This window comes from Psychrobacter sp. 1044 (genome assembly GCF_904846525.1).
Classification (GTDB): Bacteria; Pseudomonadota; Gammaproteobacteria; order Pseudomonadales; family Moraxellaceae; genus Psychrobacter.
The window spans coordinates 173,015-221,531 of sequence record NZ_CAJHAZ010000004.1; the positions used below are offsets into that span (position 1 = coordinate 173,015).

Consider the following 48,517-nt stretch of genomic DNA (forward strand, 5'->3'; position numbering starts at 1 on the left):
TGTATTGGTTACTGCAGAATATCGCGACCAAGTGCCCGCCACAGCGATAGCGTTAGTCGTCGCAAGCCCATACTTAGCTTATGCTGGTGCTAGCCAGTTGTTTGCTCGTGAGTCACTGTCTGGTGGTATTCATCCTAGCGCTGTGATTGCTGATAGTGCTGTCATTGGTGAGCAGGTGAATATTGGGCCTTTTTGTGTGATAGCCGATTATGTGCAAATTGGTGCACGTAGCTCACTTGCGGCGCATGTGGTGATCGAAGAAAATACGACTATTGGTACTGATGGTGTTATCAAATCACAAGTGGTGATTGGGCATGATTGTGTCATTGGTGATCATGTGAGGTTACACGCGGGTGTCAGTGTGGGCGCAGAAGGTTTTGGTTTTGCACCAACCAAAGATCCTAGTACCACTGGCTGGGAGCGTATCGCTCAGTTAGGACGGGTCGTAATTGGCAACCATGTACGAATTGGTAGTCAAACTTGCATTGACCGAGGTGCCATTGATGATACGATCATTGGCAATCACGTTATTATTGATAATTTGGTACAAGTTGCTCATAACGTGCGTATCGGCGATGGCACGGCCATCGCGGCTCAAACAGGTATTGCGGGCAGCACTAGTATCGGCAAGCGCTGTATTATTGGCGGTGCGGTCGGTATCACAGGTCATATCGAGATTACAGATGATGTCACTTTATCTGGAATGACCATGGTAACCAAATCTATCAAAACCGCTGGTTCATACTCCTCTGGAACGGCTGCTATGCCGACCGCTAACTGGCGACGGGCAGCTGTACGCTTCCGTCAGCTTGGGCGTGATTAGCGCAAATATCAATGCATATATACAAACACAGTAAAATCATAGCGATTTGAAACATAGCAAGGAAGCACCATTATGAGCAGCACCGATATCGATATTTTGAATGATAAAGAAATGAAAAGCTTAGCTGAGCAAGGTCTTACGCTGCCATTAACTTATCATACGTTAAAGCATTATTTGCCACACCGTTATCCTTTTCTTTTAGTAGATAAGGTTATTGATTGTACGCCTGGTGAGTGCATTACGGGTATTAAGAATGTGACTATCAATGAAGAGTTTTTCAATGGTCATTTTCCTGATGAGCCGATTATGCCAGGGGTACTTATGGTTGAGTGCATGGCTCAGGTCTCAGGCGTGCTCGGATTTATCAGTGCTGGTCTAACCGCAGAAGATGGTTATTTATATCTATTTGCAGGTGTTGATAAAGTCCGTTTTAAGCGTCGAGTGATTCCTGGTGATCAGCTGACTATTCGTGCTAAAACAGTGATGCAGAAGCGCGGTATTTATAAATTTGACTGTACTGTACATGTTGACGATGAGTTAGCTGCCAGTGCGCAAATAATGATTGCTCGCCAAGAACAATAACGTTTACTAATAGCCATTGTGCCTCGTAGCTGACCTAATTCTTTAAACAAAGCGTCTAAAGAATTAGGTCAAAGCGGGTCATAAGCATTATAATTGACACTCGCATTTAACAGCAGAGCCATGCTTAGGTTTTCTCATAAAACTAAATTGGCTGTATTTGTTTTACCATTTACTCGCATCAGATCATACAAAGGCCCACATTATGAGTCAGATCCATCCAACAGCACTCATCTCACCGTCCGCCCAAATTGATGAGACTGCTATCATTGGTCCGTATTGTATCGTCGGTGATGAGGTCACTATTGGCGCTCACACGGTTCTGCATCGCCATGTAGTTGTTACCAAATTGACTCGTATTGGTCAACACAATGAGTTTTATCAATTTGCGAGCATTGGCGAAGATCCTCAGGATTTGAAGTATGCTGGTGAGCGTACTTGGCTTGAGATTGGCGATCATAATACCATTCGAGAAGCCTGTAGTTTACACCGCGGCACCGCACAAGATAGTGAGCTCACTAAAATAGGCAGCCATAATCTACTGATGGTGAACACTCATGTGGCTCATGATTGTGTGATTGGTGATCATAATGTATTGGCCAACAATGTTGGCGTTGCAGGGCATGTGACTATTGGTAATCACACGATCATTGGCGGTAATTCAGGTATTCATCAGTTTTGTACGGTTGATGACTATAGCTTGATTGGAGGCGCAAGTCTGATCCTAAAAGATGTAGCCGCCTTTACCATGGTATCTGGCAATCCAGCAACGACTCATGGTCTCAATGTGGAAGGCATGCGTCGTAAAGGATGGTCAAAAGAGACAATTGAGGTATTGCGTCAAGCTTACCGTATGATTTTTAGATCTGGTCTGACGACCGTGCAAGCGCTTGAGGTTTTGAATAATGAGCTGCTACCAAAAGAGCCGAAAATCCAGTTGCTCATTGATTCACTACAAAAAAGCCGTCGTGGTGTCGTGCGTTAGAACGGCGATTGGGTTTTGCTGAAAATCATATATAGTATGCATTCATTAATCAGCCAAACTCTTGTCAGTTATAGATAAAATTACCAGAAGCCATAACCAATTGTTATGGCTTTTTATGTTTATGAGCGCTTGACTTTTTTGGTGGCTTAGCAGAAACTGAGCCTTTACGATATTGTAAACAATTCTTTCTTAATGTTGCTGGACGCCTCACATTGAGGTGTTTATTGAATAGCCTGATATTTTTCATGGCTATTTATGATAATCAAGGAAGATTATCAGTGATGTTAATTGAAGCACGAGGACGGAAAAAATGGCTATTAATAAACAAGAACATGCACAGTGGAGCTCAAGTTTTGGCTTCGTATTGGCAGCGGTTGGTTCAGCAGTTGGTTTGGGAAACATATGGAAGTTTCCTTATATGGTCGGTGAAAGCGGTGGTTCAGCTTTCGTTATCGCTTATTTATTCTGCATCGCGCTGGTAGGTTTTCCGATTCTAGTCGCTGAATGGCTGATTGGTCGCCGTGGGCAAAAGAACCCAGTCAACACTTTTGCGGATGTTGCAGCAAGTGAAGGTAAGTCGCGCAGTTGGGGCATCATTGGCGCGTCAGGTATTTTAGGTGGTTTCTTAATTCTATCGTTTTATAGTGTGATTGGTGGCTGGGCACTCAACTATATTACTAAAGCAGGTACAGGCAGTTTTATTGGTCAAGACAGTGATTCTATTGCTGCGACCTTTGATGCTATGTTGGCTTCAGCAGGTACATTGACGATTTGGCATACCGTGTTTATGGCTATTACTGCTTTGATTGTCGGTATTGGTGTGACCAAAGGTATCGAAACCACGGCTAAAGTCTTAATGCCACTATTAGGCGTGATTTTGTTCGTCATCGTTGGTTATAACGTTATAAACGGTGGTTTTGGCGAAGCAGTGGCTTATTTATTCACACCAGATCTTAGCAAGTTGACTGGCGATGTGATGCTTGCAGCATTGGGTCATGCGTTCTTCACCCTATCTATTGGTATGGGTATTATGATTGCTTATGGCTCATATTTGGGTCGTGAAGTGAACTTACTAAAAACTGCCCGTACTGTTGTGATTTTAGATACGGTTATCGCTTTGGCTGCTGGTCTAGCAATCTTCCCAATCATCTTCAGCAATGGTCTAGACCCTGCTTCAGGCCCTGGTCTTATCTTTGTCAGCCTACCGATTGCTTTTGGTAGCATGGGCGCAGGGACGATCATTGGTACATTGTTCTTCTTGCTTATTACTTTTGCTGCTATTACCTCATCAATCTCATTGCTTGAGCCAACCGTTGAGTTTTTAGAAGAACGTACACCGATGAGTCGTACGGTATCAACCATCGTTGCCAGTACGGTGATTTGGCTATTAGGTGTTGCGGCACTACTATCATTTAACCTATGGTCTGACTTTACTATCATGGGTAACGGTATCTTTGATGCATTGGATAAAATTACCAGTAAATTTCTTCTCCCGCTAACTGGTCTTGCTGCAATTATTTTCGTTGGTTGGCAAATGGATCAACGCAGTATTCAGCAAGAGCTTGGTCTGTCTAATGGTGCATGGCAATTATGGCAAATCGTTGCTAAGTTTGTAGCACCAATTGCCGTGCTCGTGGTATTTGTAACCTCGTTAATGGGCTAGTACTGATTAACTAGAAATAATAAAAGCAACACACTAAAAAGGGCTTAAGATAATTCTTAAGCCCTTTTTATAGATATGACAATTGCAAAAATATGATTAGCGTAGATTTAACTCAGGTACTGTTTGTCCACGTTTGTTATAAAATTCGCTGACAAACTCATCAAATTTGTCTTGTTCAATGGCATCACGGATACCTTGCATCAAACGCTGATAATAGCGCAAGTTATGGATAGTCGCTAATTGAGCGCCCAGCATCTCTTTACACTTATTAAGATGGTAGAGATAAGCACGGCTAAAATTTTGGCAAGTATAGCAGTCGCATTCAGGATCTAATGGACCTTCGTCATTGCGATACTGACTGTTACGGATACGTACCACACCAGCATTGTCTGCATCGCCTGTGACGAAGTAGTGACCATTACGCGCGTTACGCGTCGGCATCACACAGTCGAACATATCGACACCGCGACGTACGCCTTCAACTAAATCCTCAGGCTTACCAACGCCCATCAGATAGCGTGGCTTATCTGCTGGCATATCATCAGGGAGGTAGTCTAGGACATCTATCATTTCATCTTTTGGTTCACCAACTGACAGACCACCGATGGCATAACCATCAAAGCCGATATCGAGCAGGCCTTCAAGTGATTGCTGACGCAAATCAGGATACATACTGCCTTGAATAATGCCAAATAATGCGTTGGTGCTGCCCAGTCTGTTGTGCTCATCAACACAGCGCTGTCCCCAACGTAATGACAGCTCTAATGACTTTTTAGCTTCGTCATGAGTCGCAGGATAGGGCGTACACTCATCAAATTGCATGACGATGTCTGAGTTCAAGCTGTACTGAATCTGCATCGATTTTTCTGGCGACAGAAAAACTTTCGCACCATCGATAGGAGATTTAAAGTCGACCCCTTCTTCGGTGATTTTACGCATGGCACCCAGACTGAATACTTGGAAACCACCTGAATCAGTCAGGATAGGCTTATCCCAATGCATGAACTTATGCAAGCCGCCAAACTTATCAATCACTTCGGTACCTGGACGTAACCATAGATGAAAGGTATTGCCCAAAATAATATCCGCACCAATGGCTTCAATATCACGTGGCAGCATGCCCTTGACCGTACCATAAGTGCCAACAGGCATAAACGCTGGTGTTTGCACGTCGCCATGATTGAGATGAACCGTACCACGGCGCGCACGCGTGTCACCGCTGGCCGTTTTATGTAAGACAAATTGCATATGATAACCGCTATGTAAGCTATGAAAATGGTGATAATTATAGCATTGTTAGCAGTTTTTTTGGACATAGATGTTTATGAGGTATTGATATATCTGACAAATGGGTCTTTTGGTTAATAGTATTTTGTCATAACCAAAAGACACAGACAGTACTTATGAGTAATTGGTAAAGTAGAAATCATAATGGCGAGACAGTAACCATTGCTAAGCGATGTTTCAACTGCTGGAGACATACTATGAAAAAGGCAACCTACTTATTATTAAGTGGTTCATTATTAACCTCAGGAGCAGCTATGGCGACCGAAGAGCCGAATTATACAGTGTGGTCGCAAATGGATGACTTTGAGCTGCGTCGTTACGATAAGCAGCTAGTAGCGCAAACGTTGGTAAGTGGAGACCAAGACTCAGCGAGTCGCGAAGGGTTTAAAGTGTTAGCCGACTATATATTTGGCAATAATACAGCGCCAACTGGCGGTAGTAGTAAAATTAGCATGACTGCGCCCGTTACGATGCAGCCTAATAACAAAAAGAGTGATAGCGAATCACAGAAAATTGCGATGACAGCACCAGTAAGTATGCAGCAAGACGATGGTAAGTGGCGTGTACAATTTACTATGCCCAGTCAATATACGATGCAAACACTGCCAAAGCCTAATAATCCAAACATCACGATTACCGAGGTGCCAGCACAGACGTACGGTGTGATTAAGTTCTCAGGGTTGGCAGGCAGTAAAAAAGTAGCGACTAAAACAGAAGAGCTACAATCTTGGATGCAAACCCAAAATTTGACTATAACGGGCGAGCCTGAACTGGCACGTTATAATCCGCCTTGGACGCTGCCTTTTTTGCGCCGTAATGAAGTGATGATTGCTTACAAGCCAAAGTAATTCTAGCCTCAAAGTATAAGATGAGCGTTGTCACATTTTCTGAGCTTGTTATAAGTAGGACTTGCATTTGTTTGCCGTGCTATTCAAATTTTTGGAAGTGGTATGCCCATAAAAAAGACAGCATTTGCTGTCTTTTTTGTACTGACTTTTTAAGAAAATAAACTTAGTCTTTTTGCTCACGGATGATATTAAGCATACGACGTAGCGGCTCGGCTGCGCCCCATAACAGTTGATCACCAACGGTAAATGCGCCTAGATACTCAGGGCCCATATTGAGCTTACGCAAGCGACCTAGTGCAACTGTCAATGTGCCAGTCACTGCCACTGGGGTTAAACGATTCATGGTCGCTTCTTTGTCGTCTTCGACCAAGTCCAACCATTCATTGCCGCTGTTTTTAAGTGCTGCTTCGATTTCTTCTAGCGGAATGTCTTTTTTGAGCTTGATGGTAAGGCCTTGCGCATGACAGCGCATCGCACCAACGCGGACACACATGCCATCGATAGCAATCTTATCGGCTTCTGCGTTACCAAGGATTTTATTGGTTTCGACGCCGCCTTTCCATTCTTCCTTGGATTGCTTGTTTTCTAACTGAACATCGATATAGGGGATCAAGCTACCTGCTAATGGCACACCAAAGTATCGCTTAGGAAAGTCATCTGAGCGCTGAGTCTGAGCGATTTTTTTATCAATATCAAGGATGGCGCTGGCAGGGTCAGCCAACTCGTCTTTGACTGCATCGTGTAGCACGCCCATGCCAGTGATTAATTCGCGCATGTTGTTAGCACCAGAACCACTAGCAGCCTGATAAGTCATGGCGCTGACCCATTCTACCCAGCCTTTATTAAACAGCTCGCCAATCGCCATAAGCATTAGTGACACGGTACAGTTACCACCGATAAAGTCTTTTTTGCCATTGGCTAGGGCGCTGTCAATAACGGCGCGATTGACTGGATCGAGAATGATGATGCTGTCATCTTCCATTCGCAAGGTGCTTGCCGCATCAATCCAGTAGCCATTCCAGCCACTATCACGTAGCGGTTGATGGACTTGCGAGGTATAGTCGCCGCCTTGGCAGGTAATGATGACATTACAAGCTGCTAGCGCGTCAATATCATGAGCATCTTTTAATTGGCCGGTATGAATACCATCAAGGCTTGGGGCATTACCACCTGCGTTGCTGGTTGAGAAAAACACGGGTGTAATACCGTCAAAATCTTTTTCCTCAGTCATACGTTGTATTAATACTGAACCGACCATGCCGCGCCAGCCTACCAAGCCTACTGTTAAATTACTCATGAAACTCAATCCTTTTTACCATAAATTGTTGCATTGCAAGCCGATAACAATGCCGTGAATAGCCATAAAAAGCAAGGCGTTTCGGCCGTTTTTAGTGGTTTTTCATACACTATTAATGATGTTCAGTATAACTTTAAGTTATTAACCTAATGGCGATAGTGGCAATGCCTTACTCGCCACAAGTAGATAGCCCTAAAAATAAAATTTGTCCGTAGTACTCGTTATGGTGGGCGAATTAAAAGTGTAATGTTTTATAGCGGTTAACGAATAATCCATGCTCATTAGTAGGCGACAACCTTCTGAAATGCTAAAGTAAACAGCTAACGTCAGTTCAGTTAAAATCATGGCGATATTCATCATTTAATAGACGGCTAATACATACTATGGATATCTCACTATTATATTACAGCATACAGTGGCTAGCAGGGTTCATCGCATTTGTGACGATTTGGGGCTGGATACCACTGGATAATTGGTGGGTGCGCGGTGTTGAATTTCCGCGTATTCAGATCATGGTGTTGGGTGTCATCGCTTGGATTGGTATGCTGATTTTTTGGTCAGAGTGGCAGCTGGGACAGTGGCTGTTATTTACCGTCTTAAGCATTACATTAGCCTTTCAGCTTAGGATGGTATTGCCTTATACCAAGCTATGGAAAAAAGAAGTTCAAAAGGCAAAAGACAAGCCAGAAGGGCAGGCGCATCAACTAAAAATAATGGTATCAAACGTACTAACGCCCAATAATGACACCCAAAAACTGGTGGATTTGGTGAAGCAAAGACAGCCTGATATTTTAATTACGCTAGAGAGTGATGAAAAATGGGAAAAAGCGCTGCATCAAATCGAAGCTGATTATCCTTACACCGTAAAAGTGCCACTAGACAATCTGTATGGGATGCATCTTTATTCTAAGCTTGAGTTGATTGATCCTGAAGTTAAGTACTTGATGATTGATGACATACCTTCTATTCATGCCCAACTGCGCCTGCAAAGTGGTCGCGTGATTTGGTTGTATTGCTTGCATCCTATGCCGCCAAGCCCGACGGAAGCGGATAAATCTACTACCCGCGATGCTGAGCTATTGATGGTTGGCAAACACATCAAAGAAAACAAGCAAACGGCGATATTGGCAGGCGATCTCAATGATGTAGCATGGTCAAAGACGACTCGACGCTTTCAACGTATCTCAGGATTGTTGGATCCGCGTATTGGTCGACATTTTATCAATACTTTTCATGTCAGTTATCCATTTTTACGTTGGGCGCTGGATCACATCTTCCATAGTGCTTGTTTTACGGTGGTAGATATTCGGCGTATGCCGTCGATAGGCTCGGATCACTTTCCTGTTATGACGACTTTACAATACGAACCAGAAGAGGAGAGCAATCAAGCGCAAAATGCCCCTACTGCAGAAGCGGAAGATATCAAAGAGACCGATCACAAAATCATAGAAGGTAAAAAAGAAGGTGAAAAAGTCTCAAAGGAACATGCAGAAGAGCAGAGAAGTTAGGGTTAATAGCCTGCCAACACTATAGCCATCGTATGATGCAATGTTAAAAGAGGCTGTAAGCATATGCTTACGTTAAATAAGGTCTTTAGCCTCTAGTCGCATTAAACTGATTACCCTACAATACCTGCATCAACACAAGGATACGCATGGATGCAGTGTTGAGACAGTATCAATAAAAGCACAGGTCAGCCCGCTGTCTTATAGGATACTGTTTATGACTTAGGATGAGTCAGCATGGAAGAAATAATAACAACAATATGAAGCGCCATAGCCCCGAACCAATCGCCCTAGGTTCGGGGCTTTTCTTTGTGTGTGTAATGCTTATAATAATTTTATTCGATATTCTTGTGTTTGGACATGCTGTAATATATTTGAGATTACCTTCTGATTATTTTTAGCGCATAAATAAACGTTAATAAAAAAAGGGTACATGCATTAGCATATACCCTTTTTGACAAAGCATTATTAGATTTGACTTATCGATGCCTATATCAGTTAGCCAAGTACTTGGATGTAAGCACCTGCGCGTAGCTCTTGTAGCCAGTCTTCTTTGGCTTGCGGTGCTAAGCGCTGATAAAGCGCTTGACGTGCCATATTGCGACGATATTGATCGCTAACATCTTGTTGGCGTTTGCCTTCTATTTTCAATATATGCCAGCCAAACTGGGTTTTGAAAGGAGCAGAGTAGTCACCAACCGCCGTGTTTTTCATCATGGCTTCGAATGGACCAATCATGTCTTCTTCGCTCACCCAATCAAGATCGCCACCGCGGCCAGCGGAACCGGGATCATCTGAATAGGTCGATGCTAAACCAGCAAAATCAGCGCCGCTGCGTAGCTGTTCATACAAATCATTAATCTTTTGCTCAGCAAGCGCGTCTGTCTGTAGCTCATCAACTTTCACCAATATATGGCGAGTACGCCACTGCGGTATCAGCATGGTATCGCTGGCTTTTTTGTCAGCAAGTTTGATTATATCGATACCTTCAGGCGTTATTAATGGTGCGCTGACCGCGCCAACCTCAAGTTTGGTAATCTCACTTGATAGCTCTGTAGGTAGAGACGCGGCTTTATGAAAGCCCATATCGCCACCTTGTAGCGGAATAGGATAGTTGCCTTGGCTAGCAGCGACCGCTTCAGCGACATCAACGTTTGGTGCAAGCAGGCGAGTACGCAGAGCTTCTGCTACCTTTAGCGCCTCATTGCGTTGGGCTTCTGATAGTCGGCTGTAGTCATCCATGTAAGGTACTCGTACATGAATCGTTTGATACTCACTCTGGTTTAAGCGCTTGGCTTCAGGCGAGGCCAAAAATGCATCAATATCCTGTTCGCTGATGCGCACGCGGTTACCGATTTGGCGCTGTTGCAAGGCTTGAATGGCTGCATCTTCGATTAATTGCGCACGTAGCGCCGCATAGCTACCAGGTTTTGCTGCGTCCAAACGCTGTTGCAAAGCTGAGATGCTCGTCAGCCCTTCTGCTTGAGCAATTTGACCGAGGCGTTGATTGATAGCCGCTTCATCAGGGTTTAAACCGACGCGCTTGACCATAGACAGTTGTAACTCACGCAATATGAGCGCATTTAACACCTCAGACTGTAGCTGTGCTGAGTTTGCTATTGGTTCACCAGCCGCTTGTGCACGTGCTTGTGCTTGGGTGATAGCATCGATCAAATCGCTCTTTAAGATAGCATTTTCATTGACTAAAGCAATAATACCGTCGGTGCTATTGGCTGGCGTCAAACGATTGACGTTATTCTGCGCGGTCACAGCATTTGCTTGAGGTGCTTGTGCTTTTGCAGGTTTAACGGTGGCAGCTTGGGCGCTCAATGTAAGCGCAAGGCTAGCACTCATAGATAGCAATACAGCACGGCTGGTTTGACGTAAAGAAAAAAATCTCATGATGCTCCTCATCAATGTCATCGCATCGGATGGTAGTTGGTCAACGCTATTTAATACTTTTAACAGTCAGATATTAGACAGGGTTGACCATAATAGGGTTACAAACTGGGTTATGAAATATATAGTAAAAATATTTATACAAGCACGGTCTTAATCTTTCCAAGCAGTCTGGACAGGTTCAAAGCCCAAGATTTTATCAGAGAGTAAGCGAGTCAGGCGGCTGCTACCACTACCCAAACCATTCAATCTAATCTCTGCCATAATGGCTTGCGTTGGTTTGTCTTTGACATTTAAGTCATTATAGTAACGACGACCATAAACTGCAAAACCAAAGCAGCAATCTTCGTAATCAACGCCGACCAACGAATCAAGAACTTTATCACGATTGTAATCGTATTGACCTTGAGCCAAGATTCGCCAGCTGTTATTGATTGGAAAGACAGCCGATGCGGTAAAAGCAGAGAGCGGCAGCTGATCGGTGTTTTCATCACGTTGGCGTTTGACATAGCCCACATTGAACAAGCTGTTGTCAGACGGCTGATAACGTAATTCAGTCGTAATATAATTTAAATCGTAGTCGTTGGTCAGTGCTCCGCTGACATCAACCCAAAAATTGTTATAAGGTTGAGTGCTGGTATCCCATACCATGCCTGATGATGATGAAGTAAATACCGGTTGCTGATCATCAAGCGTAACACGTCCATTATCGATATAAAACTGCTCTGCAATGCTACCATCAAAACGTGTCACACCCGTTGCGTCGATGTAACGATAATTGATACCAGGAGTAAGCGAATGCAAATCTTGCAAGCGATCATGCCCTAAGAACCAACTGTCAGAGAACAGCTGTTCATAGTTAATAGAGGCAATACGCGTATTAAAGTTCGGAATATCGTTTTGGTCTTCATATGGCGAGTAGGTGTATTTCAATCGCGGGCTTAGCAAGCGATAGCCACCCATGGTATCGTCGAATGCGCCAAAAGGTGAGCCTGCTTGATAGAAATTTAGACCTGCATCAATACTGGCTTGCGGTACAAATACCGACTGGCTACCGTCTTTATCACTCAACTGGTTGTCGGCTAAGCTATCCTCATCATAAGAGGTATAGAGATGTTGTAAGCTCAGTTTGGGCTTGATATAACCCCAAGATTTTTCCATTGGATAAACGGCGCTGAGTTTATTATAAATTCGCCCGCCACTTTTTTCATTCTCAGAGCCATCGTCGATGGATTTTTTGAAATAAGCAGAATCGTGTACACCAGTGATATCGAAGCTCTTCGCCCAAGGCAGTCGATAATCGAGTTTGAGCTGCGGCAATCTTGAGTAAGGCTTATCTTTGTCTTCTAAAGGTTTACCATTACTAGTAAAAGCGTCTAGAGTTTGAAAGGTTTCTACCTTCAATTCACCATCAACATAGTCATTATAATAATTGACACGCGCACGGCGTGGTAAGTTTATGGTGCTGTCTGATAGACCCAGCGTGTCAAAATCATTGAGGTAGTCGGAATCTGACACATAGCTGTATTTTGCATCACCGCTTAAGCGTGGAATGCTCTTAGATGACCAATAATGATCATAAAAAAAGCTAGAGCGGTCTTCGTCATTGTACTCTTTGTCATTAGGCAAATATGAACCATTAAAAATACCTTCGCCATAACTTTCGGTCAGATAGCGAAACTCGCCTGACACCATAGGATTGCGATCGGTATAAATATGGGTATTGAGCGTGGCATCATAATTGGGTGCCAAATTGAAATAGTAGGGTATATCAACCTCAAGACCGCTTTCACTACTGATACTGGCATTCGGCAATAAAAAACCACTGGTGCGACGATTATCAATCGGAAAGTTGAAGTAAGGCAAATAAAACACAGGCACGTCAGCGATACGGAAAGTAGTGTTATAGGCTTCGCCGCGACCTGTATCAGTATCTAAATCAATGCTTTTGGCATCAAACTGCCATTTACGATTGGTTGGTGGACAGGTACTAAACATGACATCATCTAGTTCATATTGACTGTCATTCGGTCTGTTCAAGCGCTTGGCATAACCATGAGCTTGCAGTTCTACACTAGCAAAAGCCACATCATTGGCTGTCGACTGCCCAGTTTCAGTATTATAATTTAAACTATCGGCGACCCCAATAAGCCCACCTTTTGATGCTTTTTCAGTGAAATTGGCTTGGGGGTTATTCGATGAGCGGTTTGGCGCATTGCTATCTAGTGCGTTGCTGCGTGATACTTGCTGACCTGTCGCTTGGTCAGTAAACATGACTTTACCTTGAGCTGCGGCAATGCCATTGCTCAAATCTAACAAGACTTTTTCTGCTTCTATTTGCTGGGTACCCTGATTGATGATGACATTGCCCGACAGCTCTGCATAGTCGACATTGTCGTAATAAACATAATCTGATTCTGAAAACAGCGGCGCTTGATTATTCGGGAGACCATCTAAGTTTGGCGCAGGCTGTCCATTGGTTGCTCCGGCCTCATTGACCGCGCGTTGATAATTAGGGTTGCTCTTTGGATAAACCCATTGACCTTCGCAGCGTTGGGCGCTATCTACAGCATTCGGTAATAACTGTAAGTTTTTACCCACTTTTGGAATGGTTTGCGGGGTAGGTGTTAGCTCGTTTTGAATGACATTTTGGTTCGCATTATCACTATTGTTTAACGTTGAGGCATCTGTATCGGGCGTCAGCTCATAAAATTCTGCTAAACGCAGCAGACTATCTTGAATACTTTCATCACTCACATCAACTTTACCAGTCTTCTGTGCGGCTTTAGGTGCAGTGGTTTCAGCAAGCTGGGCAGTGCTATTGTTCTGAGTGGTCGCAATCGTATCTGCTGCTGGTACAAAACCTTTATCATCACTCTCGTTGATGGCGGTAATTTCTAGAGGGCGGTTGTCTAAAGGACTTTCATTAGTAGCATTCTCATTAGAGATGCTGTCGTTAAAGGCGCTTTCATTAAAAGTATTGTCAAAACTACTATCTGAAATATTGTTATCAGTAGCAGCCTTTTGAGACGTATTACGCTGAAAGTCAGTTTTTTGATTATTGCTATTTTGATAGCGGATATCATTATAGTCGCTGTCTTTTTGGACGCTACTGCGATTGGCATCAGGTGTAACATCAGAGATATAGCGGGTGCTACTGTCAGTGATTAACGACTCAGTTTGCTGTGTGTCAGCATTGCTGGGCGCAGCACTAACGGTTAGGCTGGACAAGCCTAAGGCACCAAATAAGATCAAACGGATGCTTTGGTAAAGCGGAGAATATAACAAGGGCACACCTATGATTGCAGAGCCTATTGGATTGCGATACTGAATTTAGTAACCATATTATTAATCATGTATGGCGGTTAATAAACGACTAAAAAATCACTGATTGATAATGCTATCTTAAGAATTTGGCTGTTTTACATATAATGACGACTAATCATAGTCAAAAAAAACCAAATCAGCTACACTATTTACCAAAATTTATAATATAGCCGAGCTGTTTTTTGAATGGTTGCTGAGGTTATGCTCAGCGCTAGATGTCGAATGATATCCCAATACGCCTGCTATCGCAGTTTTTTTGGCTCAAGACGTTGCTATTTTAACAAGGTTTTGCCTGACTTATCACTACTTTAATTGTTTATGACTTATATTTAACCTGCGATGCCCATTATGACTGATAAAATACTTTTAGAGCCTAATATGATCGATACCAAACTCAATAGCCGTCTACAACAATTAGAGAGCTGGTTGCAGCAAGTATTTGCTGGTCAAACGTTCCAACTCGATAGTCTACCTGGTGACGCAAGTGCTCGCCAATACCATAGAATCCAGCTGTCAGACAGTAATGACACGACAGTCGCACATTATATTGTTATGGATTCAGCGGACGAACAAGACGCCATGCGCCAGTTTATCAATGTGACTAAGCTGATGGCACCGGCGATCAATGTGCCGACGCTCATTGCGCAAGACGTGACGAAAGGCTTTTTGGTGTTACAGGATTTTGGTGCGATAGAGTTCGCCCATCTGCTCGTTGATGCGACGCCTGCGCAGATAGATGAGCATTATCAGTTGGCAATGCAGACGTTGGTCGCGCTACAGACCGTGCCAGTTGAAACAGCAAAGTCGCAACATCAATTGCCAAATTATGATACCGAGTTATTAGATCGTGAGATGGATTTATTTAGCGATTGGTTTATACCTTATATCAGTGTCGAGTTTGATAAAGCATTATGGAATACTTTAAAAGAAGCCTTAATAAAAGAGATTTTGCAGCAACCACAAGTCATCGTCCATCGTGATTATCACAGTCGCAATTTGATGCAAGACCAAGCGGATCGCTCGCGCTTAGGCGTGATTGACTTTCAAGACGCCGTCATCGGCTCTTATACCTATGATTTGGTGTCATTGCTGCGAGATGCTTATGTAGAATGGTCAGAGAGCCAAGTCTCTGCATGGGTTAATGGTTTTTGGCAGTTGCAAAAGCAGGCGGGCTTGACTACGGCAGATAGCATAGAGCAGCTCGAAAACGATATGAATGTCATGGGCGTGCAGCGACATCTAAAAGTGTTGGGAATTTTTATTCGCTTGTCTGAGCGAGATGGCAAAGATCGCTATTTGGCGGATATTCCTAAGGTGATGCGTGATTTAATGTTTGAATTAGAATGGTTAGAGGCGCACGGTAGACCGCATATGCAACAAGCAGTAGCGCCGTTTAATGAGAGTCTCAGGGATAATATACTGCCAGCTTATCAAAATAAGTTCGTACAGCAGTATATTTAGGGTAAATCACTTGCAAATCACTTGCGAGCTTTATCTGATGCGAATGCTCATCTGATAAGTAATGCTCATTTGATAAGTGACGTTAAAAAATTAGCAAATTTTAATCTGAATGTATAATCCAATAAAATAAAAAAAGGAGCGCACATGTCTGAGATTGACCGAGCAATGATTACCCAAGCAATGATTTTGGCTGCTGGTAAGGGCACGCGTCTGCGCCCGTTAACACTGGATACACCCAAACCTCTGGTCGAGGTGAGTGGGCAACCGCTTATCGTCTGGCACATTAAAGCGCTACAAGCGGCTGGTATCACTGATATCACCATTAATGCGTCATGGCTGGCTGATAAGCTGATGGATACACTGGGTGATGGCAGTCAATACGGTGTTAAATTACATTGGTCAGTAGAGAATGATGAGCCTCTAGAGACCGCAGGTGGTATTTTTCAAGCGTTACAAACTGGCAAGCTGCGCGATGAGCCATTTATCTTAGTGAACTCAGATGTATGGACGACCTATGATTTTGCGCAGTTGCGAGATTATAAGCTTGGCGCAGATCAGCGCGCACATCTGTTATTGATTGATAATCCAGAGCATAATAACGGCGGTGATTTTGCCATCAATAATGGTTTAGCCAGCGAGCAGCCGATTGGTGATGCAGACAAATACACCTTTGCTGGCATTAGTGTGATGTCACCACGATTAGTCGATGGGTTGGTATCAGGTCAGCCAGCGGCGTTGGCACCATTGCTCAAGCAAGCGATGATAAAGTTCCAAATCACGGCTGAAATTATTTCTGATAATTGGATCGATGTGGGCACGCCTGAACGCTTAGCGCAGGTAAATGAATTTATCAAAAGCAACGGTGTTGATCACCATAAAGGCGCTTAGATTATGGTGTTTAGACTATGGTATTTATAATAAAGTGCTTAGATTAAGATGCCTAATTCTTATTAATCTTATATAAGTAGTCTTATAAAAAAGCAGCGTCGATGAATCGGCGCTGCTTTTTTATGTGATATAGCCATGGCTAAGTGGGCTGCAAATGATTGCTAGATGCCCATAGCCAACTTGATCAATTGAGCAATCGTAAAAATAACTGCAAACCCTGCTATATATAGCCCAATGAACCATGCCCATTGTGACTGTTTCTTACTGAGCTTCTTCATGCTCGCCTCCTACTACGTGTTAATGCGCTTTAAAAAGTGTAGCCACTGCTCATATTTGCAGTAGCCACATTTTTATATCCTTTGTTTACCCTTAGTACATATGCTCATGTCCAGTTTTACCCTTAAAGGTGTAATAGGCAAAAGCGGTATAACTCAGGATAATCGGTAGCATTATGACGGCACCAACTAACATAAAGGATAGTGAGGTGTCAGCTGCGGCTGCCTCATAAATCGTCATCTGATACGGTACGATGTATGGGAACATGGCAAAACAAACCCCGATATAGCCCATCAAAAACAGTGCCACAGTCAACAAGAAAGGACGATATTCGCGCTCGCCATTTAAGTCTTTACGCATCAAGAAAAATAATAGTAAAACTATAATTGGCATAGGTGCTAGATATAATAGACCTGGAAAGCTAAACCAGCCTTCAAGAGCATTAATGTCTGAAAAATACATAAACGCTGTGACGACGATCATTGCCACTACCAAAGCAGACAGCATCCAGCCAGACACTTTGCGTGCCCAGACTTGTAGGGTATGCTCAGTTTTGATAATGAGCCATGTAGAGCCAAGCAAGGCGTAACCGATAATCATGGCAAAGCCGCAGACGATCGAGAAAGGTGTGAGCCAGTCAAACGGCCCACCAGTATATAGGCGGTTGCTTGCCTCAAGACCTTGTACAAGCGCCCCAAGCATAATACCTTGAGAGAATGTAGCAACGACTGAACCAACAAAAAAGAAAGTGTCCCATACGTGACGACGTGACGATGCTTTGAAGCGAAATTCAAATGCCACACCGCGCATTATTAGACCGAATAGCATAAAAGTAACAGGCAGATAAAGCCCCGTCATAATGATGCCATAAGCCACCGGGAAAGCAGCGAACAAGCCGCCACCGCCCAATACTAGCCAAGTCTCGTTACCATCCCAAAACGGGGCAATAGAGTTCATAATGCGGCTACGGTTTTTATCTGAGCCAGCAAAGGGAAACAAGATACCGCAGCCCAAATCAAAGCCATCAAGCAATACATAGATAAAGACGGATAGAGCGATCAGTCCGCCCCAAATTAAAGGTAAGTCTAATACATCACCGTAGTTAAACATTAGCGTAACCCTCCATCATCGACGTCGTTTGCAGGAGTATCTATATCTTCTTCAGTACTCTTAGCAGGATTGCTATCGCCACTGAGCGCACGACCTTGGCTTTCGGTCACTGAGTGCTCATAGAAATTATCATCGGCAGGATCTTCGTACGGTTTTGGCCCTTGAGCGATCAAGCGTAGAATATAAAAACTGCCTGCACCGAAGACAAATATATAGAGGACAATAAAACCAATCAACGTGGTTGCCACTTGCTGTGCTGCGAGCGGTGACATGCTTTCTGCGGTGCGTATCACACCATATACAGTCCATGGTTGACGACCTGTCTCGGTCACAAACCAGCCCGCCAATAATGCGATAAAGCCAAGCGGTGTCATCATCATCCAAGCACGGTGGAACCAGACACTTTCGGGATTATATTGCTGTTTTTTAAAGTACTTATAGAGACTAAATAAGCCGACCAGCACCATTAACATGCCAATACCAACCATGATACGAAACGCCCAGAATACAATCATCACCGGTGGTTGGTCTTCAGGTGCCCAGTTTTTTAGACCTTTTACTTCCCCATCTAACGAATGGGTAAGAATCAAACCTGAAACATAGGGGATGCTTATTTCATATTTATTGGTCTGGTTTTCTTGGTCAGGAATAGCAAATAGGCGTAACGCTGCACCGCGCTCATCCTCCCAAATACCTTCCATCGCTGCGACTTTGGCTGGCTGATGCTCTAAAGTATTTAGACCATGCTCATCGCCAATTAATACTTGAGCGGGTGCGACAAATATAGCCATAATCATGGCCATACCTAGCATGACACGACCATGTTGACGGTGTTCGGTGTGTTTTTTGGACTGAATATAATAAGCACCAACCCCGCCAATAACAAAGGCTGTCGTCAAGAATGCCGCTGTCATCATATGAGCATAGCGGTAAGGGAATGAAGGGCTAAAAATGATCTCAAGCCAGTTGGTAGGATATAAAAGGCCATCTGCACCCATCATAAAGCCTTGCGGCGTCTGCATAAAGCTGTTGGCGGCTAAAATCCAAAAGCCTGAAATCAGTGTACCAATGGCGACAATGGCAGTGGAAGCAAAGTGCATACGTTTGCTCACGCGCCCCCAACCAAATAGCATAATACCTAAAAAGGACGCTTCTAAGAAAAACGCGGTCAATACTTCGTAGGCGAGTAGTGGACCCAAGACGTTACCGGCTTTGTCAGAAAAGACCGCCCAGTTAGTACCGAACTGGTAGGACATTACTACACCGGATACTACGCCCATACCGAATACCACGGCGAATATTTTGACCCAATGCTTGTAGACTTCAGCATAGATAGGCTCGCCTGTTTTGAGCCAACGGAATTCAAGCACCGTTAACCAGCTGGCAAGTCCGATAGAAAAAGCGGGAAAAACAATATGAAACGAGATAACAAAAGCGAATTGGATACGCGCGAGCATCAGCGCATCGAGCTGGTCAATCATAAACGTAGCGAACATAAACGGTTACCCTTATCTGTTAGCTGAATAGCGCTGGCTTCCATAAAACGCTCAAGTAACTGCCCGCAATCGTCTATAGATTAAGGTAAAAAGTAGTACGGGCAATGGCTCAGTGTTGATTAGCGAGCAATCTTAGGGATAGAGTGCGGCTAAGCTAACGACTGTTTAGCTGAATTAAGTAATTTATATCCCTATAAATTAATACATTACTGTCAGGTGCTGTCAATATATTATGCGCTTCCCTCGATACACACGCAAGCTGCGCAACAGATTGGTCGCATACCTGTTAGTCATTAAAAACTGCTGAGATAAACCCAAATATATCAGACTAATCGCTTGGGAAAACAAGGTGTTATCAAGTTCACCTTAATAACAGTAATGTTTTATTTGTGTACTATTATAGGCACAAATATCCAACAGAGTACAAAGTTGCAAAGCCATCTGCTTTACTCTTAATTTTAAAGTGCAAAGACCAGTGCAGTGCTATATGACACAAGCAATCATCATTCCTGTAATTGTTTGTGTAAAATCTGGCGCAATGTCAAAATAGTTTGCGGGTTAGTTTGAATGCTATGACCACCGCTGATAATCGTCTCAGAGGCCGCGCCATCAAGATGAGCGCTGGTATAAGGAACAATACCATCTGAGAGACGTTCAGTTAGTGCCTGGCTGATATCTTCATTGACAGTGACGGCTGCAAACAGTGGTTGGGCAGAGAGCTTTGAGTTATCAGAAGGGCTACTGGTACCGACTGTTTCATTTTCAATGTCTTCTTCTACTGCTTGCGATAAATCAACCTTTGCACCAGCTGGCTGCATTTGCGCCAGTCCTTTGGTAATATCGGCATCATTATTGGCAATGATAGAATGATAGGTCACACGATCATTGATGGTGATGTCTTTCGTCAGCTGTATAAAAGAGGATTTGTCGCTCAGTTGACTTGCGCCATTTTGTAAATATAACGCACCCAAAGGATTTTGTGCCAAATCACCTTGCGTGGCAATGGTGGCTAAGTTGTCCGTGACAGTTTTTACCAAACCAACTGGCAAATAGACAATACGGCGCAGTGCCCGAGTGAACCAGCGATCTGCATAGTCAGTTCCACGAAAAGGCGCTGATAAAAAGACAGCCGTATCTACTTGTGGTAAGGCTTTTAGCTCAAAGCGTTCTTTTAGCTGATCTTCGCCAAATGATGCTTTAAGTGCGTCACGAATCTTACGTTTTTCACTATCAGACAGCACATTTTGATCGTCTAGTCGATCTAGGTCATCGACTAAGTTCTCATCAGATAGCATCATACGGGCGATAATGGCACCCATACTATGACTGATAATCACGCTGTTTTTGCTGGCACGATTTTGTCCTTTAGGATCAGTCTGCTTGTAGGTGCTGTTGATTAACTGTTGTATTTGATAACGGTTTTCTAAAATGGGCAAATTGGTTGGATAGAATATCTGCCACACTTGATAGTTATCACGCAACTTATCGTCGTTGAGAATATCGTTGGTTAAATTGACCCAAGTGGCAGGGCTAGAAGCCAAACCATGCAGCATAATCAGGACGCGCTTATTGGGATCATAAGGCTCAAGCATGAATAATTTGGGCAGTCTGGCCTCTGGCTGGCGAGTGATTAAATTGAGATAACCGACGCCATCTAGCTGGTTCTCTGACAGCCATAACCCATAACCTGCAGAAAAGTTAGCCGCCAGTGGATAGTCACTATTAAGGATGTTAACGCTTTCGCTTTGGTATGGGTTGTATAAATGAATATCGAGCTGGCGACTGCTTAGTACATCCAATACGCTATCGCCGCTTGGTTCAATCAATCCTGTTAGCAGCAAATGTCCAGTAGGGTAGATACGCGAACTTGGCTTGCTCTCATCTGTGTCTCCATCTTTTTCATTGGCCAATCGACCTGACAATGATGATACTAATAATTGGCGAATCGTGGTGGTATAACGGTCATCTAGTGAGGCCACCAAGCTGATACCTAAGCCTGGACGTTTGCTGATTGAGTTAAGCCCAGAGAGGCGTAATTCGTAAGTAGAAACCAAGTCTGCTAGTGCAGAGGTCTGCTTATGTGCATTTTGCAAATAGTTATTTTCATTAGGCAAATAAACACCAAGATCATAATCATCAATTTGTATTTTCATGACATTGACTTGGTCAGTAGGTTTGCCTTTGAGCGGTGAATAATTGGCAATCGCGGCTTGGTTACTGTCATTAAGATGGCTAGCAGATGTGGGCAAATAATCTACTTTGGTACCGCCCATCAATTTATTTGAGCCGTTGGTTGATCTATAAAGCTGGGTTATCACATCATTACTGGCGGCATTATAGATGTCTTGGGTTTGAATATCGGTGTCATTTGGAATACGGTTCTGTGCCTGAGAGGGACTTTTATCTTGATCTGCGCCCTCAAAATCATGCGTCAAACTGTCATAAAATAAATAGGTATAACTGGATTTGATAGCATCGAATAATCGCTCTTGATAACCTGTTAGACAGCGATTGGTGTTTTCTTGCTGGACTTTAGCTTCTGTATCCTCTAAAGGTGCGTTGGCATAATAAGGATCAAGTGGCGGGCGAGCCAGCGCATTGCGGCAGTCTTGAGAGGCAGAAAGCTGTCGCGCTTTTGCGTAGTGTAACTCTGCAAAAACTGCCAAAGCAGGACGGTAGTGTTCATTCAAAATACTGTCAGTAAGCTGAGTGAGGCATAAATCAAACTGCTGCATACAGGCTTGCTCATTGAGCCCTGCCGATAAGAGCGCTGATGCCGTATCACTGCTTAGTTTCTTGGTGGTGACGATGTTACCGCGCTGCGCAGTAATCGTCTTCGCTGACGCTTGCTTATTCACTGATACCGTACTGCACGCAGGTAGTAATGCTACCGCGGCTATCAAGGCGACTGATGTGATCGAAAATGGGGTTTTCTTAGCATGCGTCACCATATTTTTGATAGGGCTAGCGAAAGTCATAGGTGAGTCCAGTTAGTCGTAAAAGCATGATTGAGTCAGTAATTTATAAGAAGAAGTGTAGCGTAACTTTTCGCATTAAACTATTTTATTTAAATTTCAAAAATACGGTTTAAACTTCGATAATTGAATCGAACACGCATTTAAATAAGGTAGACAGCAAGTTGGATTCAATGGAGTTTTGCTAGACATAAAAAAGCCCCTGACTCTATATTGAAGTAATTTCTATATAAAGTCAGGGGCTTAGTCGAGTCAATCTAGCTTATGGAGCAATCATGGAATTTGGTGAACTTACTTAATGACATTTAAACACCCAATCAATGTTAAGCACTAGGCTTAACATTGATGTCAGGCGCAGGTATATCCCAAATGTAGAATTTACCCTCTTCAATAAGTTTGATTTGCTGACGAATGATGTCATTGTTAGGGTTTTTCTGTTCAAGACGACGTAAGCGCTCTAGTGCGTTATCGCGGCGATCACTTAACAAGTCTGACTGCGCCAAGCTTTGCTCTGCTTCGGTATAGCCAAGAGACACTGCGCGGTCTAGGTATTTTTGACCTTCTTTGAAGCCGCCGCCTTCTGACAACATCATGCCATATAAGAAGTTGGCTTCGCCGCTATCAGGCTGCAGTTTAATGGCACGGTCAACATATTTTCCACCACGTATCGTATAGTCTGATCCCAAATCTAAGTTACGTCCCATGCCATTGAGTTTAGCGGCACGAATCAATACATCATAAGAGGCATTTGGTGATTCAGCATAAGGCTGTATCCATTCAGCCAATACTTTGATTTTTTCACGCGTATAATGGCGCTGTGAGCGGTTAGGGAAGTTTGGTGGGTAATGACGGGCATTAGGTGAGACGTCTTCGATGAAATCATCAAGCAAGCTCACGTCTAGCTGATCGTTGTTATTACCGTTTTGCTGAGGAATCAACACAGTCGGTACAAAGCTTACGTCTGACAATTGCACTTGCGGCGTTGGTATATTGGCAAGCTGACCACTACGCAGGTCGACACCAGTAGCGGTCAATGGACCAGGCTCATAAACTCGAGTGGTGCCAGTGAACTCAGGTATTTTTGGTGCTGGTACAACATCTTGTGGTTGCAATGTACTCATTGGCGCACGATACGGCTGAGCATTATTTGGCAAAGGAGCGCTTTGTGGAACGCTACTGCTTTGAAGGTCAGTTGGTTGAGTATTGGCTGTCACTGCCGCAGTCGGTGAAGTTGATGGAGTACCCTCTTGTGCTGTACTAGCCGCAGTCGGTCGAGCAAGGCGAATCACACGTTTGCTAGAATCCATAGCGCTAGGCACCGATGTGGCAGCAGTATCGGTCTTTGCAGCATCTGTTGCTGCATTGGTTTCTGCCGCATTGACAGGCGCTGATAATAGCATGGCACAAGCTGTTGCCAGTGCTGTCAGAGTTGCCAGTTTAGGCGACTTGCTAGACGAACGAGCAGAGAGAGTCGATTGGTTGATGGCTTTCATAAAAATCGTTACCTTAGTTTATTTAGTTGTTATTTAGTTGTTATTTAGCAATTGAATGGTTATTAGCTCATGTCTTTGCGGCAAAATCATACAAATTTTTAATACCCTAACAAATTCAGCTGAGCGCTATCAGTAGTAGGATTGTTAATAGTAACGCGATAGCGTGTACGTCATGCCAGCGACAGCAGGGTAAATGAGAGCAATATCAATAATAAAGCGCACTGCACTTACCATCACAACACACTTATCATCACAACCTATCGCTCAAAATCTGCTATCACAGATGGCAATTACAAGTGATATGCCGTGGCTTTCATGCGATTGGCCATCCAGCGCATAGTATGACGTACAGGCGGTGATAACGCTGCGCCGCCACTTGCTAATGCCAGCTCACGATGATGCAACTCTTCAATATCCATTTGCGCCAGTATCTCTTTCGAGCGTTTATCGTGCTCTGGTAATTGGGTGATATGGTCTTGTAAATGTTCGCTGACTTGAGCTTCTGTCTCTGCGACGAATCCCAAGCTAAATTCATTAGAGATGGCACCCGCGACTGCGCCAAGACCGAAAGACATGCCATACCATAATGGCGTAAAGACACTGGCATGACTGCCAAGCTCGTCTAATCGCGTCTCGCACCAGACCAGATGATCGACCTCTTCTTCGGCTGATTGTTGCATGGCTTGCTTGACGCCATTGTCTTTGGCGGCAAATGCTTGACCATGATACAGACCTTGCGCGCATACTTCACCAGTATGATTGATACGCATCAATCCGGCAACATGTCGCGCCTCGGTGATAGTGAGCTCAGGAATCTCGTCACTGCTGACTGGTAGTGGACGAGTGCTAGGGTTTGAATGTGGTACGACAGCTCGTAATGCCTTATCGACCCCAAGTAATAATTGGTCGACTTTGGATAAGGGACGCAGGGCCATGATTCACTCCTGATGGCTTAAATACGATCAAAAAATTAAACTTATCTGTTCTGCTAAAAACATTATCCGTTTTTCTAAAATAATGATAGTGATTAACGCATAGGTATTACTATAGCAAACAATCCAAATTATCAGCATCAATATTATCCATTTGATAACACACCGATTGCTATAGCAGCATGTCAATCTTACTTATGGAGCCACTTCATCGTGCGTTTGGATGACTGCATTTTTAATATGCTTATTGAGTTTACTGTATAAAAAGGCACCGAAGGCAATGTTTATGAGTCCTGTCACTAAAAATAGCTGAGGTAAATTGAATCCCAAAGCGTTCAAGATCACGATAGAGAAAATCGCTGAGGTGACCATAAATATCGCGTTAAAGATATTGTTGGCACCAACGACACGCGCGCGGTGGCTCTTGGGTGCATAGGCTTGCATAGAGGCATATAACGGTACGATGTATAAACCGCCGCTAAAGCCCAAAAAGAATAAATCAGCAAACACGCGCCAGCTGCCACTCACCGCAAATAACTCACTGATGCCAAACAGAGTCGCATTATTTACATTGATGTTGAGACTTGACAGTGAAAAATACAAATCAATCGCAAAAATACTTAAGCCCGCGATACCAAAGGGCAAAAGACGCAAGCTGACTTGGTTTTTGGTTAATGATTTGCATAATAATGAGCCAATCGACACACCAACAGAAAACAAGGTTAATAGGAAAATAACCACTGATTCATCACCATGTAAGATGACCTTGCTGAATTCTGGCGTTTGGGTCAAAAACGTCGCGCCATAAAACCAAAACCAGCTATTACCAAGGATGACAAAGAACAAAAAAGGCAATGAATATAAGTAGCGCACCGTCGCCACACTAGTGGTCACAATGTTCCAGTTGATTTTTAGGTTTGGCTGCATCGCTGGCATGTGGGGTATTAATCGTGCGACAAAATAACCCAATACGGCGATGACCAATACTGTCACACTTATCCAATAGAGCGGCTGTGCTATCTGGGTTAAAACGCCCGCGATAATCATACCGAGCAAGATCGCTAACGACGTCCCCATTTGAAACAAACCATTAGCACCAACCAATTCATCTTCTTTCATCGCTTGTGGTAAGTAGGCGTATTTAATAGGTCCGAAAAAAGTAGATTGAGTGCCCATGAGAAACAACGCAACAAATAATAATGCATACCACTCAAACACGAACCCTACTGCCGCAATCACCATAATCACGAACTCAAGCAGCTTAATCAATCGTGTGAGTTTTGATTTTTCGAATTTATCCGCGATTTGTCCTGCCAGTGCAGAAAACAAAAAATAAGGTAAAATAAACAACATCGCGGCCAAGTTGTTCAAAATACTGACTTCCATGCCTAACTGACTCGCAGCGGTGTAAGTCAAAACCAGTATGAGTGCTTGCTTAAAAATATTGTCATTAAACGCGCCCAAAAACTGGGTAAAAAACATGGCGCTAAAACGGCGGTGCTTAAATAATTGAAACTGATTGGCCATGAAAATTCCTACAGACGGGTCGCGGTTGCTAGATCAAAGAAAAGCGCTGAATACCGCTTTTAAAGTGAAAGTAATTATCGATATAATTATTAACAGTATCAAAAACTTATCGAAATATAGCATAGGTTTTATCAATATTAAGCCGTATAATAGCAAGGCTTTGGTAAAAATACATGCGCTCGACGCTATGATTTCATAATTATCTAAGTTATGATTTGTAAATTTTGCATGGTTGCGTCGCGAGGTGTGAGTGATGGCAAAGGCTTGCTACCACTCACGCATGTCCATATCTTGATAAAAACATGGTGCTAATCTGACACCAAGGTTTGCGTTATAAACGGTCATTATCCAAAGCAAGACAGTAAACCATAATTCAGCCAACTGCTATAAGTTTATTCACCGGTAAGACTAGGCGATTGTTATCGTTCATAATATTGTGCCGCGTGAGGTGATAGGAAATACACATGAAACACCAGCCTTCAACGCTTGCGCGCAATGTATCGATGATGCAGTGTGATACGGATAATGTTCGAGAGGATATTGAAATTCAAGATTTTCAGAGTGACCGTTTTCAAAAAACACGTCGTGCAGCAGCTATGGCAACTCATGGCAATGCGCCGCGCATTCATTTTACGCGCTCAGCACTTTTCACTGCGCTAGCGACTAGCCTGGTGGGTTTCGGTATGGCACCTGCTGCATTGGCTGATACCACAAATAATGTCAGTTCTCCTAAACCACCTACGAGCAATCAAATAGCTGTCGATCAATCAAACATTCAACCAACCAGTACTCAATCAACCAGCACTCAATCGACCACACTGTCAGATGATGATACTCAGCTCGATATCGCTTTGGATGCATTGCGCCTAAAAAAGGCAGTAGAGCAGGGCATTATCGATCAGTCAGTATTGGATGAGTACAGTGAACAAAGTCTAGGCATTAAGAAGTCTGATGCTCAAGATAAAAGCGCTAAAAAACCAGCTGCTCAGTCTCAGGGTATGGCCAATTCTCAGGCAAATGCCATGGATAATATGGCTGGCGCAAATGATGCTCAGCTCGATCTTTCCAATAGCGCCAATGATGACTTGTTGCAACAAGCCGCAGCCATACAGCAGCAGGGTTATCAGATGATGACGCCCGAGGAGATTGATCGTGAGCTGGCTGCGATGGACATGCAGAATGCCCAAGATATTGATGACATCAATAATAGTACGGACGTTAATAGCAGTAACGTTAATAGTACCAACATTAATAACAATAACAATAATAATGATATCAGCAATAACGATCGCGATTTTGACGCGCCAATTGCTACATTAGATGATACAACCCCGCCTATTGGTTTAGATGTGGATTTGGATGCGACCAATCTGCCAACTCCTAACAACCTTGAGACACTTGGTAGGAATGAGAGCGCCGCTGAACGCGCACAGACGGCTGAAGTTATGTCGCGTCCGATCGATGTTAGCGACTCTGTCAGTAGTGGGCGCGTGGATGGAACCGGTACTTTCGATAATGAGATTGTTGCCAATGCCAGTGATGAGACCAATGAAGACGGTACAACGTCAGATATCATCAATCCTGATGACTACTTGCCAGACTATCAAGCGGACTCTCAGGGAATAAACCAGAGTATCGAACAAGCCAGTAAGCCCAAGCCAATGGCGCGTAATAAAGGCAATATCGTGAAACGCCTTTATAACCGTTTATTCAATGCAGGTGTGATGGCATTACCACATGTAGATACCACAATTTATCTACGGCAGGCGACCGCTGAAGGTACTGTCGATGGTAAGCCAAAACTCACCAAAGCGGATAATGACGTTCAGCCCATGAAAAACATCAAGGCTGCCCTTGATGATACGACGGTTCAGTCAGTTACCGATTTTACGGCCGCATTGCCACGCCTGCGCCAAACAGCATTAGAGGCGGCCCAAGCAGTGGGTTACTATGATATTACGTTACGCCTACGTCAGCGCAATGCTGACACGATCGATGTCATTATCGAAGAGCTGGGCGAGCCGGTACGTGTGGATAGCCGTATTGTTGAGATTCGCGGTGAAGGCAGTGAACAACCAGAATATACAGCACTTGAAAAAGACTTGCCGCCACAAGTAGGCGATATCTTCAATCACCGTGTTTATAAAGATAGCAAGGCGGCCCTTGAGTCGCTGAGTAATACTTATGGCTATTTTGATCAATATTGGCTCAACAAATCCGTTGATATTATCTTGCCAGATAATACAGCAGATGTGTCGCTGGTCTACAACACTGGTGATCGTTATGAGTTTGATGACGTTGTGTTTTTTACATACGATGAAGAAACCAACACCTTAACCCAAGATCCTGACAAGCTACCTGTTGAGTTGCCACTATTACAACAGTTGTTTGACTTTAAGCCCGGTGATCCTTTTTATCGTCCAGCGGTGACCGAGTTTAGTAATGACTTATCAGCGACTCGTTATTTTAATACGGTCAACGTTGAGTCGATATTGCCTCCAGATGAACGCAGTGAAGCCAGTACTTTGGCTTTTGATAACACGCCTACCAATAATAGCGGCACACTCGACGACGATATTAATAGTGATGGCGCCTCAGACATTGCGGGTAATAATGGTGCTGAAAGCTCAGCTGCTTCTAATAGTAGCCGTGTTAATCAAGACAATAACGCTGATGATGGTGATGAAAATAACGCAGAGAGTGAGGGTAATACGACTGCCAATAGCGGTGAAACAGTCAATCCCGCCGACATCGCGGCGATCGATTTTGAAGCTGATGCAGCTACACTTGATAAACTACAAGCTATCAAACAAAAAGCAGAGCGTTTGAGCCGCTTACCAAATGACCGTGTATTGGATGAAAAAGACCAAGAAGCGGACAATCTTTTGGGTAAAATAAGCGACGGCATCAGTAATATTGCGCAAAAAATATTCCCTGATGAAGAAAGCTTAATCACTGATGAAAACTTTGTACCACCAACGCTGGCTGGTCGAAAAACACCGCGACAAGTGGCAGAAAGTAAAAAAGTACCGTTGTATGTTTTTGTCTCTTCAAGTAAGCCGCGCGATGCCCAAGTAGGTCTTGGTTACGGCACAGATACGGGCGTGCGAGCGACGGCAAAAATAGACTATAATTTGCTCAATCGTAAAGGCTATCAAGCTGGTGCAGAGACCGAAGTTTCCAGAATTACTAAAAACGTCGCTGTTTATGCCAGTCGACCTTGGAAACATCCACTTAACGATAAATTAGATGCGCGTCTTACCTATGAAGAAGAGGTCATCGACCAAGGTGAAGGCAACTTTGACTTATCTACTACGACGCTAAAAGCAGCATTGGCGCGTAATATTCGCCGTGACAGTGGCTGGAATCGCAGCTACTCTGTGAATTACCGTTTAGATGAGCTAGAGACTGGGGTCGATGAAACAGAGTTGGACGATCTACCTATTCGCTTTACTTCTTCTAAGCCTAAGCAGCAAGCGCTGCTATTTGGTTATGGTATGAACAAAACCGACGTAGACAGCGTGACCAATCCGACTCGCGGTATGCGTCAGTATTACTCGCTTGAAGCAGGGGCTGATAAAGCCCTTAGCGACACTAATATGGCAATCATTCGCGCAGGTGTCAGCGGCATTTATAGTTTTGGCGATGAGCAAAAGCATCAAGTACTGGGCAGTCTGAATACAGGCTACATCTGGGCAGATGATTTTTATGATGTGCCTTATAAATTACGCTTCTTTGCGGGTGGCGATCAAAGTATTCGTGGTTATGACTATGAGAGCTTGTCACCGCTCGACAAGGGCTATTTGACTGGTGGGCAAGTGCTTGCGGTTGGTAGTGCAGAGTATAACTATGAATTTAAACCAGGATTCCGTGGGGCATTCTTCACTGATGTGGGTAATGCTTACGACAAAAACTTCGAGACTGAGACAAAGGTCGGCGTCGGTGTTGGTATCCGCTGGGCATCGCCAGTCGGTGTGGTACGAGTTGATGTGGCTGCTGGCGTGACAGAAGAAAGCATACCAGTTAGACTGCATTTCTTTATTGGCTCGCCTTTATAGCCATGTAATCCAGTAGTGACATCATTTAGCGCGTATTGAACATTATTAAGTCGTCTCCGTTAGTGACATAGAGACAGGTTCAATACGCGCTATTAGCAATATCCGTTGTATTTCTTATTTATCGTGCCGATTGCCGGTGACCATTCTTTAACGTAGTTGAGTGTCATGCTGACAAAAAATACCCCGCCTAATAACGCACCAGATGAAGATCCAGCACAGCGTGACGCTCGTGCCGTCAGACGTTGGTATCCGCTGTCATTTTTGCTCAAATTACTCGTGCTTATTTTAATTGTGCTGGCCATCATGTTTGCCGTGTTTTTTTACGCAATGGGCACAGAGTCGGGTACGAAGTTTATATTAGAGAAAGTCAGTGCTGAGACGGGCATTGATTTTAAATATGGTCGCGGTAATTTACGTGATGGAATCTGGGTCACTGATATCGATATCAAGGCGACTGAAGACCTTGAAGTATTGGTTGATAAAGCTTATGTCAAGATAGGCTGGCGTGCCATATTTGCCAAAGAAGTGCATCTGCGTGATGCAGACATACAAACCATTGAGATTATCAATAACAAGCCACCAACGGGTGAGCCGTTCGATTATAAAACGTTACAGCTACCAGTGAACTTACGCTTTGATCACGCTAAAATAAAAAATATTACTTATAAACAAGTGACCAAAGAGCCCATCGTTGTGCAGGATATTGTTGCCCGTGATTTGACATGGGTCGGTAGCACGGTAACGGTTGGTCGCGGCGATTTACAATATGCTGATATCGTCAAAATCAGTGCCTTACAAGGTGAAATTGATTTACAAGGCGACTATCCGCTAGATTTAAGCGCGATTGCAGAAGTCAGTGCGCTAGAAAAAGCCTATGTTGACCCATTGAATATCACGGCAACAGGGACGCTAAAACGTACGGTCGGTAAGGTTCGTAGTCGCTACAATGACAGCGATGTGAGCGGTGATTTTGTTGTACAAGGTTTAGATCAGGATTCGCCGTTCCAGGCAAAATTGCAATGGGATGATATTTTGATCCCTTATGCGGAAAGCCAAAAAATTCGTTTAAAAAGTGGTACTGCTACCGCGACAGGGGTGATCTCTGAAATACGTCTGCGTATCAATACTGAGCTGACGGCTAAAGACATTCCGTCCGGTCACTATCAAGGTCGCGCCGTCATTGCAAACAGTCAGTTACGTATTGATCGCTTAGATGCTCAGGTGCCAGCTGGAAATTTAATTCTGCAAGGTATTTTAGATTGGCAAGACAGCTTTGATGCAAAAGTACGAGCGACAGGTAGCAATTTTGATATTCGCCGCGTTATTCCTGATGACTATGCTGATTTCAAAGCATATGCACCGCAAAAGCTGAATGGTCGACTGTCATTACATTATCAGCAGAAAAACAGTACTGGTAACATAGAGCTTGATGCAGATTTGCGTCAACGTGATGGCGAGCATGTGAATGCTAATATCGTCCAAGGCAAAACGTCAGCGAAGTCGACACAGGTAGCGCCTTGGTATATCGATGCCAAATGGCAAAACCTAATCCGCCGCGATGTGCCTAATATCGGTAATATTGATAGTCCGCGTGGACAGGCAGATGTCATCATTCGTGGCTCACGGTTATCAGTAGATGCCAATGCGGTCATTAATGAATTGAATGCCGCTCCTAAAGGCAACTATGATGTGCGCGTGCGCAAAGCTGGGGATGTCATCGACATCAATCGCCTGAATTATAAAGGGGTTGTGGGCGACTTATCAGGTACTGGGCAGATTCAATTGGCAAATAAAAAGCGTCCGCTCACATGGCAGATAGATGCGCGTACCAATGGATTATTACCCAAACAGTATCGCAGTGATTTGCCGATTGAGCGCCTAACAGGTAGTGTCAGCGCGCGTGGTCGTTTATTGACTATTACTAAAGGTGGCGTTAGTGGTCAGCGTCATATTATTACCTTAAGCAATACCGACTTGCAGGCGCAACTTGATGCGACTCAAGATGGCCGTGCTATTGGCATAACGGGTGCGGGTGATGCCAAAATCGATATCGTTGGTGGCGAGCTTTCTATGTTCGATGCGCGCTTCAATGGTCAAGTCGATACTGCAGATGTACCAAAAGGACGCCTATCTATTGATGCGGCTGGCACGCCAAAGTTTATCAGTATTCGTAAGCTCAATTACAATGGTGAAGCGGGCGCAGTGAATGCCAAGGGCGTCATCGATTTGCGTAAAAATATCGGCTGGACGATAGATGGTCGCTTTGATAAATTTAATTTGGGTTATTTCTTGCCCAATAATCCAGCGATTATCACAGGTGATCTAAAAACCAGTGGCGAGTGGCAAACTGCGCCTAAGAATAGTAAAAATACCGCAGGCAAATTGCAACGTTTTGCGGTGAATTTCGATGGAGTGCTAGATGCTGAACAATTGCCAGCGGGCAAGCTGACCATTGATGCCAGTGGTGATGATCAGCTGATTCGTATCAAGCGTTTCCGTCATGTGGGCGCGGCAGGCAGTATTGATGCCAAAGGGACGGTTGATGTACGTCAAGGTATTGCGTGGGATATTGACGCAGTGATGGATCGTTTTAATATTGGTTATTTCCTCAAAGATACCCCAAGCCTTATCACCGGTACTATCGATACGGATGGGCGCTGGAGTGACTCGCAGCAAATCATTAATATCAAAAAAATTGATTTAAGAGGTATGTTAAAAAATCAACCGCTTAGTGCTAAGGGTAGCTTAGCGGCGAAGATGCGTCTGCCAAAAGATTTGGCAAGCTATTTCAAGCGCCTACAAACGCAAGATGCACAGGCGCAATATAAGCAAGTAAATGCTTTGATAGACAGCTTAAACGCGGATAATTTAGTGCTACGTTGGGGTGATAATTATGTCACTGCTAATGGCAATGCTAAGCAATTACAAACCAAAATTAATATCACCAGTCTGGATCAGTTGTCAGATAAATTGGCTGGCAAAGTCACTGGCGGTGCGACCTTATCACAGCCAGTAGGACAAGCGCTGCCAACCATTTATATCGATTTGGTTGGTGAGCGGATTGCGCTGCCTGGCTTTATTTTGCGCCAAGGTCGCGTGCGCGGTAAGCTGGTCAATTTAGCAAACAGCCCAAGTCAGCTTATTATCACCGCTGAAGGTTTAGATGCAGCTGGACAGAGTTTTAAAAGCGTTAAAGCGACTTTTAATGGTACTGAGCAAGCGCATGTAGTCAATCTTGACGTTGCCAATGAGCAGCTCACGATTGGCGCAAGGCTTAAAGGCGGCTTCAATCGGGATAAACTGAGCTGGTCTGGCGTCATCGGTAAGGGCCGTGTTCAATCTAAATATGCGACCTTAAATCAGTTACAGCCAGCGCAGTTAATTGTTAATTTACCCAACAATCAAAATGGCAATAATAACGATTTAAAAGTACAGTTGGCAGCGCATTGCTGGCAAGCCACCGATCAAACGGGCAAGGTATGCTTACGTGAAAACTTAATCGCGTCACCTGATAAAGGTGAGGTGAATATTGCCTTACAAAATCTAGATACGTCATTACTATCGGTCTTTTTACCCAAAGATATCGACTGGCATGGCAAAATTAATGGTAAGGCGATTGTTGGCTGGCAACGTGGTCGTCCACCGACGATTAATACCACACTGTATTCAGACAACGGCAAAATCGGCTTGATTCAAGATGGTGATAGTTTACCCGTCACTCTGCCTTATAAGCGGGTCTCACTAATTGCATTGTCCGTCCCTGAGGGCATCAAACTACGTACCGACATCAACACTGGTGGCGGTGCGCGTGGCTATGCGGAAGTGGTCGTTGATCCTTATAAGACGCCTAAGCCAATTTCGGGCGCTTTGGTATTGAATGAGCTTAACCTTGCGATATTCAAGCCTTTCTTCCCAGGTATGCGAGTGCTAGAGGGCAATGTCACGATGGCAGGAGGATTGGGCGGTACATTAGATAAGCCGCAATTCTATGGCGATGTGAAACTTGCTAATGGCCGTATTGCGATGCTTGATTTGCCCATTAATTTAACCAATGTAAATACTGACGCCAAAATTCGTGGCACGCAAGCGACTATTGATGGAACCTTTAGCAGTGGTACGGGTAAAGGGGTTTTGACTGGGACAGTTAATTGGCAACAAAAACTCCAAGCCAAGCTTAGCGTCAGCGGCGAGCGTTTGGTGATTACCCAGCCACCATTGTTAGTGGCAGAAATCAATCCTGATATTGATATCATCGTGCGTCCAGGCGATCGCTATGTTGATATTAAAGGGGCGGTCAGCGTACCGTCAGCGACCATTCGTCCGCCAGAAGCCAGCGAAGATATCATTACTCAAACCGAGGATGCAGTAGTTCTTGATCGTCGTCTCATTGGCAATATAGACGAGGTATTGGCAATATCGAAACCTTGGTCAATCAATGCGGATATCGGTGTCGACTTGGGTGATGATATCAACTTCCGTGGTTTTGGTGCCGTTATTCCTTTAGCTGGTGCGATTAATATCACTCAAAATGGCACGGGTGTCATGCGTGCAAAAGGGGTGGTGCAAGTATCACGTCGTACCAATATCAACGCTTTTGGTCAGAACCTAGAGCTTAACTACGGACAAGTGCGCTTTAACGGTGATGTGATGAAACCTAACCTCAGTATTGAGGCGGTTAAAACGATCAGTGGCAAAACCGTAGGTGTCCGTGTCAAAGGCAATACAGAAAGCCCCAATATTATTGTCTTTAATAATGCAGGTTTGACCCAACAGCAGGCGATGAATGCTTTGGTGACAGGTCGAATTAATAACAAGGGCGCCACCCAAATCAGTGAGCAAGGCTTTAAATCGCAAGTGACGAATAACCTAGCCGCCGCGGGCTTAAGCTTTGGACTGAGTGGCACGCGTAATCTAACCAATCAAATCGGTCAGATTTTTGGTTTTCAGAGCTTGACCGTTGATGCCTCAGGCAGTAGTGAAGACACCAACGTCAACGTCACCGGTTACGTGACGCCTGACTTGTATATACGCTACGGGGTAGGGGTGTTTAATGCTCAAAATAGCTTATCTATTCGTTATCAGTTAACTCGACGTATTTATGTAGAGGCAACCTCAGCGGCAGAAAACGCGGTGGATGTGGTTTACAGTTGGCAGTTCTAAATCGCATCGTTTTATCCAATAAAAAACGCCTTTGAATGAAGGCGTTTTTTTATAGGTAGGTTAGGAGGTGTCCTCAATTCAATTGATAGTCATCTAAATAGGTTAAAAATGGCCAAATCTTGCCAAACGGCGTCAAATAGCTGACTAATACCTCGATATTATCGGCGCTATTTTCCTTGTTTGACGGCAATTTATCTCATTTTTATCACCATTTTTAAAATGAGGACACACCCTAATATTGATGATGAATGATATTAATCTATTTGGTCAGGATTAAGCGATTATTACGTGTCAAACGTAGTCGATACTCTTCACCCTCATGCTCAATACGCACTTCTTTAGTGAGTGCAAATAAGTGTTGTGATTGCAAAGTTGGTAAACGGTTTTCACGGCAATTCAAGTAACGAGAGATAACCATGCTCATAATAAATTCCTTTTGATAAAAAATGGCTGAATAGTAATGGCGATACAGTAACTATCTTTAACGATAATAATTATCATTTACATTGAAGGATTTTGCAAGGTAATTGATAAAATAAAATGCAGTCATTGTGTAAACTTATCTAAAGCAACTTTTGTAAATGAGGTTTAAATAAATAAAAATCAGCTAATTGTTATTATAAATCAATAAGTTGTTTTTAAATCGACTTGGTTTTTTGAAAGTATAAACCAATCAAATCGCACTTTAAAAAAATAGTAATAAAGGAGACGCCGATGCCAAATGAAGCAGACAACCACATTGATAGCTCATTTAACAGCGAAAAAGTACTTATCGTAAACGTGGCAGTTGCGGTCATTCATCATAAAGCCCAATATTTACTTGGATTTAGAAACGCCGCCCAGCATCAAGGCAACCGCTATGAATTTGTAGGTGGCAAAATAGAAACCAATGAAAACGCCGAGCAGGCATTAATTCGGGAAGTCGCTGAAGAGACAGGTATTGAGATTTGTGACAATACGATGGTCAAGCTTGGACGTCTGCATCATGATTATGGTGATAAGCAGGTCAGTTTACAGATTTATAAGGTTGAGCTGACCGCGCAGCAGTATGAGCAGCATAAGCATCGCCAATATGGGCTAGAAGGTCAGGCGCTAACGTGGGTAAATAAGTCAGATTTATTAGCAGGAAAGTATCATTTACCCGCTGCTAACCAGACGATTCTCGAATGGTTGAGTGTGCCAACAACGATAGCAATTACCTATCCATTGACGCATTTTGATGCCTCACCTGATCCAATGGCCGCATGGCTGACTTTTCATCAAAACAAGCTAACAGCCAATGCTTGGGTATATATTCGAATAAAGGCAGCTGGCTCAGAAACTATAGCAGCGCAGTTGATGCATATGCGTCCAGATATTAAGGCGATTGTCCCTTGTGATGTCAATGGACAGACCCTAACCACTGAAGCGCCGCTAGCAATGAAAGATACAACCATTGCCAATTCAATCGTTGCCAATCATCTGTCTCATACCGCATTGTTACAATGGTCGAAGGATACACAAGATAGAGTGCTGTCTAAAAATTATCCGTTAATAGTCAGTTGTCATGATGCCGCCAGTATTGATGCTGCCAATAAACTGGCTCATGCTCGGTTACAACAGCAATTACCGCCCGTCATTGGCGCCTTTTTATCTCCTGTACTAGTCACCCATACACATCCTGATACTGTGCCACTTGGTTGGGAATCATGGTCAGCATTGGCACAATTGGCTGACATGCCGATTATCGGTTTGGGTGGTTTATCACCTGTGATGATTCATCAAGTATTAGAGCATGGTGGTATCAGTGTTGCTGGTATTCGACAGTTCTTTGAATAGTAAAAAACTAATAGAGGGAGTGTTGGCACCAATGCTGACCAGTTCTGAACCAGAATTGCCATTAATTGGCATCTATCAGGGCAAATAATTGATTTTTAATATATTTATCCAATCAGTAACTATGTGTTTATTCGGTATTTATTCTACTGCATAAACGCATAGTTACTTACAAACCGTTGCTTTTTCCTACATTGCGACACTGTTTTAATAGTCGAGCTGCCATTAATATATATCACCTAAACAAAGAGTACTTACTCTATATTCTTATAAGCGAATTGCTTATCAATATACCTCTTAAGCCCTCTCATAATATTTGGTTTTTGCAGCGCCAGCTTTTACATTCAATATATTTTCAAAAGTTGAAGACGCACAGAAGATGAGAGTACATATGGGGCATATAAGAAGAATAGTTAACAGTCACTATCAATAATGGTACCTCTATGAAAACCAATAAGTTACCTCAATCAGCATGGTCTGATACAAAGGAAGCTGGTTCTCAATCTAAGCAGACTACCCAGTCGCGCCACTATCATCTGAATGAGGATAGTACACGGCAGACAGGTAACGCCAGCAACGATGCTAGCTACAACCATGATAATCTAAATGACCAATATTCTACCCATTTGGCAAAAAAAACGTCTTCGCAAGATCACTATTTTGGATATAAAAGCGCCGATAAGAGCCCACTACGGGCAAAAGAGTCTGCTATGATCAACAGCAACAATAATAAAGACGGCGATTCAAAACATAGCGAAAGCAGTGATTTCGTTAGTGATTACTGTACCAAGGATAGTGGTCACTGCACTAACGATTATAAATGGTCACAAGAGTTGAGCGAAAAAGAACCGTTAATATCAGATTTTTTAGGGGATAAGATAAATGGTTCAATAAATTCTCCTGTGCAAAAAGAATCTGGACAGAACCGCCATTCAAAGCAAAATACTGATTCATCATCAACCTCTACTTACTCATCATACAAAGAAATACCGGAGCGTATATTTATGAATGGACTTATCAAGCATACGGGCATAGCCCTAGCTATTATCATACCATTAGCCGCATTTTCAGCTTATGCGGCGACGCCACCGGTCAATGCTACAGCTGATATAACTGCTAACGCCACTACGGATAGAACCACCACAGAGACGTTGTCAATTAAGCCAAATGCCATCATTCATAAGTCTGCAAGTACACCGACCACAGTGGATAGCGTTGATCTAAAAAAGTATGCAGGAACATGGTATGAGATAGGTCGTTTGCCCATGTATTTTCAGCGCAATTGTGCCAGTGATGTCACTGCTAATTATACGGAAAAAACCGACGGTTCAGGTATCATAGTCACTAATAAATGCGTACAGAAAGACGGTTCTGGTATTACTTCTGAGGGTATCGCTAAGCCTATTGATGAGTCAGGCAGTAAGTTAAAGGTCACCTTTTTACCATCGTGGATTCGTTGGTTGCCAGTTGGTCGTGCCGACTATTGGGTACTAGCACGTGATGCTGATTACAAGACCGCTTTAGTAGGAACACCTGATAAAAAATATTTATGGTTATTGGCGCGTTCGCCAAACGTCACTCAAGAAACCTATGCCAAATATCGTCAAATCGCTCAACAGCAAGGCTATGACTTAAAAGAATTTAAGTTAACCCCGCAGACCAATCAAACGGTTAGCCTCGTTCCATAATGAGCATCACTTACTAGATACTGGGTTAAATAGTAGTGGTACTTTATCATCCACTATTTGATACTGGCAATAATAAACAATAAGGCAGCATAATTGGCTGCCTTTATTTTCATAATAACCTGCATAACTCAATAAAATGCTTTATAAGCGCTAGCATATCGGTTATCACTGGCAAAATAGGCCGTTTTAGGCTAAAATCTAGGCGATCTCAATACTCTACCTCAATAACTGCCACGGATATCGTGCGGTTGCCATACTAGAGTGATTGCGTAGACCACACATAATCTATCTAATCTGTATTCTCTATCATTTACTGATCACACATTACTGACCATAAGGATGTTTCTCGTGAGCAACGCTGATACCTTACGCCAATTACATCAAGACCACTTAAGCAACTACAACAATCAAGAGCAACAAGCGATTGAGCTGATGGGGCTATTGAATAAGCTCTATAATGAGCAAGACGTACAAGTGACCTTGTTCGGTGACACGTTAAATACGACGTCAGTTGGTCAAATATTGGCATTGCATCAAAAAGTAGCCTTGCGTAACCAAGACGCTAAATCTATTGATATCGCTGACACTTTAGCCATGGTTAAAGCGCTAGCGGCTAATGATAAGCTTCAGTCTGCACAGGTTGATGTTGGTCAATTAATCGCTAATGACAGTGATTTACAAGCAGCACTTCAAGCAGTTAATGTTGATGACACTACGGTTAATCCGGCGACTGATGTCGTGCTATACGGTTTTGGTCGTATTGGTCGTATTTTAACTCGCCTGCTATTATCACAAGCGTCAAGTGCTAAAGGTATGCAGTTAAAAGCCATCGTCGTACGTCCTGCGGCATCTGGCGATTTGGCCAAGCGCGCCTCATTGCTAGAGCGTGATTCGATCCATGGTAGCTTTGCTGGTGGCGTGGTGGTTGATGATGAAAACAACGGCTTGATTATCAATGGTCGCTTTGTTCAGGTCATCTACGCTAAAGATCCAAGCGAGATTGATTATACGGCTTACGGTATCAATGATGCGTTAGTGATTGACAACACGGGTATCTGGAAAGATGAAGCGGGTCTTGGTAAGCACTTGCAATCGACTGGTGTGAAAAAAGTCCTATTAACAGCCCCAGCTGGCGGTGAGATTAAAAACGTTGTTTATGGTGTGAATAACGAAACAGTCGGTGAAGATACCATCGTCAGTGCGGCGAGCTGTACCACCAACGCAATCACCCCAACGTTAAAAGTATTGAACGATGAATACGGTATCGAAAACGGTCACGTTGAAACGATTCACTCATTCACTAACGATCAAAACTTGATTGATAATTATCATAAAGCGGATCGCCGTGGTCGTAGTGCTGTATTGAATATGGTTATTACCAGTACGGGTGCTGCTAAAGCGGTTGGTAAAGCATTGCCAGAGCTTAGTGGTAAACTAACGGGTAATGCCATCCGTGTACCAACGCCAAACGTCAGCTTAGCGATTTTAAACTTGAATCTTAAAACAGCACCAGAAAATGCTGATGCATTAAACGAGTTTATGCGTAAAGTATCTAATAGCAGTCAGTGGCAAACACAAATTGCTTATACAGATTCTACCGAAGCGGTATCGACGGATTTTGTTGGTGATACCCATGTAGGTATCGTTGATGCCCAAGCGACTATTTTGACCGACAATCATGCCATTGTTTATATCTGGTATGACAATGAAGTTGGCTATAGTACGCAAGTATTACGTTTAGCCACACAAATGGCAGGCATCAGTTATACACAGATTCCAGCTTAATACATTTGTACAGCAGTAGTGAGTTTTTAATATTGAGGTACTCTTTATAAGAAAGTACTTTAATAGTCACTTTTAGCATGGACAAATAGATGTGGTTTTTTAAGTTAATATATACCGCACCCGATAGTCCAATTGGTTATCGGGTGTTATTGTCATAAATAAAGCAATGATATATAGCAACATAGACGTAAGTCTCCTATTTTTTAAAAGATACCTATAGGCAAAAGAAGCAGTATATGACTGCTATTGAGTCTATAAACTAGAGTGTAAATAAAGGAACGTAAGATGCGATTTATTGATGAAGCCGTCGTAACGGTAAAAGCAGGTGACGGTGGTAACGGAATCGCCAGTTTTCGCCGAGAAAAGTATGTCCCACGTGGTGGACCTGATGGTGGAGATGGTGGCAAGGGCGGAGATATTTACGTCATTGCAGAGGATAACACCAACACCCTAGTGGACTATCGTTATACCCGTCGTCACGATGCTATGCGAGCAGAGAATGGCCACAGTAGAAACTGTTCAGGCAAGGGCTCTGATGATTTGTTTTTACCAGTACCTATCGGTACCACGGTAGTTGATACTGAAACTGACGAAGTGTTGGGTGACTTGATTGAACTTGGTCAGACGTTACTGATTGCCAAAGGTGGTGATGGTGGTTTGGGCAATACCCATTTTAAGAGCTCTACCAACCAAGCACCGCGTAAGTCGACGTCTGGTTTTGAAGGTGAGTTAAAAGTTCTTAAATTTGAGCTAAAAGTTGTGGCTGATGTTGGCTTGATTGGTTTGCCTAATGCTGGTAAATCTACCTTTATTCGTCAAGTCTCTGCTGCTAGACCAAAAGTTGCTGACTATCCGTTTACCACCCTCGTTCCGAATCTAGGTGTGGTTGATATCGGTCGTCATCGCTCATTTGTGATGGCAGATATTCCAGGTTTGATCGAAGGTGCTTCAGAAGGTGCTGGACTTGGCATTCGTTTCTTAAAACATGTGGCTCGTACTCGCCGTCTGTTACATGTGGTTGATGTAAAGCCAATTGATGGCAGCGATCCGGTAGCCAACGCTCGTGTTATTTTGAATGAACTTGAGCGTTTTTCGCCTGAGTTATCCAACTTGCCCCAGATTTTGATATTAAACAAAATTGATCAGGTGCCTGACGAAGAGTTAGATGAGCTTTGTACTCATATTGTCGCCGAGCTTGATTGGACAGGCGATGTATTTCGCACGTCAACCTTAATGGGTGAAGGGACTGATGCAGTTAAATACCATTTAATGAATGAGATTGAACTAGAGCGTGAGCGTGAACTAGAAGATCCTATCTTCGCTGAAGCACAAAGAACCCGTTTTGAGCGCTTAGAAGTAGAAGTACGTCTAAACACTGAGGCGCAGCGTGAAGCCTATCGTGCGGCCCGCAAAGCGGCTCGCGAAGGTGTAGATTTAAGCGACGACGATGCTGATTTTGACGATGACGACGAAGATGGTGTTGAGGTCATTTATGTTCCTTAAGCTAACACGCTTGAGCTGATATACTTGAATTTTTTAGATCAATCCCCGTAATCAATTCACATGAGAGACAGGAGTTTATATGGCAGGTGACATAGAAAACACGACCGAAGAAGCAAGGTTTATTAAACAAACTCGCAACTTTGATATTCAGCGCGTTATTGTCAAGATTGGCTCATCGTTGTTAACCAATAACGGTCGAGGGCTGGATCGAACTGCCATATACGAGTGGGCAAAGCAGATCGCTAAATTGCACAAGCAAGGCGTCGAAGTACTGCTAGTATCGTCAGGTGCCGTTGCTGAAGGTGTGGTACGAATGAATCTTGAGGAGCGCCCGAAGAAACTAGCAGCACTACAGGCCTGTGCTTCTATTGGTCAAATGGGTTTGATTGAAACGTGGTGGTCAGCATTAATCCAACATGGTATTCAAAGCTCGCAGCTGCTACTAACACATGATGATTTGTCTAATCGTAGCCGTTATCTCAATACGACGGGCGCGTTGACACAATTATTAGAATGGCGCGTGCTCCCAGTGATTAATGAAAACGACACTATTACCATTGATGAAATTAAATTTGGTGATAATGATACTTTGGGCGCGATGGCAGCGGCGATGGTCAATGCCGATTTATATATCATTTTAACCGATCAAGAGGGGGTGTTTACGGACAACCCACGTGACAATCCTAATGCAAAAATGATTCGCCAAGAGCGTGCGATGGCGGATTACTTATTTGATATTGCAGGAGATGGTGGCAAGCTTGGTCGCGGCGGTATGCTGACCAAAATTCGTGCTGGTCGTCTCGCTGCAATGGGTGGCTGTCCAACCGTTATCGTGAGCGGTGCTATCGATGATGTTATCACTCGTGTGGTATCAGGCGAAGCGGTCGGTACTTTGTTGACCACCAATGATCAAGACAAAATCATTGCACGTAAACAATGGCTTGCCGCACATTTACGTATGTCAGGCACTCTAATAGTCGATGCAGGCGCAGCAAAAGCAGTAGTCGAGCATCACAAGAGCTTGCTACCGGTCGGCGTCGTAGAAGTACGCGGTGATTTCGATGAAGGTGACGTGGTTGAGGTGGTGCATCAAGATACGGGCGAGCGTTTAGCGGTTGGACAAGTGAACTTCTCCTCTCGTGATGCTTGCCGAGTGGCTCGTGAGCGTACTGAGCAGTTTGATAGAATTCTTGGTAATAATGAAGAGCGTGTGGTCATGGTACACCGTGATAATTTAGCGCTGACCATGTAGACCATTGATGGTATTCATCCGATTTCAAATATGAGCACGATATTATTGATTAAAGACTAACGGCAAATGACGCTCTAAAAAATACAAATACTTTTAATGATTATTATTCTTATGATTTTTAACACGAGGGATATTAACCAATAAATTGTTATTAACTAATGCCTCATTATTTGTGGTTTTTTTAGCATAGGTTGTCGCTATCTAAACGTTTTAATATTCTTTTATTCAACTTATTTTATCCAGCACCGTATTCATTGATAATCATGAATGCGGTGTTGTTTTGGAGATTTGTACATGAGTGCTTCAGACAATAGTAACTCGATCCAGCAAGAATTTGCGCCTTTAAAGAACGACAGATTGTTACGGGCATTACGCTTTGAATCAATAGACACCACGCCAGTCTGGATGATGCGTCAAGCTGGTCGTTATTTACCAGAATATAAGGCCACTCGTGCAGAAGCGGGCGACTTTATGAGTCTGTGCAAAGATACGGACCGCGCTACTGAAGTCACTTTACAGCCACTACGCCGTTATGATTTAGATGCTGCTATCTTATTTAGCGATATTTTGACCATACCTGACGCTATGGGTCTAGGCTTATACTTTGAGGCGGGCGAAGGCCCTAAGTTTAAACATCCTATTCGTACGCAAGCAGACTTAGATAGATTGCCAGTACTTGAACCCAATGATTCTCTTGATTATGTCATGCGTGCGGTGACGAGCATCCGCAAAGCACTAAATGGTCAAGTGCCTTTATTTGGTTTCTCTGGTAGTCCATGGACATTGGCCACCTACATGATTGAAGGCGGCAGCTCAAAAGACTATCGTTATACTAAAGGATTTTTGTATAGCAACCCTGATTTCTTGCATCAATTATTAGATAAATTAGCCACTTCGGTCATTGATTATCTAGATGCACAAGTGGTCGCTGGTGCTCAAATTTTACAGATTTTTGATAGTTGGGGCGGGGCGCTTGGCCATCGTCAGTTTATTGATTTTTCTCATGCTTATAATAAGCGTATCGTCGCTGAATTAAAAGTACGCCATCCGCAGATACCAGTGGTATTATTTACCAAAGGTGGTGGGTTATGGTTGGATGTGCAAGCAGATAGTCAAGCCGATGTTTTAGGGTTAGATTGGACGATGCCCATTGATCGTGCACGCCAAGTATTGGCTGAAAGTCAGCGTCAATTGACCAAACAGCATAAAAAACTACAGAGTAGTAAAGCCATTCAAGGTAACTTGGATCCAGCAACATTGTATGGTTCACCTGCGACGATTCGTGCTGAAGTAAATGCAATGCTTGACAGTGCTTATGCGAGCGGCGAAAAAACGGGTTATATAGCAAACTTAGGTCATGGTATTACGCAGTGGGTTAATCCTGACAATGCCAAAGTATTTATCGATGCGGTGCACGATTATAAAATCTAAAGCCGTTAGAATCCAAAAATGACAAAGTTCAGGTATATAAGCGAGCTTTCTATCTAAGATTTGTTTAACAAATACTGATATTTACCAAGTAAAATAAAAAGGAATATCTTATGATTTCAGCAGCGATTGTTGGTGGCACAGGTTATACGGGTATTGAGCTGATTCGCTTGTTATCTGCGCATCCTGAAGTATCTATTGATTTGCTAACCTCGCGTAGCGAAGCTGGTACACGCGCTGATGAGATATTTCCAAGCTTACGCGGTATATCAGATATTGTCTTTAGCGACTTGGGTGACGAGACGCTTGCAACACTGCAAAAGTGTGATGTGGTCTTTTTTGCCACTCCACATGGCGTAGCGATGAAGCAAGCAGAGGCGCTAACGCAAGCCAGTGTGAAAGTCATTGACTTGGCTGCTGATTTTCGTTTACAGTCACTGTCCGATTTTGAACACTGGTATCAGCAGTCGCATGCCTGTCCTGAGCTGCTAAAGACAGCTGTCTATGGTTTACCTGAAGTGAATCGAGATAAACTTGCCACTGCTTTAGTCGTCGGTAATCCTGGTTGTTATCCGACTACCGCTATTTTGGGTTTGAAACCAATAATCGATATGCAAAATAAGCAAGCAGAGAGATTGGTGGAATCACGCATTGTTATCGATGCAAAGTCTGGTGTTTCTGGCGCTGGTCGCCAAGCTTCACTTGCGCTTAATTATGCTGAAACTACTGATAACTTTAAAGCTTATAGCGTTGAAGGACATCGTCACCTGCCCGAGATTGAGCAAGGCGTGGCGCAGTTATTAGACAGTCAGTTCACCCATCGCGTTCGTTTTTTACCGCACCTTGTGCCGATGATACGTGGCATGCTGAGCTCTATTCATCTTGAGCTGACGGATGCGGGTGCTGCTATTGATTGGCAGCAGATATTTGAAACATGCTATGAATCAGAAGCGTTTATTGATGTCATGCCAAAAGGTATTTATCCAGATACCCGTAGTGTCCGTGCCAGTAACCGTTTACGCATTGCTGTGCATCAAAACAATGAACGGGCTGAATTAACAGTAATTGTCGTACAAGACAATTTGGTAAAAGGCGCTGCAGGACAAGCGGTACAAAATATGAATGTCATGTTCGGATTCGATGAAACAATGGGTCTAAACTTTGCACCTATTGTTCCGTAGCAGATGTTTAGCTGTGGTCAAATCATTCACATTTATGGTGCTAGGTATTGATTATAAATTCCGCTATAATATTGCCATTACTGTTAAGAGATATTGTCTAAATGCGTGTCAAGCTTGTACGACGCTTTTGCTCACAGCCCGCACTTTCATCGTGCAAAGACTCTGATTTGTATCATTTAGAGCGTAGTCCGCATTCTCTTAAAACCAATGCTAGTTCAGTAACTAAGGTAGGTGGTACCCAACAAGGGGCATCCACATTGGTGTTGGCTCTCTTTGTCGTTGTCATATTGGTGACTGCCATTGTTGGATTGATATTCGGTCATAAATTAGGATATCAGCGTGGCTTTCATTCTATGCAAACTGAAACCAAGCAAGCGATGGTCAATAGCACTGAGGCAACAAAAGCGCTTGAAGATTTACGTCTTAGTCATAAAATAGCGGCCAATCAAGCCGCTACTGCTAAGCAGGAGCTGGCGATTAGCTTGGCAAACATCAAAGAGTTGCGTGAAAACCAGCAAGAATTAACGGTTGAGAATAGACAGGTCTCTCAACTGAATGAATTATATGCTGATGTCCTTCGTGACAAAGGCGGCATGCCTCTACAGGTGATAGCGGCAAAGATTGAGCCATTACCTGAAAATGCCTTCGAATATGGTTTCGATATAGGCATGCTTGCTAGCGATGGCAAAGCCAAACGCCTAAAGCCAACGTTGACGTTGCTCAATGACGATGATTTTGTAGAGGTGCCGCTAGATCCTCCAGTTTATACTATTGAAGGTATCGTTCGTATTCGTGGTCGTTTCATGATGCCATCAGGCTTTAAACCGTTACAAGTCAAACTCAGCTTACAAGCTGGCGGGCAACAAGTGGAGCAGCTCTATGATTGGAAGCTTGGCGACCGAGTTGATAATATGCCGTTATCACTTTTAGATTTACCTGAAGTCGACGAAAGTCCGATTGAGCCTTAATCTATTCATATTTAAGAGCGCTATAATAAGCATTGCATTTGCCAACCTCTGTTAGCGCTCCTTATTCTGTTATAAATATAACCATTAATTTGTATGCCAATTATGATAAAACAAACCCTATTGCAAGCGTTGCCAACTGTTGCTGATTGGCACTTTCCAACTATACCTGCTCATCGTGCACAAGATGGTGATACGGACGGCGAAACCTCGCCACAAGCAGATGTACTGGTTGCAGAGCCAGAAGTGGCTAAGCCGCCTATGTATGCCGTCGTTATGTATAATGATAATTATACGCCGATGGAGTTCGTCGTTTATATTTTACAGTCTGAATTTCGTCATAGTATGGATTCGGCAGTCGAAGTTATGCTAACGATTCATAACAGTAGCAAAGGCATTGCTGGTATCTATCCGAAAGATATCGCTGAGACCAAAGCCAAAAAAGTAAACAGTCTGGCACATCGTGAAGGCTATCCATTATTGACCCAGATTGAGCCACATCAAGGCGAATAAGAAAATAGCGTAAATATGAATTTAAAGTTTTATCTTGTTTTCGTGTTTTTATCTTATTATTTCCAATGGTTTTATCGTTTATAAACCCTGTAAAGCTCTAAAAACCGCTCATTGTGAGCTTGATAGGTACTCTGTATCCAAGCAGTCACTCATAAATTCCTTATTATAAAAATTTCCTAACCTTGATTTTTCTTTAATATACCCTTATCTATATTAAGTCATCACATCAAACAGCTGTCTAAATTTTATAGAAATGATTGCTGCACTCGTATCATTTTCTAGTCATCCTATTAACTTGAATTTTTCTATAATTTAATCAGCTGATGGCTTAAAAAAGTCATTTGTATCTTTCATTCTCTCATTTATTATTCTATTACCGATTTCTCCTTTATTTTCTCAGCTTTTGAAGCTTTCATGCTATTTCGTTACTATAAATATTGATGCGCAGTACGCCTTGATACATTTTAGTCTGTGTTAATAGATTGACTCTTCTTAAGTATCGTGTTGAGATAAAGAAAAGCAAGTATGAGTGATCAAAACGCTTAATTGGTGATAAGTAGATAGCACTGCTACTTGAGTAATACATGGTCAATATCATTTAGCGCTGTCTTTTGATAATACAGATTTAGCCCTTGAACAATCCATCTGTCGCCCTGATTTACTTACTAACTCATTCATAAAGCTATCAATTATAAAGATAGGTATAACCGTAGGAAGTCGTTATAGTGCATTAAGTATAAAAATGTTATAAGATAAAACATCTCAACAGATATACTCAATTATCATGACTTACTCACT

At 43.3% G+C, this 48,517-nt stretch carries 31 protein-coding genes (1 of these 31 only partly in view); 19 read left to right on the forward strand and 12 right to left on the reverse strand.

From position 1 onward, the window contains the following. The 4 genes from lpxD to JMX82_RS04250 all read left to right on the forward strand — a co-directional run. On the forward strand, positions 1–823 hold the 3' portion of the coding sequence (gene lpxD / locus JMX82_RS04235) for a UDP-3-O-(3-hydroxymyristoyl)glucosamine N-acyltransferase (protein WP_201539598.1). 194 nt of this gene lie to the left of the window's left edge; only the last 823 of its 1,017 coding nucleotides appear in the window; the start codon falls outside the window, past its left edge; the stop codon is at positions 821–823. Positions 824–895: 72 nt separating this feature from the next. Further along, positions 896–1,405, forward strand: a complete 510-nt coding sequence (fabZ, locus tag JMX82_RS04240) for a 3-hydroxyacyl-ACP dehydratase FabZ (RefSeq protein WP_201539599.1) — start codon at positions 896–898, stop codon at positions 1,403–1,405. Between the two features lie 202 nt (positions 1,406–1,607). Beyond that, positions 1,608–2,387, forward strand: a complete 780-nt coding sequence (gene lpxA / locus JMX82_RS04245) for an acyl-ACP--UDP-N-acetylglucosamine O-acyltransferase (protein ID WP_060490688.1) — start codon at positions 1,608–1,610, stop codon at positions 2,385–2,387. Positions 2,388–2,697: 310 nt separating this feature from the next. Beyond that, entirely contained in the window at positions 2,698–4,050 is a 1,353-nt protein-coding gene (locus tag JMX82_RS04250; RefSeq protein ID WP_087814621.1) for a sodium-dependent transporter, read from the forward strand. A gap of 96 nt (positions 4,051–4,146) precedes the next feature. Here the strand turns inward: JMX82_RS04250 and tgt are convergent, their stop codons facing one another. Then, positions 4,147–5,298 carry a tRNA guanosine(34) transglycosylase Tgt gene (gene tgt, locus JMX82_RS04255; protein WP_193009500.1) on the reverse strand — a complete coding sequence of 384 codons (1,152 nt, stop codon included), beginning with the start codon at positions 5,296–5,298 and terminating at the stop codon, positions 4,147–4,149. Between the two features lie 236 nt (positions 5,299–5,534). On the opposite strand from tgt, the gene JMX82_RS04260 reads away from it, so the two are divergent. Next, positions 5,535–6,185, forward strand: a complete 651-nt coding sequence (locus tag JMX82_RS04260) for an SOUL family heme-binding protein (protein ID WP_201539600.1) — start codon at positions 5,535–5,537, stop codon at positions 6,183–6,185. Between the two features lie 163 nt (positions 6,186–6,348). Here the strand turns inward: JMX82_RS04260 and asd are convergent, their stop codons facing one another. Then, on the reverse strand, positions 6,349–7,482 hold the full coding sequence (gene asd / locus JMX82_RS04265) for an aspartate-semialdehyde dehydrogenase (RefSeq protein ID WP_201539601.1): 1,134 nt from the start codon (positions 7,480–7,482) through the stop codon (positions 6,349–6,351). Positions 7,483–7,865: 383 nt separating this feature from the next. Here asd and JMX82_RS04270 point away from each other — a divergent pair, with 383 nt between their 5' ends. Beyond that, positions 7,866–8,990, forward strand: a complete 1,125-nt coding sequence (locus JMX82_RS04270) for an endonuclease/exonuclease/phosphatase family protein (RefSeq protein ID WP_201539602.1) — start codon at positions 7,866–7,868, stop codon at positions 8,988–8,990. A gap of 495 nt (positions 8,991–9,485) precedes the next feature. Here JMX82_RS04270 and JMX82_RS04275 read toward each other — a convergent pair whose 3' ends face one another. Then, complete coding sequence (locus JMX82_RS04275; protein ID WP_201539603.1) at positions 9,486–10,889, reverse strand: peptidylprolyl isomerase; 1,404 nt, start codon at positions 10,887–10,889, stop codon at positions 9,486–9,488. A 150-nt stretch (positions 10,890–11,039) separates the two neighbouring features. After that, positions 11,040–14,174 carry an LPS-assembly protein LptD gene (locus tag JMX82_RS04280; protein ID WP_201539604.1) on the reverse strand — a complete coding sequence of 1,045 codons (3,135 nt, stop codon included), beginning with the start codon at positions 14,172–14,174 and terminating at the stop codon, positions 11,040–11,042. Positions 14,175–14,591: 417 nt separating this feature from the next. Between JMX82_RS04280 and JMX82_RS04285 the strand changes: the two genes are divergently transcribed. Both JMX82_RS04285 and murU read left to right on the forward strand, forming a co-directional pair. Continuing rightward, positions 14,592–15,674 carry an aminoglycoside phosphotransferase family protein gene (locus JMX82_RS04285; protein WP_227676307.1) on the forward strand — a complete coding sequence of 361 codons (1,083 nt, stop codon included), beginning with the start codon at positions 14,592–14,594 and terminating at the stop codon, positions 15,672–15,674. Between the two features lie 144 nt (positions 15,675–15,818). Next, the gene (gene murU, locus JMX82_RS04290; RefSeq protein ID WP_227676309.1) at positions 15,819–16,562 is read left to right on the forward strand and encodes an N-acetylmuramate alpha-1-phosphate uridylyltransferase MurU; all 744 of its coding nucleotides are present in this window, start codon (positions 15,819–15,821) and stop codon (positions 16,560–16,562) included. Between the two features lie 161 nt (positions 16,563–16,723). Here murU and JMX82_RS14440 read toward each other — a convergent pair whose 3' ends face one another. From JMX82_RS14440 to JMX82_RS04320, 7 genes are all read right to left on the reverse strand, one after another. After that, a complete protein-coding gene (locus JMX82_RS14440) occupies positions 16,724–16,840 on the reverse strand; it encodes a DUF2474 domain-containing protein (RefSeq protein WP_372815413.1) in 117 nt (38 codons plus the stop codon). Between the two features lie 91 nt (positions 16,841–16,931). Continuing rightward, positions 16,932–17,948, reverse strand: coding sequence for a cytochrome d ubiquinol oxidase subunit II (cydB, locus tag JMX82_RS04295; RefSeq protein WP_201539606.1), 1,017 nt, complete (start codon positions 17,946–17,948; stop codon positions 16,932–16,934). Beyond that, on the reverse strand, positions 17,948–19,444 hold the full coding sequence (locus JMX82_RS04300; RefSeq protein ID WP_087814611.1) for a cytochrome ubiquinol oxidase subunit I: 1,497 nt from the start codon (positions 19,442–19,444) through the stop codon (positions 17,948–17,950). Before JMX82_RS04300 ends, cydB begins: the two co-directional genes overlap by 1 nt. A gap of 503 nt (positions 19,445–19,947) precedes the next feature. Next, positions 19,948–22,422, reverse strand: a complete 2,475-nt coding sequence (locus JMX82_RS04305) for an esterase/lipase family protein (RefSeq protein WP_201539607.1) — start codon at positions 22,420–22,422, stop codon at positions 19,948–19,950. A 320-nt stretch (positions 22,423–22,742) separates the two neighbouring features. Then, positions 22,743–23,912, reverse strand: coding sequence for a hypothetical protein (locus tag JMX82_RS04310; RefSeq protein ID WP_201539608.1), 1,170 nt, complete (start codon positions 23,910–23,912; stop codon positions 22,743–22,745). Between the two features lie 290 nt (positions 23,913–24,202). Then, a complete protein-coding gene (coq7, locus tag JMX82_RS04315; RefSeq protein WP_201539625.1) occupies positions 24,203–24,841 on the reverse strand; it encodes a 2-polyprenyl-3-methyl-6-methoxy-1,4-benzoquinone monooxygenase in 639 nt (212 codons plus the stop codon). 198 nt (positions 24,842–25,039) lie between these two features. Next, a complete protein-coding gene (locus JMX82_RS04320; protein ID WP_055124429.1) occupies positions 25,040–26,371 on the reverse strand; it encodes an MFS transporter in 1,332 nt (443 codons plus the stop codon). A gap of 464 nt (positions 26,372–26,835) precedes the next feature. On the opposite strand from JMX82_RS04320, the gene JMX82_RS04325 reads away from it, so the two are divergent. Both JMX82_RS04325 and JMX82_RS04330 read left to right on the forward strand, forming a co-directional pair. Beyond that, positions 26,836–30,429: an autotransporter assembly complex protein TamA gene (locus JMX82_RS04325; protein ID WP_201539609.1), complete on the forward strand. Its 3,594-nt coding sequence runs from the start codon at positions 26,836–26,838 to the stop codon at positions 30,427–30,429. Positions 30,430–30,594: 165 nt separating this feature from the next. Continuing rightward, the gene (locus tag JMX82_RS04330; protein ID WP_201539610.1) at positions 30,595–35,589 is read left to right on the forward strand and encodes a translocation/assembly module TamB domain-containing protein; all 4,995 of its coding nucleotides are present in this window, start codon (positions 30,595–30,597) and stop codon (positions 35,587–35,589) included. A gap of 259 nt (positions 35,590–35,848) precedes the next feature. On the opposite strand, the gene hemP is transcribed toward JMX82_RS04330, so the two are convergent. Next, positions 35,849–36,007 carry a hemin uptake protein HemP gene (gene hemP, locus JMX82_RS04335; protein ID WP_227672156.1) on the reverse strand — a complete coding sequence of 53 codons (159 nt, stop codon included), beginning with the start codon at positions 36,005–36,007 and terminating at the stop codon, positions 35,849–35,851. Between the two features lie 296 nt (positions 36,008–36,303). Here hemP and JMX82_RS04340 point away from each other — a divergent pair, with 296 nt between their 5' ends. The 9 genes from JMX82_RS04340 (at position 36,304) to JMX82_RS04380 (ending at position 47,719) form a co-directional block, all read left to right on the forward strand. Further along, positions 36,304–37,407 carry an NUDIX domain-containing protein gene (locus tag JMX82_RS04340; RefSeq protein ID WP_201539611.1) on the forward strand — a complete coding sequence of 368 codons (1,104 nt, stop codon included), beginning with the start codon at positions 36,304–36,306 and terminating at the stop codon, positions 37,405–37,407. Between the two features lie 440 nt (positions 37,408–37,847). Then, a complete protein-coding gene (locus JMX82_RS04345) occupies positions 37,848–39,092 on the forward strand; it encodes a lipocalin family protein (protein ID WP_201539612.1) in 1,245 nt (414 codons plus the stop codon). A gap of 339 nt (positions 39,093–39,431) precedes the next feature. After that, complete coding sequence (locus tag JMX82_RS04350; protein ID WP_201539613.1) at positions 39,432–40,877, forward strand: glyceraldehyde-3-phosphate dehydrogenase; 1,446 nt, start codon at positions 39,432–39,434, stop codon at positions 40,875–40,877. Between the two features lie 285 nt (positions 40,878–41,162). Further along, positions 41,163–42,380: an Obg family GTPase CgtA gene (cgtA, locus tag JMX82_RS04355; RefSeq protein ID WP_055124422.1), complete on the forward strand. Its 1,218-nt coding sequence runs from the start codon at positions 41,163–41,165 to the stop codon at positions 42,378–42,380. A 79-nt stretch (positions 42,381–42,459) separates the two neighbouring features. Then, positions 42,460–43,632, forward strand: coding sequence for a glutamate 5-kinase (gene proB, locus JMX82_RS04360; RefSeq protein WP_201501596.1), 1,173 nt, complete (start codon positions 42,460–42,462; stop codon positions 43,630–43,632). 294 nt (positions 43,633–43,926) lie between these two features. Beyond that, positions 43,927–45,063, forward strand: coding sequence for a uroporphyrinogen decarboxylase (hemE, locus tag JMX82_RS04365; RefSeq protein WP_045445031.1), 1,137 nt, complete (start codon positions 43,927–43,929; stop codon positions 45,061–45,063). A gap of 110 nt (positions 45,064–45,173) precedes the next feature. Continuing rightward, complete coding sequence (gene argC / locus JMX82_RS04370; protein WP_201539614.1) at positions 45,174–46,241, forward strand: N-acetyl-gamma-glutamyl-phosphate reductase; 1,068 nt, start codon at positions 45,174–45,176, stop codon at positions 46,239–46,241. A gap of 101 nt (positions 46,242–46,342) precedes the next feature. Further along, positions 46,343–47,209, forward strand: a complete 867-nt coding sequence (locus tag JMX82_RS04375; RefSeq protein ID WP_201539615.1) for a hypothetical protein — start codon at positions 46,343–46,345, stop codon at positions 47,207–47,209. Positions 47,210–47,311: 102 nt separating this feature from the next. After that, positions 47,312–47,719, forward strand: a complete 408-nt coding sequence (locus JMX82_RS04380) for an ATP-dependent Clp protease adaptor ClpS (RefSeq protein ID WP_087814601.1) — start codon at positions 47,312–47,314, stop codon at positions 47,717–47,719. Positions 47,720–48,517: the final 798 nt, after the last annotated feature.

What these genes read in the sequence shown, in the direction of transcription:
- fabZ (WP_201539599.1), top strand. Translation starts at nt 896, where the DNA reads ATGAGCAGCACCGATATCGATATTTTGAATGATAAAGAAATGAAAAGC.
- lpxA (WP_060490688.1), top strand. Translation starts at nt 1,608, where the DNA reads ATGAGTCAGATCCATCCAACAGCACTCATCTCACCGTCCGCCCAAATT.
- JMX82_RS04250 (WP_087814621.1), top strand. Translation starts at nt 2,698, where the DNA reads ATGGCTATTAATAAACAAGAACATGCACAGTGGAGCTCAAGTTTTGGC.
- tgt (WP_193009500.1), bottom strand. Translation starts at nt 5,298, where the DNA reads ATGCAATTTGTCTTACATAAAACGGCCAGCGGTGACACGCGTGCGCGC.
- JMX82_RS04260 (WP_201539600.1), top strand. Translation starts at nt 5,535, where the DNA reads ATGAAAAAGGCAACCTACTTATTATTAAGTGGTTCATTATTAACCTCA.
- asd (WP_201539601.1), bottom strand. Translation starts at nt 7,482, where the DNA reads ATGAGTAATTTAACAGTAGGCTTGGTAGGCTGGCGCGGCATGGTCGGT.
- JMX82_RS04270 (WP_201539602.1), top strand. Translation starts at nt 7,866, where the DNA reads ATGGATATCTCACTATTATATTACAGCATACAGTGGCTAGCAGGGTTC.
- JMX82_RS04275 (WP_201539603.1), bottom strand. Translation starts at nt 10,889, where the DNA reads ATGAGATTTTTTTCTTTACGTCAAACCAGCCGTGCTGTATTGCTATCT.
- JMX82_RS04285 (WP_227676307.1), top strand. Translation starts at nt 14,592, where the DNA reads ATGATCGATACCAAACTCAATAGCCGTCTACAACAATTAGAGAGCTGG.
- murU (WP_227676309.1), top strand. Translation starts at nt 15,819, where the DNA reads ATGTCTGAGATTGACCGAGCAATGATTACCCAAGCAATGATTTTGGCT.
- JMX82_RS14440 (WP_372815413.1), bottom strand. Translation starts at nt 16,840, where the DNA reads ATGAAGAAGCTCAGTAAGAAACAGTCACAATGGGCATGGTTCATTGGG.
- cydB (WP_201539606.1), bottom strand. Translation starts at nt 17,948, where the DNA reads ATGTTTAACTACGGTGATGTATTAGACTTACCTTTAATTTGGGGCGGA.
- JMX82_RS04300 (WP_087814611.1), bottom strand. Translation starts at nt 19,444, where the DNA reads ATGTTCGCTACGTTTATGATTGACCAGCTCGATGCGCTGATGCTCGCG.
- JMX82_RS04305 (WP_201539607.1), bottom strand. Translation starts at nt 22,422, where the DNA reads ATGACTTTCGCTAGCCCTATCAAAAATATGGTGACGCATGCTAAGAAA.
- JMX82_RS04310 (WP_201539608.1), bottom strand. Translation starts at nt 23,912, where the DNA reads ATGAAAGCCATCAACCAATCGACTCTCTCTGCTCGTTCGTCTAGCAAG.
- JMX82_RS04320 (WP_055124429.1), bottom strand. Translation starts at nt 26,371, where the DNA reads ATGGCCAATCAGTTTCAATTATTTAAGCACCGCCGTTTTAGCGCCATG.
- JMX82_RS04325 (WP_201539609.1), top strand. Translation starts at nt 26,836, where the DNA reads ATGAAACACCAGCCTTCAACGCTTGCGCGCAATGTATCGATGATGCAG.
- JMX82_RS04330 (WP_201539610.1), top strand. Translation starts at nt 30,595, where the DNA reads ATGCTGACAAAAAATACCCCGCCTAATAACGCACCAGATGAAGATCCA.
- hemP (WP_227672156.1), bottom strand. Translation starts at nt 36,007, where the DNA reads ATGGTTATCTCTCGTTACTTGAATTGCCGTGAAAACCGTTTACCAACT.
- JMX82_RS04340 (WP_201539611.1), top strand. Translation starts at nt 36,304, where the DNA reads ATGCCAAATGAAGCAGACAACCACATTGATAGCTCATTTAACAGCGAA.
- JMX82_RS04345 (WP_201539612.1), top strand. Translation starts at nt 37,848, where the DNA reads ATGAAAACCAATAAGTTACCTCAATCAGCATGGTCTGATACAAAGGAA.
- JMX82_RS04350 (WP_201539613.1), top strand. Translation starts at nt 39,432, where the DNA reads ATGTTTCTCGTGAGCAACGCTGATACCTTACGCCAATTACATCAAGAC.
- cgtA (WP_055124422.1), top strand. Translation starts at nt 41,163, where the DNA reads ATGCGATTTATTGATGAAGCCGTCGTAACGGTAAAAGCAGGTGACGGT.
- proB (WP_201501596.1), top strand. Translation starts at nt 42,460, where the DNA reads ATGGCAGGTGACATAGAAAACACGACCGAAGAAGCAAGGTTTATTAAA.
- hemE (WP_045445031.1), top strand. Translation starts at nt 43,927, where the DNA reads ATGAGTGCTTCAGACAATAGTAACTCGATCCAGCAAGAATTTGCGCCT.
- argC (WP_201539614.1), top strand. Translation starts at nt 45,174, where the DNA reads ATGATTTCAGCAGCGATTGTTGGTGGCACAGGTTATACGGGTATTGAG.
- JMX82_RS04375 (WP_201539615.1), top strand. Translation starts at nt 46,343, where the DNA reads ATGCGTGTCAAGCTTGTACGACGCTTTTGCTCACAGCCCGCACTTTCA.
- JMX82_RS04380 (WP_087814601.1), top strand. Translation starts at nt 47,312, where the DNA reads ATGATAAAACAAACCCTATTGCAAGCGTTGCCAACTGTTGCTGATTGG.